This is a genomic window from Pseudomonas sp. 18175, assembly GCF_050432925.1.
GTDB lineage: Bacteria > Pseudomonadota > Gammaproteobacteria > Pseudomonadales > Pseudomonadaceae > Aquipseudomonas.
Genome location: NZ_JBKFTO010000007.1, coordinates 226,761 through 284,431, shown reverse-complemented (window position 1 = coordinate 284,431; position 57,671 = coordinate 226,761). Strand labels below are relative to the sequence as shown.

The window sequence follows — 57,671 nt, the reverse complement described above, 5'->3', positions numbered from 1 at the left end:
AAGAGATCGCCGCGGGCATGACCGTACAGCGTGCAATCAACGAAGGCTTCGGCCGGGCATTTACCGCGATTCTTGACTCCAACCTGACCACGTTGCTGGTCGGCGGGATTCTCTTTGCCATGGGCACAGGCCCAGTCAAGGGTTTTGCGGTAACCATGTCCCTCGGTATCTTTACCTCGATGTTCACGGCCATCATGGTGACCCGCGCAATGGTCAACCTGATCTTTGGCGGGCGTGACTTCAAGAAGTTGTGGATTTAAGGGGCTGCCATGTTACGTACAATCAACTTCATGGGCGTTCGCAACGTTGCGTTCGGCGTCACCGTGCTCCTTACCGTTCTGGCGTTGTTCAGCTGGTTCCATAAGGGCCTGAACTACGGCTTGGACTTCACTGGCGGTACGCTCATCGAGCTGACCTACGAGAAGCCGGCCGACGTTACCCTGGTGCGCAACGAGCTGGTCAAGGCTGGCTATCACGAAGCCATCGTGCAGAGCTTTGGTGCTACCACGGACCTTCTGGTGCGTATGCCAGGCGAAGACCCGCAACTGGGTCACCAGGTGGCCGAGGCCTTGCAGAAGGTTGGCGGCGACAACCCGGCGTCGGTCAAGCGCGTTGAGTTCGTAGGTCCGCAAGTCGGTGAAGAGCTGCGCGACCAGGGCGGCCTCGGCATGCTGATGGCTCTGGTCGGCATCATGATCTACCTGGCGTTCCGCTTTCAGTGGAAGTTCGGCGTCGGCGCCATCGTCTCGCTGATTCACGACGTGATCGTGACCGTGGGTATCCTGGCGTACTTCCAGGTGACCTTCGACCTGACCGTACTGGCGGCCGTGCTGGCGATCATTGGTTACTCCCTCAACGACACCATCGTGGTATTCGACCGGGTTCGTGAGAACTTCCGTGTGCTGCGCAAGGCTACGTTGATCGAGAACATCAACATATCCACCACCCAGACCCTGCTGCGGACCATGGCCACATCGATCTCCACCTTGCTGGCGATTGCTGCGCTGATGATCTTCGGTGGTGACAACCTGTGGGGCTTCTCCCTGGCGCTGTTCATCGGCGTTCTGGCGGGTACCTACTCGTCGATCTACATCGCCAACGTGGTGTTGATCTGGCTGAACCTCAACAGCGAAGACCTGATCCCTCCGGCCAGCACTGGCAAGGAGGTCGACGACCGTCCTTGATGGGCGATTGTTGATCTGCTGTTACAAGAAAGGCGCGAGTATTGAACTCGCGCCTTTTTTTTTGCTCCAAGGCTGGGTATAGCGCGGACGTTTCGGTCCGCTTGTGATGGTCAGGAGGTTCACGTGAACAAGTCGTTGCTGGTTGGTGCGGTATTGGGTGCTGTCGGTGTGACTGCCGGGGGTGCTGTTGCCACCTACAGCCTGGTAAAAAGCGGCCCTGAGTATGCGCAAGTGCTGGCGGTGCAGCCGGTTAAAACCCAGATCAAAACCCCTCGCGAGGTCTGCAAGGACGTCGCAGTGACCAGGCAGAAGCCGGTGCAGGATCAGCATCAGATCGTAGGTACAGTGGTCGGTGCGCTGGCCGGTGGCCTGTTGGGCAACCAGGTCGGTGGCGGTAACGGTAAGAAGCTGGCCACCGTAGCCGGTGCGGTCGGTGGTGGTTATGCGGGTAACAAGGTTCAGGAAGGTATGCAGAATCGCGACACCTATACCACCACGCAAACCCGCTGCAACACCGTCAACGACATCAGCGACAAGGTCGTTGGGTATGACGTACGTTACACCTTGGATGGCAAGGAAGGTTCGGTGCGTATGGATCGCGATCCAGGCGGCCAGATCCCAGTCGACAAAGAAGGCCGTCTGATCCTGGGTCAAAACCAGCAGTAATCCCGGGCCTGGCGTAGATCAAAATGTGGGAGCGAGCAAGCCCGCTCCCACATTTGTTTTTGTATTGTTGCTACAACCGTGGCACGACCAAATCCCAGGCATAAAAAAAGCACCCCGAAGGGTGCTTTTTTTGTGCTCGCTCGCTTAACGCTTCAGCGAAGCCGGCAGGTGCGGCTGAATCGCCGTCAGTACTGCCTTGAAGCATTTGGTGTTACCAGCTACCACGTGGCCTTTCTCAAGGAAGTCGTGACCGCCAGTGAAGTCGCTCACCAAGCCGCCTGCTTCCTGGATCAGCAGGGCGCCTGCAGCCATGTCCCACTCGGACAGGCCCGACTCCCAAAACGCATCAAAACGACCGGCGGCAACATACGCCAGGTCCAGGCTTGCTGCGCCAGCGCGACGGATGCCTGCAGTCTGGCCAACCAAGGCGCGGAACATGCCCAGGTAGTTTTCCAGGTTGTCCATTTGGTCGTCACGGAACGGGAAGCCGGTACCCAGCAGGGCGCCGTCCAGGCTGGTGCGGCCGCTGACGCGCAAGCGACGACCGTTCAGCTGGGCGCCACGGCCACGACTGGCGGTGAATTCTTCTTGACGGACCGGGTCCAGTACAACGGCGTGTTCCAGGCGGCCACGGTATTTGCACGCGATACTCACGGCAAAGTGCGGGATGCCGCGCAGGAAGTTGGTGGTGCCATCCAGTGGGTCGATGATCCACAGGTAGTCTTCGCCTTCGCCGCTACCTTTGTGCAGGCCGGTTTCTTCACCGAGAATGCCGTGGGTAGGGTAGGCCTTGCGCAGCGCGTCGATGATTTTCTGCTCGGCGGCGCGGTCCACCTCGGATACATAATCCTTGGCGTCTTTTTCGTCGACCTTGATGGTATCCAGGCGCTCGATGGAGCGGAAGATCAATTCACTGGCGCTGCGGGCGGCGCGCAGCGCGATATTCAGCATGGGCTGCATGGATGTGTCACCTAAGGTTGTTAAAGAAAGCCGAGCATTCTAGCAGAAACTTTCTTCAGGTGAAGGACGACGTTAGCTTTCATGGCATAACCTTAGGCGGTTCTGTAAGATTTGCTCCCCTTTCCCGTGTCCGAGAGCGCCTCCCTTGCTGCAAAACATTCGTGTCGTCTTGGTCAATACCAGTCATCCCGGCAATATCGGTGGGGTGGCGCGAGCCATGAAAAACATGGGGCTGACGCGCCTGGTGCTGGTCGAGCCGCGTGTGTTCCCGCACCACGAGGCCGATGCTCGTGCATCTGGCGCCAATGACATCCTTGCCAATGCCCAGGTCGTCGCCACCTTGGAAGACGCTTTGGTCGGCTGCAATCTGGTGCTGGGCACCAGTGCGCGCGACCGCCGTATCCCTTGGCCGCTGCTGGATCCGCGAGAGTGCGGCACTAAGGTGGTGGAAGAGGCTGCCGGCGGCGCTGAAATCGCCTTGGTGTTCGGTCGTGAAGACTCCGGCCTCACCAACGAAGAGCTGCAGCGATGTCATTATCACGTGCACATTCCATCAGACCCCGAGTTCAGCTCGCTGAACCTTGGGGCAGCGGTGCAGGTGCTGACCTACGAAGTGCGCATGGCCTGGTTGGCCGCTGCAGGTCAGCCAAGCAAAGTGGAAAAGGACGAGGTTGCATCGACCAAGAGTGGCGAGTTGGCCACCATGGACGAGCTGGAGCGGTTCTATGAGCACCTGGAGCAAACCCTGGTGGCCATCGAATTCCTCGACCCTGAAAAACCACGGCACTTGATGGCGCGCCTGCGTCGCTTGTACGGGCGTAGCTCGGTCAGTCGAGCGGAAATGAATATATTGCGTGGCATCCTCACGGAAACCCAGAAAGCGGCCCGTGGCGAGCTTCTTAAGCGGAAGGATTAAAAATGTTCGAGCGTTTGCGAGAAGATATCCAGAGTGTTTTCCACCGTGATCCGGCGGCGCGCAACGCCTTTGAAGTGCTCACCTGCTACCCGGGCATGCACGCGATCTGGATTCACCGCTTGTCCAATGCCTTATGGGGGATGGGCTGGAAATGGCTGGCGCGCCTTGTGTCGAACTTTGGTCGCTGGTTGACCGGGATCGAGATTCACCCTGGTGCCAAGGTGGGGCGTCGGTTCTTTATCGATCACGGCATGGGCATTGTGATTGGCGAAACCGCTGAAATCGGTGATGACGTAACCCTGTATCAGGGCGTGACCCTTGGTGGCACCAGCTGGAATAAAGGCAAGCGTCACCCGACATTGGGTGACGGCGTGGTGGTGGGGGCGGGCGCCAAGGTGCTCGGTCCTTTCACGGTCGGTGCGGGTGCGAAGGTGGGTTCCAATGCTGTCGTAACCAAGGCCGTGCCGCCTGGCGCGACGGTAGTGGGTATTCCCGGCCGAATCATCGTCAAGCCCGAAGTCGGCGACGAGCAGGAAGCCAAGCGCAAGGCCATGGCCGAAAAAATCGGCTTTGATGCCTATGGTGTCAGTGAGGATATGCCTGACCCTGTGGCGCGCGCTATCGGCCAGTTGCTCGACCATTTGCAAGCAGTGGATGGCAAGCTGGAAGGGATGTGCGGTGCGCTGAAGGATCTCGGCAGCCCCTATTGCGCCAAGGAGTTGCCTGAGCTGCGCGAAGAAGACTTCGCCGAGATCAAGGATGAAGCGGCTACCAAGGCGGGCTAGTTCTAAAGGCTGATACATAACCCTGTGGGAGCGGGCTTGCTCCCACATTTGATCTCCATTGGTCTTGAGATAGGGCGTTGGTCCTGTTCCCGCTGTTCGATCCCACCCCATCCTGCTATTATTCGGCGCCCTTTCTGCGGGTAATCCTGACTAAAGTACTAGGTCTTATAGTTGACTTAAATACTCGGGAATCGCATACTTGCCCACATTCTGAAACACCTTGGTAATTGTCCATGAGACTGACTACAAAAGGCCGATACGCGGTGACCGCCATGCTAGACCTGGCCTTGCACGCGCAAACTGGGCCGGTGTCCCTGGCCGATATCTCCGAGCGCCAAGGCATTTCCCTGTCCTACCTTGAGCAACTGTTCGCCAAATTGCGTCGCAGCAACCTGGTTTCCAGTGTGCGTGGGCCCGGCGGTGGCTATCAGCTGTCCCGCGACATGCAGGGCATTCAGGTGGCCCAGGTGATCGATGCGGTCAACGAATCCGTCGACGCCACCAAGTGCCAGGGCCTGGGTGATTGCCATGCCGGCGACACCTGCCTGACGCACCACTTGTGGTGTGACCTGAGCCTGCAGATCCATGAGTTTTTGAGTGGTATCAGCTTGGCTGATCTTGTGACTCGCCGTGAGGTGCAAGAAGTAGCCCAGCGTCAGGACCAGCGCCGTTGCAACACCAAGGCGCCGCGTCTGGACAAGATCGAAGCGTCCGCCGTCGAGTGACAGCCGAAGAGCTAACGGCACGCCAGCCAGCCTGATTTAGGAGAAAGTCCATGAAATTGCCGATTTACCTTGATTACTCAGCGACCACCCCGGTTGATCCGCGTGTCGCGCAAAAGATGAGCGAATGCCTGCTGGTTGACGGAAACTTCGGCAACCCGGCCTCCCGTTCCCACGTATTCGGCTGGAAAGCCGAGGAAGCGGTCGAGAACGCTCGTCGCCAAGTCGCTGACCTGGTCAACGCCGATCCGCGCGAAATCGTCTGGACCTCCGGTGCTACCGAGTCCGACAACCTGGCAATCAAGGGCGCGGCGCACTTCTATGCGACCAAAGGCAAGCACCTGATCACCACCAAGATTGAGCACAAGGCTGTCCTCGACACCATGCGCCAGCTGGAACGTGAAGGTTTCGAGGTCACCTACCTCGAGCCAACCACCGACGGTATCGTCACCCCGGCCATGATCGAGGCCGCGCTGCGCGAAGACACCATCCTGGTTTCCGTTATTCACGTGAACAACGAAATCGGCACCATCAACGACATCGCAGCCATTGGCGAGCTGACCCGTTCTAAGGGCATCCTGCTGCACGTCGACGCCGCTCAGTCCACCGGCAAGGTCGATATCGACCTGTCGAAGCTGAAAGTCGACCTGATGTCGTTCTCTGCCCACAAGACCTACGGCCCTAAAGGCATCGGTGCCCTGTACGTGAGCCGCAAGCCTCGCGTGCGTATCGAAGCCACCATGCACGGCGGCGGTCACGAGCGCGGCATGCGTTCGGGCACCCTGGCCACCCATCAGATCGTTGGCATGGGCGAAGCCTTCCGCGTAGCCAAGGAAGACATGGCTGCCGAGAACATTCGTATCAAGGCTTTGAGCGACCGCTTCTACAAGCAGGTCGAGAACCTTGAAGAGCTGTACATCAACGGCAGCATGACCGCCCGTGTACCGCACAACCTGAATTTGAGCTTCAACTACGTCGAAGGCGAGTCGCTGATCATGGCGCTCAAGGACCTGGCGGTTTCGTCCGGTTCGGCCTGCACCTCGGCGTCCCTTGAGCCTTCGTATGTATTGCGCGCCCTGGGCCGCAACGACGAACTGGCACACAGCTCGATCCGCTTTACGTTCGGCCGTTTCACCACCGAAGAGCAAGTCGACTACGCCGCGCAGAAAGTCTGCGAAGCGGTTAACAAGCTGCGCGTCCTGTCGCCACTGTGGGACATGTACAAAGACGGTGTCGACATTTCCAAGATCGAGTGGGCGGCACACTAAATATAGAAGCCGCCACCCAAGCTCTGTAGGAACGTGGCGGAAAACGCAGGCGTTTCTACAGGGTTCCAGAGCGGCCCTGATGAGTGAGGATTCAGTACCATGGCTTACAGCGAAAAGGTCATCGACCACTACGAAAACCCGCGTAACGTCGGCAAGATGGACGCGGAAGACCCAGACGTCGGCACCGGCATGGTCGGCGCCCCGGCGTGCGGCGACGTGATGCGCTTGCAGATCAAGGTCAACGACGCTGGCGTTATCGAAGACGCCAAGTTCAAGACCTACGGTTGCGGTTCGGCCATCGCCTCCAGCTCCCTGGCGACCGAATGGATGAAAGGCAAGACCCTGGATGAGGCTGTCACCATCAGCAACACCCAGCTGGCCGAAGAACTGGCGCTGCCGCCAGTGAAAATCCACTGCTCCGTACTCGCTGAAGACGCCATCAAGGCGGCCGTTCGCGACTACAAGCAGAAGAAAGGCTTGATCTAAGCATTTGGCGACGAGTAAGGAGTCAACGATGGCTATCAGCATGACAGAAGCGGCTGCGCAGCACATTCGCCGCTCCCTGAATGGGCGCGGTAAAGGTGAGGGGATTCGTCTGGGTGTTCGCACCACGGGCTGTTCCGGCCTTGCCTATGTGCTGGAGTTCGTCGACGAGGTGGTTGCGGAAGACCAGGTGTTCGAAAGTCACGGCGAGAAAGTGATCATCGACCCTAAGAGCCTGACCTACCTGGACGGCACCGAACTCGATTTCGTCAAGGAAGGGTTGAACGAAGGCTTCAAGTTCAACAACCCCAACGTGCGCGGTGAATGTGGCTGCGGCGAAAGCTTCAACATCTGAGGCTATTCGTGGGTACTCCTTGTCATTTCGCTTTATTCGAGCTGCAGCCGAGTTTTCGGCTGGACCTCGAGCAGCTTGCCACGCGCTACCGAGAATTGGCGCGTGGGGTGCATCCGGACCGCTTCGCTGACGCTTCCGAGCGTGAGCAACGCCTGGCGCTGGAGCAATCGGCCAGCCTCAACGAAGCCTATCAGACCCTCAAAAGCCCCCCGAAACGCGCGCGTTACCTGCTCGCGATGAACGGTGGTGAGTTGCCCCTTGAAGTCACCGTGCATGATCCGGACTTCCTGATGCAGCAGATGCAGTGGCGCGAAGAACTCGAAGACTTGCAGGACGAAGCCGATCTGGCCGGTGTCGCAGTCTTCAAGCGTCGTCTGAAAACGGCCCAGGATGAACTGAACGAAAGCTTCGCAGCCTGTTGGAATGACGCAGCGCAACGTGAACAGGCCGAACGCCTGATGCGGCGCATGCAGTTCCTCGACAAGCTCACCTACGAAGTGCGCCAGCTAGAAGAGCGCCTCGACGATTAACCCCGTGTGCTGCCCGTGATGCACGCCTGATAGACAGATAAGACCTGATTACCATGGCCCTACTGCAAATCGCCGAACCCGGCCAAAGCCCTCAACCGCACCAGCGTCGCCTGGCGGTCGGGATTGACCTGGGCACCACCAATTCCCTGGTTGCTGCCTTGCGCAGTGGCCTATCCGAGCCGTTGCCCGATGCTGACGGCCAGGTGATCCTGCCTTCCGCTGTGCGCTATCACGCTGACCGCACCGAAGTTGGTGAGTCGGCCAAGTTGGCAGCGTCTACTGACCCGCTCAACACCGTGTTGTCGGTCAAGCGCTTGATGGGTCGTGGTCTGTCCGACGTCAAGCAATTGGGCGACCAGCTGCCATACCGCTTTGTGGGCGGCGAATCCCATATGCCGTTCATCGACACCGTTCAGGGCCCGAAAAGCCCGGTAGAAGTGTCGGCTGATATCCTCAAGGTGCTGCGCCAGCGCGCTGAGTCCACTCTGGGCGGCGAACTGGTCGGTGCGGTGATTACCGTTCCGGCGTACTTCGACGACGCTCAGCGCCAAGCCACTAAGGATGCGGCGAAACTTGCCGGTCTGAACGTGCTGCGCCTGCTCAACGAGCCGACAGCTGCTGCCGTGGCCTACGGCCTGGACCAGCACGCCGAAGGCCTGGTTGCCATCTACGACCTGGGTGGCGGCACCTTTGATATTTCGATCCTGCGCCTGACTGGCGGTGTTTTTGAAGTGCTGGCCACCGGTGGCGACAGCGCTCTGGGCGGCGATGACTTCGATCACGCCATCGCGGGCTGGATCATCAGCAGTGCTGGTTTGTCTGCCGACCTTGATCCGGGCGCCCAGCGTAAACTGCTGCAAACTGCCTGCGCGGCTAAAGAAGCGCTCACTGACGCGGCATCTGTTGAAGTGTCCTACGGTAACTGGTCGGCCCAGCTGACTCGCGAAGCCTTCGATTCGCTGATTGAGCCGATGGTCGCCCGCAGCCTGAAAGCCTGCCGCCGCGCCGTACGTGATTCCGGTATCGAGCTGGAAGACGTCGGTGCTGTGGTCATGGTGGGCGGTTCTACCCGCGTACCCCGTGTTCGTGAAGCCGTCGCCGAAGCCTTTGGTCGTGAGCCATTGACTGAAATCGACCCGGACCAAGTGGTCGCCATTGGCGCTGCCATCCAGGCCGATACCCTGGCCGGCAACAAACGCGACGGTGGCGAACTGCTGCTGCTCGATGTGATTCCGTTGTCCCTGGGCCTGGAAACCATGGGCGGCCTGATGGAGAAGGTGATTCCACGCAACACCACCATCCCCGTCGCCCGTGCCCAAGACTTCACGACCTACAAAGATGGCCAGACGGCCATGATGATTCATGTGCTGCAAGGTGAGCGCGAGCTGATCAGCGACTGCCGCTCCCTGGCGCGCTTCGAATTGCGCGGCATCCCGGCGATGGTGGCCGGTGCGGCGAAGATTCGCGTGACCTTCCAGGTCGATGCCGATGGCCTGCTCAGCGTTGCGGCGCGTGAATTGGGCTCGGGTGTTGAAGCCAGCATCCAGGTCAAGCCGTCCTACGGCCTCACCGACGGCGAAATCGCCAAGATGCTCAAGGACTCGTTCCAGTATGCCGGTGACGACAAGGTCGCCCGCGTGTTGCGTGAGCAGCAAGTCGATGCCCAGCGCCTGCTCGAAGCGGTGCAGGGCGCCTTGGACGTCGACGGCGAGCGCCTGCTGGACGCGGAAGAACGCATGGTCATCGACCTGCAGATGCAGGAACTGGCCGAATTGATGAAAGGCACCGATGGTTATGCCATCGAGCAGCAGACCAAGCGTCTGTCGCAAGTGACCGATGCCTTTGCCGCCCGTCGTATGGACCAGACGGTAAAAGCCGCCCTGGCGGGACGCAACCTGAATGAAATCGAGGAATAATTAATGCCGCAGGTCATTTTTCTGCCACACGCCGAGCATTGCCCGGACGGTATGGTTGTGGAGGCTGAGACCGGCAAGTCCATCCTCGAAGTTGCCCACGACAACCACATCGAGATCGAAAGTGCCTGTGGCGGCGTCTGCGCCTGCACCACGTGTCACTGCATCATCCGCGAGGGTTTCAACACCCTGGAAGAAGCCGACGAGCTGGAAGAGGACTTTCTTGATCGTGCCTGGGGCCTGGAAGCGCATTCGCGCCTAAGCTGTCAGGCAAAGGTCGGCACGGAAGACATCACCGTCGAAATTCCAAAATATTCCCTCAACCATGCAGCCGAAGCGCCGCATTGATTCAAGGAAATGTCATGAGCCTGAAATGGGTTGATGTACAAGAAATCGCTATACAACTTGCTGAAGCCCATCCTGAGGTCAATCCTCTGACGGTCAACTTCGTTAAGTTGCGCAATCTGGTGCTGGAGCTGCCGGACTTCGACGACATCCCAGACCGGGGTGGCGAAAAGGTCCTGGAGGCGATTCAAGGCCTGTGGATTGAAGAAGCAGACTGAGCCGCCTTTTTACGCAGTTAGGCAATACCCAATAACCCGCGTATAATTCGCGGGTTTAATTTTTCGTAAATTACCGTTTCTGGAGTTACACCATGGCTGTTCAACGTACTTTCTCCATCATCAAGCCTGACGCTGTTGCAAAAAACGTCATCGGCGAGATCACCACTCGTTTCGAAAAAGCCGGCCTGAAGGTTGTAGCTTCGAAACTCAAGCAACTGTCCAAAGCTGAAGCTGAAGGCTTCTACGCTGAGCACAGCGCTCGTGGTTTCTTCGGCGACCTGGTTGCCTTCATGATCTCCGGTCCTGTTGTTGTTCAGGTTCTGGAAGGCGAAAACGCTATCGCTCTGAACCGTGAGCTGATGGGCGCTACCAACCCTAAAGAAGCTGCTGCCGGCACCATCCGTGCTGACTTCGCTGAATCCATCGACGCCAACGCTGTACACGGCTCGGACTCCGAAGCTGCCGCTGCTCGCGAAATCTCGTACTTTTTCGCTGCTACTGAAGTAACCGCTCGCTAAGCATTGGCTTAAAGAGTGAGGGTGAATCCATGACTACATCGACTGTTAAAACCAACCTGCTGGGTCTGACCCAGCCGGAAATGGAGAAATTCTTCGACTCAATCGGGGAGAAGCGTTTCCGTGCCGGTCAGGTAATGAAATGGATTCACCACTTTGGCGTCGACGATTTCGACGCCATGACGAACGTCAGCAAGGCCCTGCGCGACAAGCTCAAGGCCATTGCTGAGGTCCGTGGTCCCGAAGTGGTCAGCGAGGACATCTCCAGCGACGGCACCCGTAAGTGGGTGGTGCGCGTGGCGTCCGGCAGCTGCGTCGAGACCGTGTACATTCCCCAGGGCAAGCGCGGCACCTTGTGCGTTTCGTCCCAGGCAGGCTGTGCCCTGGACTGCAGTTTCTGCTCCACCGGCAAGCAAGGCTTCAATAGCAACCTCACCGCCGCCGAAGTCATCGGCCAGGTGTGGATTGCCAACAAATCCTTTGGCAGCGTCCCGGCAACCGTCGACCGTGCCATCACCAACGTGGTGATGATGGGCATGGGTGAGCCGCTGCTGAACTTCGACAACGTCATTGCGGCCATGCACCTGATGATGGACGACCTGGGCTACGGCATCTCAAAGCGCCGCGTGACCCTGTCCACATCCGGCGTGGTACCGATGATCGATGAGCTGGCCAAGCACATCGACGTCTCCCTGGCGTTGTCGCTGCACGCACCGAATGACGCATTGCGTAATCAATTGGTGCCGATCAACAAGAAATATCCGCTTAAGATGCTGCTCGAATCCTGCCAGCGTTACATGGCGACCTTGGGCGAGAAACGTGTGTTGACTATTGAGTACACGATGCTCAAAGACATCAACGACAAGGTCGAGCACGCGGTAGAGATGATCGAGTTGCTCAAGAACACCCCGTGCAAGATCAACCTGATCCCGTTCAACCCGTTTCCGCATTCTGGTTACGAGCGGCCGAGCAACAACGCCATCCGCCGTTTCCAGGATCAATTGCACCAGGCTGGCTACAACGTCACCGTGCGCACCACCCGTGGTGAAGACATCGACGCCGCCTGTGGTCAATTGGTTGGGCAGGTAATGGACCGCACCCGCCGCAGTGAGCGTTATATCGCCGGACGCGAATTGAACGCCGCCGACGATTTGCCGCTGATTGCTGTGAATCGAATCTGAGAGAGGATCTCTATGCCCTTGCGCCTTGCGCTGCTTTTGCTTTTTACCGGTCTTGCGGCCGGTTGTGTTTCATCGGGCCATGACCGCCCTATGCAAACCGGTAAAGGTCGTGATGAGGCGCGAATTGCCTATGTGCAATTGGGCTTGGGTTACCTGCAACAAGGCATGAGTGAGCAGGCCAAAGTGCCGTTGAAAAAGGCCCTTGAACTGGACAGCAACGATGCGGATGCAAATGCCGCCCTGGCGCTGGTGTTCCAGGCGCAGGCCGAGCCAGCAGTGGCCGATCAGTATTTTCACAAGGCCCTCGCCGTCCGACCTGCCGATCCGCGGCTGCTGAACAACTACGGCAGCTTCCTGTTCGAGCAGAAACGTTATGACCAGGCCGCCCTTTATTTCCAGCAAGCCAGCGCCGATACCCTTTATCCTGAGCGTTCCCGTGTATTCGAGAACCTCGGAGTGACGTCGGCACGCCTCGGCCAGCGCGACAGCGCCCGCCAGCAGCTGGAAAAAGCCCTGCATCTGAACGGCCGTCAGCCTCGGGCGCTGCTCGAAATGGCTGAGTTATCCTTTGATGACAGGCATTATGTGCCGGCACGTGAGTATTACGAGCGTTTTAGCCTGCTCAGCGGGCAAAATGCACGTAGTCTATTGCTCGGCGTGCGGTTGGCGACGGTTCATGAAGAACACGACACGGCCGCACGGTTTGGCCAGCAACTCGAACGACTCTATCCCGGTACGCCGGAATATCAGCAATACCTGTCGGAGCAATGATGAAAGCGGCGCACCCGGAAGTTGTAGCAGCTAATCGCGTAAACCCAGGCGACACCTTGCGTCAGGCCCGCGAAAGCAATGGTTGGTCGCTGGCGGAAGTGGCCCTCAAGCTCAATTTGACCACCACCTCCCTTGGCAATCTGGAAGCCGGCGCGTTCGACAAGTTGCCTGGGCACACGTTTGCCCGCGGCTATATCCGCGCCTATGCCAAATTGCTCGGTATCGATCAGGCCATCCTAGTCCAGGAATTCGACCAGTTCACCGGTACCGACTCCCAGGGCAGTAATGTTCACGGTTTGGGGCGCATCGAAGAGCCTGTACGGGTTTCACACACCATTTTGCGCATTGTCAGCTTGTTGCTGTTGATTGCCGTGATCGGCGGCGGTTTTGTCTGGTGGCAAGACCAGACGTCCCAGCGCGCCAAGGACCTGACCAGCAACGCGATGGAACATGTCGAGGTCGAAAGCGCCGACGGCACCACCCAGATTCATCCGTTGGACGAGCCAGAAGACCAGGCAGTTGCAGAAGGCCAAGTAGCGCCTGAAACCCCGGTTGTCACTGAGCAAACTGCTCCGCAAACAGCTCCGGCGCAGGCAGCGGTTGCACCGACAGCGCCTGTGGCAGCGCCAGCCGCTCCTGTTGCCCATGCCCCGGCCGCAGCGGTGCAAACCCCTGTAGCTGCTGCTCCAGCCACCCCTGCGATTTCGCCGCCCACCACACCAGAGTTGATCGCCGGTGACGGTCGCGTACAAGTTACCTTCATTGCTGATTGCTGGACGCAAGTCACCGATGGCAACGGCAAAGTGCTGTTCAGCGGTCTCAAGCGTAAGGGAGATACGCTCGACCAGGCCGGCAAGCCTCCTTTGACGCTGCGTCTGGGCTTTGCCCGTGGCGCGCAAGTGGCCTACAACGGCCAGCCTGTAGACGTGGCGCCGTTCACCAGTGGCGAGACCGCTCGCCTCAAGTTGGGACAATAGTCATGCACGGCGAATCTCCAATCAAACGTCGCGTATCGCGCAAGATCTGGGTTGGCTCTGTGCCAGTGGGTGGCGATGCCCCCATCGCGGTACAGAGCATGACCAACAGCGACACCAATGACGTGGCCGCCACCGTTGCCCAGATCAACCGTCTGGAAGCCGCTGGCGTGGACATCGTGCGCGTATCCGTGCCAGACATGGACGCCGCCGAAGCCTTCGGCCGTATCAAGCAACTGGTCAAGGTGCCGTTGGTTGCCGACATTCACTTCGACTACAAGATCGCTTTGCGTGTAGCCGAGTTGGGTGTGGATTGCCTGCGTATCAACCCGGGCAACATCGGTCGCGAAGACCGTGTACGCGCCGTGGTGGATGCTGCCCGTGATCGCGGCATTCCAATCCGCATCGGCGTCAACGCCGGTTCCCTGGAAAAAGACCTGCAGAAGAAATACGGCGAGCCCACCCCGGCAGCGCTGGTCGAATCTGCATTGCGCCACGTTGAACACCTTGAGCGCTTGAACTTCCAGGACTTCAAGGTCAGCGTAAAGGCCTCTGACGTGTTCATGGCCGTAGAAGCCTACCGCCTGCTGGCCAAGGAAATCGTGCAGCCACTGCACTTGGGTATCACTGAAGCGGGCGGTTTACGCTCAGGCACAGTGAAATCTGCGGTGGGTCTCGGTATGCTGCTCGCCGAAGGGATTGGCGATACTATCCGCATCTCGCTGGCGGCAGACCCTGTAGAGGAAGTGAAAGTCGGCTACGACATTCTCAAATCCCTGCGTTTGCGTTCCCGTGGTATCAATTTCATTGCCTGCCCGAGCTGTTCGCGGCAGAACTTCGACGTGGTGAAAACCATGAACGACCTGGAATTGCGCCTTGAAGACCTGCTGGTGCCGCTGGATGTTGCGGTGATCGGTTGCGTGGTCAACGGGCCGGGCGAAGCCAAAGAGGCCCATGTGGGCCTGACCGGCGGCACACCGAACCTGATTTACATCGACGGCAAGCCGTCGCAGAAGTTGACGAATGACAATCTGGTGGATGAGCTCGAAAGGCTGATCCGCGAGAAAGCGGCCGAGAAGGTCGCGGCTGACGCAGCGCTGATCGCGCGCGGCTAAGAACGAATTTAAGGATTTGATGTGAGCAAGTCTCTGCAAGCCATTCGTGGCATGAACGACATCCTGCCTGAGCAGACGCCGCTGTGGCGCTACTTTGAGAGCACTGTCGCGCGCCTGCTGGATAACTACGGTTACAAGCAGATCCGCATGCCGATCGTCGAATTCACCGAGCTGTTCAAGCGCTCCATCGGTGAAGTGACCGACATCGTTGAAAAAGAGATGTACACCTTTGAAGACCGCAACGGCGACTCCCTGACCCTGCGTCCGGAAGGTACCGCTGCGTGCGTGCGCGCTGTGCTTGAGCACGGCCTCACCGGTGCTGGCCAGCCGCAGAAACTGTGGTACATCGGCCCGATGTTCCGTCACGAGCGTCCGCAGAAAGGCCGTTATCGCCAGTTTCACCAGATCGGCCTGGAGGTGTTCAACATTGATGGCCCGGACATCGACGCCGAGTTGATCGTGCTGACCTGGCGCCTGTGGGGCCTGCTGGGCATCCGCGACGCAGTCAAGCTTGAACTCAACAGCCTGGGCACCAGCGAATCCCGCGGTCGCTACAAAGTGGCCCTGGTCGAATACCTGTCGGCCCACCTGGACAAGTTGGACGAAGACAGCCAGCGCCGTCTGAAAACCAACCCGTTGCGCGTTCTGGACACCAAGAACGCCGATACCCAGGCCGTTTTGGTCAACGCGCCGAAAATGGCCGACTACCTGGACGACGAATCGCGCATTCACTTCGAGGGCCTCAAAGCTCGCCTGGATGCGGCCGGTATTCCGTTCGTGATCAACACCAAGCTGGTGCGTGGCCTCGATTACTACAGCAAGACCGTGTTCGAGTGGGTCACCGACAAACTCGGCGCCCAGGGCACTGTGTGCGCTGGGGGGCGCTACGACGGTCTGGTCGAGCAGATGGGCGGCAAGCCGACCACTGGCGTGGGCTTTGCCATGGGCATCGAGCGCCTGATCCTGCTGCTGGAAACCCTGGAGAAGGTCCCGGAAGAAATCTCCCGGCAGGTGGACGTGTACCTTTGTGCTTTTGGCGAGGCCGCCGAATTGGCTGCCCTGGCCTTGAGCGAAAAAGTCCGCGACCAACTGCCCAACCTGCGCCTGCAGGTCAATGCCGGCGCCGGCAGCTTCAAGAGCCAGTTCAAGAAAGCCGACAAGAGCGGTGCGCTGTATGCACTGATCCTCGGCGATGACGAATTGGCCCAGCAAGTGATAGGTTTCAAACCCCTGCGTGGCCAGGGCGAGCAACAGAACATTGCCTTTGATGCGCTCGCTGCGCACTTGGCCACCTGCGTTGTGCAGGGTTGAAGCTGTCGAACAGCCGAATTTAGCGATTAAGGAGTATTGGGGTGTCGAGTACTGATGATGAGCAACTGGCCGAATTCAAGGACTGGTGGCAGCGTAACGGCAAGCCCCTGGTTACTGGCGGCCTGCTGGCTTTAGTGGTGGTGTTCGGCTGGCAAGCCTGGACCAAGTATCAGGCCAACCAGTCCCAAGGCGCCTCGATCCTCTATCAACAATTGCTGGAAACCACGCTGACGCCAGACGGCAAGCCAGACCCTGCGCAAGTTGCAGACCTGGCCGGCAAGCTGAAAAACGAATTTGGCGGTAGCACCTACGCCCAATACGGCAGCCTGTTCGTCGCGAAAGTTGCGGTCGATACCGGCAAGCTGGATGACGCAGCCGCAGAACTGAAGGCCATCGCCGACAAACCGACCAACCCGACCCTGGGTGAAATCGCACGTCAGCGCCTGGCTCAAGTACTGGCGGCACAGAACAAGGCTGACGAAGCACTCAAGTTGCTCGACGGCGATGCTGACAAGGCATTTGTAGCCACTCGCGAAGAGCTCAAGGGCGACCTATTGGTCCAATTGGGTCGTACCGACGAAGCCAATGCTGCGTACCAAAAAGCCAAGGCGGCGCTGTCTGATGAAGCGGCGGTCGGTGGCTTACAAATCAAGCTGGACGACTTGGCCAAAGGGGATGCGTGACGTGATCCGTTGGAAACATGCAGCATTGCTGGCTCTGGCCGTTCTGGCCGCGGGTTGCAGCAGCAACAGTAAAAAAGAACTGCCGCCTGCGGAGCTGACCAGCTTCAAAGAAGAAGTGGTCTTGCAAAAGCAGTGGAGCCGCTCCATCGGTGACGGCCAGGGTGACACCTACAACATGTTGGTACCGGCAATCGACGGTGACAGCATTGTGGCCGCTGACGTGACCGGCGTTGTGATCTCGATGGATCGCATGAACGGTGACGTGAAGTGGAAGAAAGACCTTGAACTGCCTGTATCCGGCGCCGTTGGCGTGGGTTACGGCTTGGTGATGCTTGGCACGCTCAAGGGCGAAGTGGTTGCCCTGGATTCCAGCACCGGTGAAGAGAAATGGCGCGCTCGCGTGACCAGTGAAGTGCTCGCACCGCCTGCCACCAACGGCGATATCGTCGTGGTGCAAACCCAGGACGACCGTGTGATCGGCCTCGACGCCAGCACCGGCGAACAGCGTTGGTTGTACGACAGCACCCCAGCGGTGTTGACCTTGCGCGGTACCAGTGGTCCGGTTGTGACCAACAATCTGGCCGTTGCAGGCCTGTCCACCGGTAAAGTAGTCGCCCTCGATACCCAGAACGGCGTGCCGGCCTGGGAAACCCGTGTGGCTATCCCACAAGGTCGTTCCGAACTGGATCGCGTAGTGGACATCGACGGCGGCCTGCTGCTGTCGGGTGAAACCCTCTACGTCGCCACTTACCAGGGCCGCGTAGCAGCACTGGACCTGCAGAGCGGTCGCGTCAACTGGCAGCGTGATGCTTCCAGCTACGCGGGTGTCGCCCAAGGGTTTGGCAGCGTCTACGTAAGCCTGGCGTCCGGCACTGTTGAAAGTGTCGACGAGCGTTCCACCACTGCACTGTGGAGCAACGATTCCCTGGCCCGCCGTCAGCTGTCGGCACCAGAAGTGTTCTCCAGCTACGTTGCGGTCGGCGACTTTGAAGGCTACCTGCACCTGCTGAGCCAGGTGGACGGTCGCTTTGTCGGTCGCGAGCGTATCGACAGCGACGGCCTGCGTGCTCGTCCGCTGGTCGTGGGTAACATGCTTTATGTGTTTGGCAACAGCGGCAAGCTGGAAGCCCTGACCATCAAGTAAGAACTATGCTTGGGGGTGACCCTCAAGCAGCTTCACCTGTAGGAGCCAGCAACATGTGGCGAGGGANCGGCCTGCGTGCTCGTCCGCTGGTCGTGGGTAACATGCTTTATGTGTTTGGCAACAGCGGCAAGCTGGAAGCCCTGACCATCAAGTAAGAACTATGCTTGGGGGTGACCCTCAAGCAGCTTCACCTGTAGGAGCCAGCAACATGTGGCGAGGGAGCTTGCTCCCGCTGGAGTGCGAAGCGCTCCCAAACCGGCTAACCGGATACACCTGATGTGTCTCGATCATATGGTTTTGGGGCTGCTGCGCAGCCCAGCGGGAGCAAGCTCCCTCGCCACAGCAAGCTCGCTCCTACAGTCGAGCACCAGCCGCTGCCATGCAGCGGCTTTTGTATTTTCTGAAATAACGAAGTGGAGAGCCGCATGGTTCCCGTAATCGCCCTGGTGGGCCGACCTAACGTCGGCAAGTCCACCTTGTTCAACCGCCTGACCAGGACTCGTGACGCCATCGTTGGCGACTTGTCCGGTCTGACCCGTGATCGCCAATACGGTGAGGCAAAGTGGCAAGGGCGCTCCTACATTATTGTCGACACCGGTGGTATCTCCGGTGACGAGCATGGCATGGACGAAAAAATGGCCGAGCAGTCCCTGCTCGCCATTGAAGAAGCCGATGTCGTGTTGTTCCTGGTGGACGCCCGTGCGGGCTACACCGCTGCCGACCAAATGATTGGCGAGCACCTGCGCAAGCGCAACAAGCGTTCCTACTTGATCGCCAACAAGATCGACAACATCGATCCTGAGGCGGCCCGTGCCGAATTCAGCCCGATGGGCCTGGGCGACGCGATCCCGGTCGCCGGTGCCCACGGTCGTGGTATCACCCAGATGCTGGAAATCGCCCTGCGTGATTTCCCTAAGGATGATGCCGAGGAAGAAGAAGGCGAAGAAGAAATCGTTGCCGAAGGCGAGGAAGCCAAGCGCATTCCTGGCCCGAGCGAAAAAGACGGTATCAAGATCGCTATCATCGGCCGCCCGAACGTTGGCAAGTCGACTCTGGTCAACCGTATGCTCGGTGAAGACCGGGTTATCGTCTATGACCAGCCCGGCACCACCCGTGACAGTATCTACATCCCGTTTGAGCGTAATGACGAGAAGTACACGCTGATCGACACCGCCGGTGTGCGCAAGCGCGGCAAGATCCACGAAGAAGTTGAAAAGTTCTCCGTGGTCAAAACCCTGCAAGCGATCAAAGACGCCAACGTGGTGATCTTTGTGATGGACGCCCGCGAAGGCGTGGTGGACCACGACCTCAACTTGCTGGGCTTTGCCCTGGAAGCCGGTCGCGCCCTGGTGATCGCAATCAACAAGTGGGACGGCATGACGCCGAGCGAGCGCGATTTCGTCAAGATCGAGCTGCAGCGCCGCCTGTTCTTTGTTGAGTTCGCCGATATCCACTTTATCTCGGCACTGCACGGTACCGGCGTGGGCAACCTCTACGCGTCCGTGCAGAACTCGTTCAAGTCCGCGGTTACCCGCTGGCCGACCAACCGCCTCACCCAGATCCTGGAAGACGCCGTTGGCGAGCACGCGCCGCCGATGGTCAACAACCGCCGGATCAAACTGCGTTACGCCCACTTGGGTGGTGCCAACCCGCCGATTATCGTGATCCACGGTAACCAGATCGAGAAGGTGCCAAAGTCCTACGTGCGTTACCTGGAAAACACCTATCGCCGTGTCTTGAAACTGGTCGGTACGCCGATCCGTATCGAGTTCAAGGGCGGTGAGAACCCATACGAAGGCAACAAGAACACACTGACTGACCGTCAGGTGAACAAGAAGCGTCGTTTGATGACTCACCACAAGAAGGCCGACAAGAAGCGCCGTGATAAGAAATAACGGCAGCTTCAAGTTGTAAGCGTCAAGCTGCAAGAGAGGGCTCCTTTGGAGCCCTTTTTTGTACGCGACGGTTTGTACCTTGACCCGATGCAACGGGCAGCTTAAAACTTGGGGCTCACCTGCAGGGGCCTTTCGATGATCACCAGCAAGCTGCCGAATGTCGGCACGACTATTTTCACCACCATGTCGCAACTCGCTGCCGAAACCGGCGCGCTCAACCTGTCCCAGGGCTTCCCGGACTTCAATGGCCCCCAGGGTTTGCTCGATGCGGTGGGCAAGCACGTTGCCAGAGGGCATAACCAATACTCTCCAATGACTGGCCTGCCGGCGCTGCGTCAGCAAGTGGTGGCCAAGATCGCCCGCAGCTATGGCGCCACCGTGAATGCCGACAGCGAAGTGACCATCACCCCGGGGGCCACCGCCGCCATTTTCTGTGCGATCCAGGCCGTGATTCGCGCTGGCGATGAGGTCATCGTGTTCGACCCCAGCTACGACAGCTACGAACCTTCGGTCGAACTGGCGGGTGGGCGTTGTGTGCATGTGCAGTTGAGCCTGCAAGGCTTTGCGCTGGACTTTGAGCAGATCAAGGCGGCGCTGTCGCCACGCACACGCATGATCATCCTCAACACCCCACACAACCCCACAGGCGCCTTGATCAGCCGTGCCGAGCTGGACCAGTTGGCCGAGTTGATCCGCGACCGCGATATCTACCTGGTCAGTGACGAGGTTTACGAACACCTGGTATTCGATGGCGTGCCTCACGTCAGCGTATTGGCCCACGAAGAACTGTATCAGCGTGCGTTCGTGGTCAGCTCCTTTGGCAAGACCTACCACGTCACCGGCTGGAAAACCGGCTACGTGGTTGCGCCGCCCGCTCTGACTGCCGAACTGCGGAAGGTGCACCAATACGTCAACTTCTGCGGTGTGACGCCGTTGCAGTTCGCGTTGGCCGACTTCATGGCCGACCACCCGGAACACGTGGACGAGTTGCCAGCCTTCTACCAGGCCAAGCGCGACCTGTTCTGCGACCTGTTGGCGCCGTCCCGCTTCAGCTTTAGCCGAGTAACCGGCACCTACTTCCAACTAGTGGATTACTCACAGATCCGCCCGGACTTGGACGACGTGGCCATGTCCCTGTGGATGACCCGCGAACACGGCGTGGCGACCATTCCTGTCTCGGTGTTCTACCAGACCCCACCCCAAGGCCAGCGCCTGGTGCGCTTGTGCTTTGCCAAACGCGAGGAGACGCTGCGACAAGCGGCCGAAAAACTATGCGTGATCTGAGTGCATTGTCGAATCTGAACATCGCCCTGGTGCAGACCAGCTTGGTCTGGCATGACCGTCAAGCCAATCTTGAGCATTTTGAGCTGCTGCTGGAGCAGGCCCGGGGCGCTGACCTGATCGTGTTGCCGGAGATGTTCACCACCGGTTTCTCCATGGAGTCGGCCACGCTCGCCGAGCCGGAACACGGCCCGACCCATCGCTGGCTCCAGGCCCAGGCGGCCAAGTACAACGCGGTGATCACCGGCAGTGTGATCATCCAGGCCGCCGACGGCAGCCACCGCAACCGCCTGCTGTGGGCGCGGCCGGATGGTGAGGTGTTGCACTATGACAAACGCCATCTGTTCCGTATGGCGGGTGAACACAATCACTACACCCCCGGTGAGCGCCAAGTGCAGTTCGAATTGAAGGGCTGGCGCATTCGACCGCTGATTTGCTACGACCTGCGCTTCCCGGTCTGGAGTCGCGATGCCCAGGACACCGATCTGCTGCTGTACACCGCCAATTGGCCGGGGGCGCGGCGCTTGCATTGGAACCGTCTGCTGCCGGCGCGGGCTATCGAGAACCTGTGTTACGTGGCGGCGGTGAATCGGGTCGGCACCGACGGCAAGGGCTTTGCCTACACCGGTGACAGCCAAGTGCTGGACTTTCAGGGCGAGACCCTGCTGAGTGCGGGGGAGGCGGATGGCGTGTTTCAGGTGTGCCTGGATGCGGCAGAGTTGGCGGCGTATCGCACACGGTTTCCGGCGAATCTGGATGCCGATAACTTTCAGTTTGTCTGACATACCGCATTCGCGAGCAAGCCCGCTCCCACATTTGACCGCATTCCTACAGACAGAATGCAGTCAAATGTGGGAGCGGGCTTGCTCGCGAAGAGGCCAGAACTATCACCACACCCCTCAAATAAAAAGGCCCCTGGACTCACACCCAGGGGCCTTTCACATTTCGGCAGTCGTTACGCCGCTTTCGCTTCCTGCTGGCTCAACGAGCGGTTCAGCGCACTGAACAGCGCCTTGAAGCTGGCAGTAGTGATGTTTTCATCAATACCCACACCATGCACCGGACGCTCGCCGTTTACGCGCAGCTCAATATAGGCCGCAGCCTTGGCATTGGTGCCCGAACCAATCGCGTGCTCGTTGTAGTCCATGATCTCCACGCCAATCGGCAGGCCAGCCACCAGGGCTTCCAATGCGCCGTTGCCTTTGCCTTTCCAGTGCAGGTTGGTTTCGCCTTGGCCTTTGCCCGAGACTTCCACCTCGACAAAGCTGTTGCCGTTCTCTTCCTGCAAGCGATGGCTGACCAGCGCGTACGGGGTGTTGGCTTGCAGGTATTCACGCTGCAGTAAGGCGTAGATCTGCGGTGCGGTCATCTCCAGGCCCACGCGGTCGGTTTCGGCCTGTACCACTTGGCTGAACTCGATCTGCATGCGGCGTGGCAGGCTGATGCCGTATTCCTGCTCCAGCAGATAGGCGATGCCGCCCTTGCCCGACTGGCTGTTTACACGGATCACGGCTTCGTAGCTGCGACCAATGTCGGCCGGGTCGATCGGCAAGTACGGCACTTCCCACAGGGCGTCGTCTTTCTGCTGGGCGAAGCCCTTGCGGATCGCATCCTGGTGGGAGCCGGAGAAGGCGGTGTGCACCAAGTCGCCTACATACGGATGACGTGGGTGCACCTGGATCTGGTTGCACTCCTCGACCACCTTGCGCACGCCGTCGATGTCGGAGAAGTCCAGCTGTGGGTCCAGGCCCTGGGTGTACATGTTCAGTGCCACGGTCACCAGGTCGACGTTACCGGTACGCTCGCCGTTGCCGAACAGGCAGCCTTCGACACGGTCGGCGCCGGCCATCAGACCCAGCTCGGTGGCGGCAACGCCAGTGCCACGGTCGTTGTGGGTGTGCAGGCTGATGATCACGCTGTCACGGCGGTTGATGTGACGACCGAACCACTCGATCTGGTCGGCATAGATATTCGGCGTAGCGCACTCAACGGTGGCGGGCAGGTTGAGGATCATCTTGTGCTCGGGCGTCGGGTTCCAGACCTCGATCACCGCGTCACAGACTTCCTTGGCGAACTCCAGTTCAGTGGCGCTGAAGGTCTCCGGGGAGTATTCGAAGGTCCACTGGGTTTCTGGCTGCTGGGCAGCGTATTTGACGAACAGCTTGGCCGCGTTGACTGCGATGGCCTTGATGCCGTCCTTGTCCTGGTTGAACACGATACGGCGGAAGGACGGCGACGTGGCGTTGTACAGGTGCACGATGGCTTTTTTGGCGCCGCGCAGGGATTCAAACGTGCGCGCGATCAAGTCTTCACGGCCCTGGGTCAGCACCTGGATGGTGGTGTCCTCGGGGATGTGGCCGTCTTCGATCAGGGTACGCACGAAGTCGAAGTCGGTTTGCGACGCGGCCGGGAACGACGCTTCGATTTCCTTCACGCCTACCGATACCAGGGTCTTCCAAAAACGCAGCTTCTTCGCGGCGTCCATCGGCTCGATCAGCGACTGGTTGCCATCACGCAGGTCGGAGCTGCACCAGATCGGCGCGGTGGTGATGGTTTTCGAAGGCCAGGTGCGGTCCGGGATATCGATGGTCGGAAACGCACGGTATTTCGAAGACGGGTCTTTGAGCATGCTCATCGGGAAATCCTTTGTTTAGGGGCCGAGAAGAGGCGGCCTGCCGTGGAACTGTTATTGGGGACGAAGCTTGGGACGAGGCAGATCGATTCAGCCTGGCAGTCGTGCGCTGACAAGGCACAGGCTGCGGTGCTGGCGGAGCTGAATGAGGGTGTGAGAGGTTTTCATAAGCTCAACCCTAACCGCCGAGGTGAAAGATGGCAAGCAGTCGATAAAAATTGAGAGAAGTTCTTCTATCTGCGTAGGAAACGAGATTTTATGCTTGAGGTTGAGTTGGGTGTTGGTTTTAATTGCGCGCCCATTATCGGGCGCGCAATCGAGCGTTTCAGGGCTGGAACGCGCCGATAAAGATCGCCGGGTCCACCCGCGCATCGTTGAGGCTGACATTCCAATGCATGTGTGGCCCGGTCGCGCGGCCTGTCGCGCCGACCTTGCCGACCACGTCGCCGCGCGTCAGTTGATCACCCACTTTTACGTCGATCTTCGACATATGGCAGAACATGCTGATAAAGCCCTGGCCGTGGTCGACGAACACGGTGTTGCCGTTGAAGAAGTAGTTGCCCACCAGAATCACTTTGCCGTTCGCTGGGGTCTTGATCGGTGTGCCAGCCGGTACGGCAAAGTCCAGACCCGAGTGCGGGTTGCGCTCCTCGCCATTGAAGAAGCGGCGCACGCCGAACTTGCTCGACAGCGGGCCATTCACGGGTTTGTCCAACACCAGGTTGCTCGGCAGGTTCGGGCTGAAACTGCGGTAAGCCTTGATCTGCACCGCCAGTTCCGCCTCGATGCGTTTGAGCTGTGCTGGTTCGGGGTTGACCTGGCTTTTGTTCTTCAAGGTAATGCGTTGTTCCGGATACTTTTTGTAGCCGACGATAAACGGCAGGCTGCGGCCGCCACTGGTGATGCGTTCATTGCCCGGCTTGACCGTCAACGGGATGCCGACAATTGCCAGCCAGTTGTCCTGCTCCTTCACCACCAGTACCGGCTTGCCCTGGTACGTGGCTTTCGGCGCTGCCGCCGAAGGACCCAACTCAACCACTGCAACACCACCCGGCACCGGTTTGTTCAAGGTGCGGGTGATGTAGCTGTCGGCGTGGGCGTTAAGGGCAAAGCACAACAACATCAACAGGCTAAATAGACGAGGCATCAATCAATCCAATAACGAAAGGGTGACGGGTGTCAGGTGGTTGTCTTCCACCCGCACCTGCAATTGGCCTTCACCGAGGCGCGCGGTCAGGCGTTGGCCGGTGTGGGTTTGCGCGGCATTGCGAATGGCCTGGCCGCGCTCGTCTAGCAGGATGCTGTAGCCGCGACCCAAGGTCGCCAGCGGGCTCACCACCTGCAACGTCTGCACCTGGCTTTGCAGTTGCAAGCGGCGCGCCTTGAGGCCTTCGCGCATGGCGCGGGGCAGGCGTTCGGCGAGGCTGTCCAGGCGTTGGCGCAGCAGGGCCAATTGGCGGCCAGGGTGTTGGCCGGCGAGGCGGGTTTCCAGGCGGATCAGGCGCTCACGACGGGTATTGAGGTTGCGCTCGAACGCACGGCGCAGGCGCATGTCCAGGTCATCCAGGCGTTGGGCCTGTTGGCGCAGGCGCTCGCCGGGGTGACGCAGGCGCCGGGCCATGCCTTCCAGGCGCAGGCGGTCGTGGCTCAGGCGGTTGCGCATCAGCATCACCAGGCGGCGGTGCAGGTTCTCGACCTGGCGCACCAAATGGCTGGCGTCCGGTGCGAGCAATTCGGCTGCGGCGGAGGGAGTAGGGGCGCGCACGTCCGCCACGAAGTCGCTGATGGACACATCGGTCTCATGGCCGACGGCACTGACAATCGGCGTGACGCACGCATCCACCGCACGGACTACGGCCTCTTCGTTGAAGCACCAAAGGTCTTCCAGCGAACCGCCGCCACGGGCCAGGATCAGCGCATCAAAGCCACGGGCATCTGCCAGTTTCAGCGCTCTTACAATCTGCGAGATAGCTTCGCGGCCTTGCACGGCGGTGGGGATCAGCGTCAGTTCAATGTTCGGCGCCCGACGGCGGAACACACTGATGATGTCGCGGATCACCGCGCCAGTGGGCGAACTGATGATGCCAATGCGCCGAGGATGGGCCGGCAGCGGCACCTTGCGCTCGGCACTGAACAGGCCTTCGGCGCTGAGTTTTTCCTTCAATGCATCAAACGCCAGGCGCAACGCACCATCACCGGCCGGCTCCACCGTGTCGAGAATCAACTGGTAGTCGCCACGGCCCTCGAACAGCGAGACCTTGCCGCGCACTTTCACTGCCAAGCCGTCCTTCAACGCCTGGCGCACCCGCGCCGCGTTGTTGCGGAACAACGCGCAACGCACCTGGGCGCCGCTGTCCTTGAGGGTGAAATACACATGGCCGGAGGCCGGGCGGGCGAGGTTGGAGATTTCGCCTTCGACCCAGATATTGGTGAATACGTCTTCCAGCAACACCCGCGCACGGCCGTTGAGTTGGCTGACAGTAAGGACTTCGCGGTCCAGGCCCAGGCGGGCAAACGGGTCTTTGATCATGGGCGGCAGTTTATAGGCATTCGTGCAGGGTTTGACAGAACTGCTCCACCAATGCGCTTGGCTTCTGCGCGCAGGCCAGGGCCACGGTACTGAGGCAGTCCGGGTCGGCCAGGGGCAAAAAACGCACACTTGAAGGAGAAATGTCCTGCATGGATTTTGGTAACAAGGCAATACCGAAGCCCGCTTGGATCAGTTGCAACTGGGTGGTCTTGCGCGACATCACCCGCGCCGCCTTGGGGAAAAATCCCGCGCGCATGCACAACTCGGCCGACAGATAGCTCAACCCGCCGCGCTGTGGGTGGGGGATGGAGATAAACGCTTCGTTCTTGAGTTGTTCCAGTTCTATCGGCGTATCGCTGTTCGCTAGCGGATGATTCGGCGGTACCGCCAGCAACAGTTGTTCGCTATATAAAGGCGTCACGCGTACGCCTTCACGCTGGCGCAATACCGGCAGGCGCAACAATCCTACTTCCAGGCGGCCGTCGGCGATTTCCTCCAACTGCGCTTCGGAAGACAGTTTGACGATATCCATCGACACGCCGGAGCAGCGTTCCAGCCAGGTACTGATGCCTTGCAGCAACGGGCCGCTCATCGGCACGGTACTCGAATGGCTCAAACGCAGCGTGCCGAGTTGGCCGTTGCCAACTTGGGTGGCCATCTCGCTGGCCTTGAGCAGTTCACCCAGAAGGTTGCGTGCCCGTGGGTAAAAGGCTTCACCGGCTGCCGTCAGTCGAGGCTGGCGTGCGGTGCGTTCGAACAGCGGGGTTTGCAGCTGGGTCTCCAGCTCCTTGATCTGCCGGCTCAGGGCCGATTGCGCCACGAACAGGCGCTCGGCGGCGGCGCTGAAGCTACCGCTGTCGGCGATTTCGACGAAGTACCGCAGTTGGCGGGTTGAGATCACGCGTCATGCCTTTTCGAGATGAGTAATGGGCTTTGAAGATATTAGTCGCAACACTCGCCGATGGCTAAAGTGAGGTCATCTCTTTAAAGGAATAACCCATGAGCCCGGTTGAGCTGATGAGCCAGTGGTCGTTTAGCGGAGTGGAGTGGCTGCTGATCGGCCTGGGTGTGGTGGTGGCGTATATCGTGTTTGGCATCGCCGGGTTTGGTACGGCGCTGGTGGCGGGGCCGGTCCTGATCCTGTTTATGCCGCTGTCGAAGATCATTCCACTGCTGGTGCTGCTGGATTTTGTCGCGGCGTTTGGCAACTTGCTGCAATCGCGAAGGGAGGTGAACAAGCCGGAGCTGTTGCGCTTGCTGCCGTGCATGGCTATCGGTTGCACGCTGGGCGTGGTGTTTTTGCTCAACCTGCATTCGGACTTGTTGCTGCTGCTGATGGGGCTGTTTATCAGCGCCTATGCGATCTACAGCCTGACGGTAAAGGCGCGGCCGACGCAGTTGGCGGCGGGTTGGTCGGTGCCCATGGGTACGGTCGGCGGGTTGTTTGGCGCACTGTTTGGCAGTGGCGGCTTTTTATATGCGATCTACCTGAACAGCCGTTTGCCCAAAGACGCGGCGCGGGCCACCCAGAGTGCGTTGATCAGTTGCAGCACGGTGGTGCGCCTGAGCTTGTTCCTGATTGCCGGGGTGTATGCGGATTTGCCGTTGTTGTTGCTGGCGGTGTGCCTGTTGCCGGCGATGGTATTGGGGTTGTGGTGTGGGCGTAGGTTGACCATGCGCATGTCGCGGGAGGCGTTCGTGCGGTTGGTGACCTGGTTGGTGCTGGCCAGTGGGGTTGCGTTGATTGGGCGGTATTTGAGTGCTTGACCTGAGTGAGGTAGGGATTAAGCTGCCAGCCTTTAGGGCCTCATCGGGGGCAAGCCCCCTCCCACACTTGAAAGCATTCACAATTCAAATGTGGGAGGGGGCTTGCCCCCGATGGCGTCAGCAGCCACACCGCAGGACTCCCATGAACTCCCAAAGCATCCTTGTCCCGAAAATCTCCACCTTGCCCGTCCACGAACCCCGCGCCCGGGCGATCGTGCGTTGGCTGGTGCGCAAGAACATCATCAAGGAAGAACTCACCACCTGTGGCCGTACCGGCAACCGCATGGGCTACGCCTTGGCCGATGGTGCCCGCGCCGTGGTGCTGCACCCCGAAGCGCTGCCGTTCAACGAGCCGGTCAACGGCCTGGAAATCATCTACAAACGCTGCATCTACACGCCAGCCAAGGGCTTTCTCGAAGAAGCCGGCTGCCCGGAATGTCGCAAGGAAGTCGGCGAGGCGCTGTTCGAAAGCCTGGAAGACTGGATGCCCGGCCACACCGACAACTTCACCTGCCCGCTGTGTGGGCATGAAGATGACATCAACGGGTTTCTGTTCCTACAGGAATGCGGGTTTTCCAACCTGGGATTCATCTTCAATAACTGGGCGGAGGCGGGGTTCAAGCAGAGTTTTATCGATGAGTTTGCCGATTGGCTGGACCAGAAGATGAGTTGGGTCAAAGTCGAACTTTAATCCATCTATCAGTATTACCAAGTTTGTCAGAGTTTTACATTGAGCCAGACGGGGTGCATGTATATAATGGCGCGCTTCCATTTTCCCGCTCGGGAGCCCCCGCGATGCTGCGTATCAGCCAAGAAGCTCTGACATTCGACGACATTCTCCTAGTGCCCGGTTATTCCGAGGTGCTTCCTAACGAAGTCAGTCTCAAGACCCGCCTAACCCGTGGCATCGAGCTGAATATTCCACTGGTTTCCGCTGCCATGGACACCGTCACTGAAGCCCGTTTGGCAATTGCCATGGCTCAGGAAGGCGGCATCGGCATCATCCACAAGAACATGACCATCGAGCAGCAAGCTGCCGAAGTGCGCAAGGTCAAGCGTTACGAAGCCGGTGTGGTCAAAGACCCCATCACTATCGAAGCCGACGCCACCGTGCGTGACCTGTTCGACCTGACCCGCCTGCACAACATCTCCGGTGTTCCGGTGCTGCATGATGGCGACCTGGTCGGCATCGTCACCTCCCGTGACGTGCGTTTCGAAAACCGTCTTGAAGTTACCGTCCGTGAAGTGATGACGCCCAAAGAGCGTCTGGTCACTGTCAAGGAAGGCGCCGACAAGAACGACGTACGCGAACTGCTGCACAAGCACCGCATCGAGCGCGTGCTGATCGTCGACGACAAATTCGCCCTCAAAGGCATGATGACCGTCAACGACATCGAAAAAGCCAAGGCTTACCCGCTGGCCAGCAAGGATGACCAAGGTCGTCTGCGCGTTGGCGCCGCTGTCGGCACCGGTAAAGACACCGGCGACCGCGTTGCTGCGCTGGTTGCTGCTGGTGTTGACGTGGTAGTGGTTGACACTGCCCACGGCCACTCCAAAGGCGTGATCGACCGCGTGCGTTGGGTCAAGCAGAACTTCCCTGACGTCCAAGTGATCGGCGGCAACATCGCCACCGGCGCCGCTGCCAAGGCCCTGGCCGAAGCGGGCGCGGATGCGGTCAAGGTCGGTATCGGCCCAGGCTCGATCTGCACCACCCGTATCGTTGCTGGTGTAGGCGTGCCGCAAATCAGCGCCATCGCCAACGTCGCCGCTGCCCTTGAAGGCACCGGTGTGCCGTTGATCGCCGACGGCGGCATCCGTTTCTCCGGTGACCTGTCCAAGGCCATCGTTGCCGGTGCTTCCTGCGTGATGATGGGCTCGATGTTCGCCGGTACCGAAGAAGCGCCAGGCGAGATCGAACTGTTCCAGGGCCGTTCCTACAAGGCTTACCGTGGCATGGGTTCGCTGGGCGCCATGTCCCAGGCGCAAGGTTCTTCCGACCGTTACTTCCAGGACTCCTCGGCAGGCGCCGAGAAGCTTGTTCCGGAAGGCATCGAAGGCCGTGTTCCTTATAAAGGCACCCTGAGCGCGATCATCCATCAACTGATGGGCGGCCTGCGTTCCTCGATGGGCTACACCGGCAGCGCCGACATCGAAGAAATGCGCACCAAGCCAGAGTTCGTACGGATCACCGGCGCCGGCATGGCTGAATCCCATGTCCACGACGTGCAGATCACCAAGGAAGCGCCAAACTACCGCGTAGGTTGATGCTTTCTGCAAAACGTTAAGTAACCGGGGCTGTTCTTTCAGCCCCGAGTTGTTTCTGATTCATTAGACGAGACTGACTTCATGGCCCTCGACATTCACGCCCACCGCATCCTGATCCTCGACTTCGGTTCCCAGTACACCCAACTGATCGCCCGCCGCGTGCGTGAAATCGGCGTGTACTGCGAACTGCACCCGTTCGACATGGATGACGAAGCGATCCGCGAATTCGCACCTAAAGGCGTCATCCTCGCCGGTGGACCCGAGTCCGTGCACGAAGCCAACAGCCCGCGCTGCCCGCAAGCCGTGTTCGACCTGGGCGTGCCCGTCTTCGGTATCTGTTACGGCATGCAGACCATGGCCGAGCAACTGGGCGGCAAGGTTGAAGGTTCCGAGCTGCGTGAATTCGGTTATGCCCGTGTCGACGTGGTTGGCAAGAGCCGCCTGCTGGACGGCATCGAAGACCACGTTGACGCCGACGGCCTGTTCGGCCTCGACGTGTGGATGAGCCACGGTGACAAGGTCACCAAGATGCCGGAAGACTTCCACATCCTGGCCAGCACCCCGAGCTGCCCGATCGCCGGCATGTTCAGCGACGAGCGTCGTTACTACGGCGTGCAGTTCCACCCGGAAGTGACCCACACCAAGCAAGGCGGGCGCATCCTGTCGCGCTTCATCCTCGACATCTGCGAGTGTGAAGCCCTGTGGACCCCGTCGAAAATTGCTGAAGACGCCATCGCCCAGGTTCGCGCCCAGGTCGGCACCGACAACGTACTGCTGGGCCTGTCTGGCGGCGTTGACTCCTCCGTGGTAGCGGCCCTGCTGCACAAAGCCATTGGCGACCAACTGACCTGCGTCTTCGTCGACAACGGCCTGCTGCGTCTGCACGAAGGTGAGCAAGTGATGGCCATGTTCGCCGAGAACATGGGCGTCAAGGTGATCCGCGCCAACGCCGAGGACCAGTTCCTCAACAACCTGGCCGGCGAGTCCGACCCAGAGAAGAAGCGCAAGATCATCGGCCGCACCTTCATCGACGTATTCGATGCCCAGTCCAACAAACTGGACAACATCAAGTACCTCGCCCAGGGCACCATCTACCCTGACGTGATCGAGTCGGCTGGCGCCAAGAGCGGCAAGGCCCACGTGATCAAGTCCCACCACAACGTGGGTGGCCTGCCTGAGGAAATGAACCTCAAGCTGGTAGAACCGCTGCGCGAACTGTTCAAGGACGAAGTCCGCCGTCTGGGCCTGGAACTGGGCCTGCCGTACGACATGGTCTACCGCCACCCATTCCCAGGCCCGGGCCTGGGCGTGCGCATCCTGGGTGAAGTGAAGAAGGAATACGCCGACCTGCTGCGTCGCGCCGACCACATCTTCATCGAAGAACTGCGCAAAGCCGACTGGTACCACAAAGTCAGCCAGGCGTTCGTGGTGTTCCAGCCGGTGAAATCGGTTGGCGTGGTAGGCGATGGCCGTCGTTACGCCTGGGTTGTTGCCCTGCGTGCCGTAGAAACCATCGACTTCATGACCGCTCGTTGGGCACACCTGCCGTACGAACTGCTGGAAACTGTCAGCGGCCGTATCATCAATGAGATCGAAGGCATCTCGCGCGTTACTTATGACGTGTCGAGCAAGCCGCCAGCGACCATTGAATGGGAGTGATCCTGCACTAGCAGGTGAATGCTGAATGACAAAACCCCGGCCTGGTGCCGGGGTTTTGTTTTTATGGGAGACGAGGTTTTTTCAATCGCGTTCTGCGTGAAGGGGGGACTATTCAAATATTATTGCATCCTATAGGATGCATATATTATTTTTATTGATTTATGCATTATATAGGATGCATTTTGATATGGGTGAGCTAGGAACACTGATCAAGAACCTGCGCAAGGCCGCCGGCCTTTCACAGGGCCAGCTCGCGCAACGGCATGGCATGAGCCGGGCGACCATCTCGGGGATTGAAAACAATACCATTCCAGAAGTGGGTATCCGAAAAGTCGCAGCGATTCTTGAAGGTCTGGGGTATGAGTTGACCGCCACTCCCAAGCGTCGCCGCAAAACCCTTGATGAACTGAAGTCGGAGAGCATCCATGATCCGTCAAAGTGAGCGGCTATATATCGGCGTAGGTGGTGTGCCTGCTGGAACGCTCGGGCGGGGTGAGGAGGACCGGCGCGATTCGGTTTTCTCTTACAACGACACGGTCGGCGAAGAGAATGCTGTTTCCCTGACCATGCCGGTGCGCCTAGAGAGTTACAACTGGGAGTATGGGGTTCATCCTCTGTTCGAGATGCACATCCCCGAGGGGCATCTCAAGGACGAGCTTGTGCGGCGCTTCAGCAAGTCTGTGCGCGGCTTTGACGACTTCGCGCTGCTGGGCATTGTGGGCCCGCATCAACTGGGTCGTATCAGTGTTGCCCATGACGCGGGGGGCGACTCACTGCCTGAGGTCAAACTCTCCGAGCTGTTGGTGTATGACGGCGCCAAAGACCTGTTCGATGACCTTCTGAAAACCTACGCAGCCTACTCGGGAGTGTCGGGTGTTCAACCCAAGGTGCTGGTACGCGACCTTGACGACATGGGCGCCGGCATTGAGCGTCTCACCCATCGAGGCGCGACGCACTTGGTGAAGGCGTTCAACGAATCTGACTTCCCACAATTGGCGGCCAATGAGTTTTTCTGTATGCGGGCTGCATTCCATTGTGGGCTTGAGGTGCCTGAGTTCCAGCTCAGCCAGCAGGGGAAACTCCTGGTGGTGAAGCGGTTCGATATCGGTGAAAACGCCTACCTCGGTTTTGAGGATATGTGCGTTTTATCTGGATGGGGAACCGCGAAGAAATACGACGGCAGCTACCAGGGATGCGCGAAGCTGATCAGGTCATTTGTCACGCCCAGCCGTATCGCCAGAACGCTGGAAGATTTCTTCTTGATGGTGGCGCTGTCTACGGGCATCCAGAACGGTGACGCACACCTTAAAAACTACGGCCTGTTGTATGAGAATTGCGCCGAAGACGCGGAAGTTTGGCTAGCACCAGCTTATGATCTGGTGACCACCACCGTGTACAGCAGCAACGACATCATGGGGTTGCTGCTCGGCGGTTCGAAGGCTTGGCCCAAGCGCAAGATGCTGGTCCAGTTCGGGCGCAGCTCGTGCAATTTGTCTGAGGCGCGTTGCAACGAGCTGCTTGCCAGAGTGCAAGAGGGCATGACTCGCGCGATGGCGGAGCTTTCAGCGTATCAAAGCACTCACCCAGAGTTCGCGGTGGTAGGGGAGAAGATGATTGCTGCGTGGACGGCAGGGCTGGCCAAGAGTATCGCAGCGCAATGATCTTCCCGACTGATGTTTACCGCCGCGCAATATCCGAAAAGTAAAACTTGTCCAACGTATGCCGCGACTCGGTGTACTCAAATTGCCGCCCATCCTGCAAAAACGTCTGGTTGCTCACCACGATTACATGGCTTTGGCCATCGAGGTCGAGGTGCGCCTGGTCGTCCTTGCTGCGGGGCAGGGCTTCGATGGTGCGTTGGGCGTAGGCGATTTGCAGCTGCAACGTCTGTTCGATAAACGCGTAGATCGACTGTTCGGCAATCGCCTGGTCCAGGCCGGGGATTACTTCGGCGACGAAGTGGTTGATGTCGAGGATCACCCGTTTGCCGCCGATGCGCCGTACCCGTTTGATGCGGGTGATCAGGGTGCCGGGTTCGACTTCGATGTGTTGCAGCAATGAGCCTTCCAGTGGGAACTGGGTGAATTCGACGACTTCGGTGCGTACGTCATCGCCCAGGTCGGCGTGGGTTTCGTGGAAGCTGACAATGCCGCCCAGTTGGAACTCGATGGGGTTGGGGGACAACACGAAGGTGCCCTTGCCGTGGATCTTTTGGGCGAAGCCGCGCTCCTGCAACTGCTCGATGGCCCGACGTACGGTGCCCCGGCTGGCCTGGTAGCTGTCCATCAGTTCGGTTTCGGAGGGGAGGCGCGTGCCGCGTTGCAGGCGTTCGGTGGTGATGCTGGCAAGCAGATCCGTGTAGATCTGGTTGTATTTGCTCATGGGGATGGCTCTGTGCCGATTTTCGGTCAAGGCAGGAACCTTAGTGGCCTGACGGGGCTTTGTCCATTGCGCTCACGACGAGAAAACATCAATGATTTGTAACTCGTACAGACGAGTTTTTGCTTTAACTCGTCTGTACGAGTACTTTTGCGTTCGTTCCCCCAATAAAAAAATCAAAGTGGAAACCCAGCATGAGCCACGACTATTCCAATATCGCCCGCGAGATTCTTGAAAACCTCGGGGGCAGCGACAATCTTGAGCAAGCTGCCCACTGCGTGACCCGTCTGCGCTTGGCGCTCAAGGACCCGAGCCTGGTCAACAGCAGCGCGCTGAACCAGGTCGATCTGGTCAAGGGTTCGTTCTTTACCGGTGGCCTGTTCCAGGTGGTGATCGGCCCCGGCGAAGTGGAAAAGGTCTACGCCGCCCTGCGCGAGCAAACCGGCCTCGCCGCCGCCACCATCGCCGACGTGAAGAAGAAGGGCGCCGACAAAACCAACGCCATGCAGCGTCTGGTGCGGGTGTTCTCCGATGTGTTCATGCCGATCCTGCCCGCGCTGATCATCGCCGGGCTGTTGATGGGCGTGAACAACCTGATGGGCGCCAAAGGCATGTTCATCGAGGGCAAGACGCTGCTGGAGGCCTACCCGAACCTGGACGGCCTGTGGAGCCTGATCAACCTGATGGCCAACACCTCGTTTGTGTTCCTGCCGGCGCTGGTGGGCTGGTCGGCGGCCAAGCGCTTTGGCGGCAGTGAAATCCTCGGCATCGTGCTCGGCCTGATGCTGGTGCACCCGGACCTGCTCAACGCCTGGAACTACGGCAAGGCCGTGGCCGGGTTGGATGGCCAGAGCTTGCCGTACTTCGATATTTTCGGCTGGTTCAAGATTGAGAAGGTGGGTTATCAGGGGCAGATCCTGCCGATCCTCATGGCTGCCTATGTGATGAGCGTGATCGAAAAATGGCTGCGGGCGCGGGTGCCCAATGCGATTCAACTGCTGGTGGTGCCCATCACCACCATCGTCGTCACCGGCGTGCTGGCCCTGGCGATCATTGGTCCTGTGACCCGTCACCTGGGCATCCTGATCACCGAAGGCGTGGTCACCCTGTTTGACCTGGCGCCGATGGTGGGCGGGGCGATCTTCGGCCTGCTGTATGCGCCGCTGGTGATCACCGGCATGCACCACATGTTCCTTGCCGTGGACCTGCAACTCATCTCGACCCAGGGCGGCACCTTTATCTGGCCGATGATCGTCATGTCCAACCTGGCCCAAGGCAGCGCCGCACTCGGCGTGTTCTACATGACCCGCAATGCGCGGGACAAAAGCATGGCCTCCACCTCGGCGATTTCCGCGTACTTCGGCATCACGGAACCGGCGATGTTCGGCGTGAACCTGCGCTTCAAGTTTCCGTTCTATGCCGCACTGTTGGGCTCGGCGCTGGGCAGTATTTTCCTGTCGCTGAACAAGGTGCAGGCATCGGCTATCGGCGTGGGCGGGTTGCCTGGGTTTATCTCGATCATTCCGCAGTACATCCCGAGTTTTGTGATCGGGATGGTCATCGCGATTGTGGTGCCGTTTGTTTTGACCTGTGGGTTGAGCATGAAGATTGTTCGGCCTGGGTATCGGGTTGCCTGAGCCACCCCTGTGGGAGGGGGCTTGCCCCCCGATGAGGCCCTCAAAGCCAACACAAAACTCTACTGAAGGAACCCCCATGCAAACCTGGCAACACTCGGTGATCTACCAGATCTACCCAAAAAGCTTCCACAGCCACGCGGGTAACGCCACCGGTGACCTGCTGGGCATCGTTGACAAACTCGACTACCTGCAATGGCTGGGCGTCGATTGCCTATGGATCACCCCGTTCCTGCGCTCGCCGCAGCGCGACAACGGCTACGACATCAGCGACTACTACGCCATCGACCCCAGCTACGGCACCATGGCCGACTGCGACCTGCTGATCAGCGAAGCGGCCAAACGCGGCATCAAGCTGATGCTCGACATCGTGGTCAACCACACCTCTATCGAGCACGAGTGGTTCCAACAGGCGCGCAGCAGCCTCGACAACCCTTACCGCAACTTTTACATCTGGCGCGACCAGCCCAATAACTGGGAGTCCAAATTCGGCGGTTCGGCCTGGGAATACGAGGCGCAAACCGGCCAGTACTTCTTGCACCTGTTTGACCACACCCAGGCCGACCTCAATTGGGACAACCCCAAGGTGCGCGCCGAGGTGTTCAAGCTGATGCGCTTCTGGCGCGACAAGGGCGTGGGCGGTTTTCGCCTGGACGTGATCAACCTGATCTCCAAGCCCGCCGATTTCCCCGAAGACAACACTGACGGCCGCCGCTTCTACACCGACGGCCCCAACGTGCACGAATACCTGCAGGAAATGCACCGTGAAGTCTTCGAAGGCCACGACCTGATCAACGTCGGCGAGATGTCATCCACCAGCCTTGAGCACTGCATCCGCTACTCGCGGCCGGAATCGAAAGAGCTGTCGATGACCTTCAACTTTCATCACCTGAAAGTCGATTACCCGAATATGCAGAAGTGGGTGAAGGCCGACTTCGACTTCCTGCAACTCAAGCAGATCTTTTCCGATTGGCAACTGGGCATGCAAGCCGGTGGCGGCTGGAACGCGTTGTTCTGGTGTAACCACGACCAGCCACGGGTGGTCTCGCGTTTTGGCGATGACGGCGAACATCGCGTGGTCTCGGCCAAGATGCTGGCGACTGCGCTGCACTTCCTCCAAGGCACGCCGTATGTGTACCAAGGCGAGGAACTGGGCATGACCAACCCGAGCTTCGATAAGATCGAGCAATACCGGGATGTGGAAACCCTGAATATCTTTCGCCTCAAGCGCGATGCGGGTGAGTCCGAGGCGTCGAGCATGGCGGCGATCAAACAGAAGTCGCGGGACAACGGCCGCACGCCGATGCAATGGAACACCGAGGCCAATGCGGGGTTCAGCAGCGGTGAGCCGTGGATCGGTATCCCGGCCAACGCACAGCACATCAACGTCGAAAGCCAACGAAATGACCCCGATTCAGTGCTGCATCACTACCGCGCCCTGATCGCGTTACGTCGCCACGAACCGCTGATCCAGGAAGGCGTTTACCGCCAACTGCTGCAAGACCATTTGCAGGTCTGGGCCTACCTGCGCGAGGGCCAGGGCGAACGCCTGTTGGTGCTGAGCAACTTCTATGGCACACCCTGCGAAATCCAACTGCCCGCCAGCATCCTCGAAGCGGCGAGCGAGCAACGCCTGCTGATCAGCAACTACCCCGACTGCCCACTGCGCACGAGCAGCGTGGTGCTGCGCCCCTACGAATCATTTGTGCTGCACCTCAAGGATTGAGACCCGTTGGAACCCCGTGTGGGAGCACGGGGCGCTGCAAAAACCATAATAAAAAAATCGGAGTGCTTCATGAAAACAACAATAAAGCTGGGCCTCGTTGCATCCTGCCTGAGCCTGCCGTTTGGCGCGCAAGCCCTGGAATTCGCCGGTTACCTGCGCAGCGGCGCGGGCACCTCCACGGGCAGTGGCCCGCAGCAATGTTTCCAGTTGCCGGGGGCGCAGTCCAAATACCGTTTGGGCAACGAATGCGAGCAGTACGCCGAACTGGAACTGCGCCAGGACCTGCTCACCCTCGACGACGGCTCGGTGCTCAGCGTCGATGCCATGGCGTCGCTCTATAACAAGTACGACCGCGAACTGAAGTTCCAGGGCGAGAACAACGGTTCGGCGCGCATGCCGCAGATGTACGCGCAGTGGTCCAACCTGCCCAGTCTCAATGGCGGCTCGATCTGGGCCGGTCGGCGTTACTACAAACGTAACGACATCCATATCTCCGACTTCTACTACTGGAACCAGAGCGCCACGGGCGGCGGTATCGAGGACGTGCTGATCGGCGACCTCAAGTACAGCTACGCGATTTCCCGCAAGGACAACCTGTACCAGAAGGAATACGCCACCCGTCACGACTTCAACGTGGCGGGCTTCAAGACCAACCCCGGCGGCGAGCTGGAACTGGGCTTGAGCTACATCGAAAAAGCCGGCGGGCGCGACACCAACAGCGGGTGGGCGCTCACTGCGCAGCACGTGCAGACACCTTTCCTGGGCGGCAAGAACAAGTTCGCCTTGCAGTACGGCGAAGGCCCCGGCACGGGGCTGGGGTATACCGGCGATACCTTCCTGGACAGGAGCAGCAAAAGTTATCGCGCCGTGGAGTTCTTCGACTGGCAAGTGACCCCGCGTTTTGGCGGGCAGATCGAGGCGGTGTACCAGAAAGACATTCGCCCCGGCAGCCAGGACCAGACCTGGATGTCCGTGGGGGTGCGCCCGGCGTATGCCATCAGCGAGCAATTCAAACTGGTGACCGAACTTGGGCACGATCAAGTCGATGCCACGGGCGGTACGCGCAAGCTGAGCAAGTTTACCTTCGCTCCCACGTGGTCGCCTAAAGGCCCGGACTTCTGGGCCCGGCCGGAAGTGCGTTTGTACTACACCTATGCGAGCTGGAACGAAGCGGCCAAGCGGGCGGCCAATGAGCTGGCGGCGGGTTCGGCGTTGTCCGATACCGGGTCGTACGGTACGGCGCGGCATGGGTCGAATTTTGGTGTGCAGGTCGAGTACTGGTGGAAATAAACATAGGGGTGTACGCGGACCAATAATGTGGGAGCGGGCTTGCTCGCGAATGCGGTGTGTCAGTCACCGCATGCATAGCTGATACGCCGCCTTCGCGAGCAAGCCCGCTCCCACATTTTGATCACTATCACCCTCAGGATTTGCATCCACCCAATGATTTTTACAGAACACAACAACAGGTGAAGTCATGACCACAACCCAACCCCTGGCACTGCTGGCGCCGTTGTCCGGCGTGCTGCTGGCGCTGGACACGGTGCCCGACCCGGTTTTTTCCAGCCGCCTGATCGGCGACGGCCTGTGCATCGACCCTACCTCGCAGACCCTTTGCGCACCGTTGGCCGGGGTGATCAGCAATATCCAGGACAGTGGGCATGCCGTCAGCATCACCGACGACCAAGGCGTGCAGGTGCTGATGCATATCGGCCTGGACACCGTGAACCTGGCTGGCAAGGGCTTCACCTGCCTGGTCGAGGAAGGCCAGCGGGTGGAGGCCGGGCAAGCGCTGATCGAATTCGATGCTGACTACGTGGCGCTCAACGCCCGCAGTTTGCTGACCTTGATGCTGGTGGTCAGTGGCGAGCCGTTTACCCTGCTGGCAGACGGCGTTGTGGAACTGGGTCAGCCCCTGTTGCAGTTATCCACAAGCGAAACGCTGGAAGCACCAAACGAGGAGGAGGGCGATGCCGTGTTCTCCAAGCCGCTGACGTTGCCCAATGCCAACGGCCTGCACGCACGCCCCGCAGCGGTGCTGGCCCAGGCGGCGAAAGGCTTCAGCGCGAGCATCTACCTGCACAAGCAAACCCAGAGCGCCAACGCCAAGTCGCTGGTGGCAATCATGGCGCTGCAAACCGTGCACGGCGACACCCTGCAAGTGAGCGCGGCGGGATCGGACGCCGACGCCGCTATCAAGGCGTTGGTCGAACTGCTGGCACAAGGTTGCGGCGAGACGGTCGCGGCACCGGCTGAGGTGATTGCGCCGCTGGCGTCGGCAACCGTGCTGCGGGGCGTGAGTGCGTCGCCGGGTTCGGCGTTTGGCCAAGTGGTGCAAGTGACCGAGCCCGCGTTAAACATCACGGAACCGGGCAGCGGTGAAGCGGCTGAGCGTGGCGCCTTGCAGCGCGGCTTGCTGGCGGCAAGCGAAGCGCTGCAAGCCTTGCAAGACAAGGCCAGCGGCAGCGCCCAGGCGCAGATTTTTCGCGCCCACCAGGAATTGCTCGAAGACCCGACCTTGCTGGAGCACGCCCACGATTTGCTGGCACAAGGCAAGAGTGCCGCCTTTGCCTGGAACAGTGCCACGCTCGCCACCGTCAAACTGTTCCAGGGCCTGGGCAACACGCTGATCGCCGAGCGAGCGGCGGACTTGGCCGATGTCGGCCAGCGCGTGCTCAAGCTGATCCTGGGTATTCAAGACAGCGCCTGGGACGTGCCCGAGCGCGCGATCCTGATCGCCGAACAACTCACGCCCTCGCAAACCGCGAGCCTCGATACGCGCAAGGTCCTGGGTTTTGTCACCGTCGGTGGCGGGGCTACCAGCCATGTTGCCATTCTTGCCCGCGCCCTGGGTCTACCGGCCGTTTGCGGTGTGCCTTCTCAAGTATTGGCGCTCGCTAATGGCAAGCAGGTGCTACTCGATGCCGACAAGGGCGAGCTGCACCTTGAGCCAAATCCGGCCGAAATCGAACACCTGGAAATGGCGCGAAAACAGCACGTTCAGCGGCGTCAGCGTGATGTTGCGCAGGCTTCTTTACCTGCCACCACGCGTGACGGTCATCACGTCGAGGTCACCGCCAACGTCGCTTCGTTGCAGGAGGTGGAACAATCGTTGACCCTGGGCGGTGAAGGCGTCGGCCTGCTGCGCTCCGAGTTCCTCTACCTGGACCGTAATCGCGCCCCAAGCCCGGAAGAGCAAGCGGCCACCTACTCCGATATCGCCCGTGCCCTGGGCCACGAGCGCAATTTGGTGGTACGCACCTTGGACGTCGGCGGTGACAAGCCGCTGGCCTATGTGCCAATGGATGCCGAGACCAACCCGTTCCTCGGCCTGCGCGGTATTCGCCTGTGCCTGGAACGCCCACAACTGTTGCGCGAACAGTTTCGCGCGATCCTCGCCAGTGCCGGGTTTGCGCGGCTGCATATCATGTTGCCGATGGTCAGCCTGCTGTCCGAGTTGCACCTGGCGCGCAAGATTCTTGAGGAAGAAGCGCAGGCGTTCGGGCTTGTGGAGTTGCCTAAGCTTGGGATCATGATCGAAGTGCCGTCCGCTGCGCTGATGGCCGATGTGTTTGCGCCCCATGTGGACTTCTTCTCCATCGGCACCAACGACCTGACCCAGTACACCCTGGCCATGGACCGCGACCACCCGCGCCTGGCCAGCCAGGCCGACAGTTTTCACCCGGCGGTGCTGCGCCTGATCGCCACCACGGTCAAGGCCGCCCATGCCCACGGCAAATGGGTGGGCGTGTGTGGTGCACTGGCGTCCGAAGCGCTGGCAGTGCCAGTGTTGCTTGGGTTGGGGGTGGATGAGTTGTCGGTGAGTGTGCCGTTGATCCCCACCATCAAGGCCACCGTGCGCGAGCTGGACCTGGCGGATTGCCAGATCATCGCCCGCCAGGTGTTGGGCCTGGAAGAAGCTGCGCAAGTGCGTGAGGCCCTGCGCCTGTACCACGCGGCCACCGTTGAAACCTCACCTGTCGTGGAGCTTTGAGTATGTTCGAGAAATTGCAGCGGGCGTTCTGGAAGGCCTTGACGCCGGATTTGATCAAGGAAGAGGTCGTAGCGGCGCCGGGGTTGTTGTCGGCGGATGTATTGAGTGCGTTGGGCGGGGTGGAAAACCTCAAGTCACAGCAGCGGGTGGCGCTGACGCGGGTGAGGGTGCAGTTGCAGGATGGGGCGAAGTTGGATGCTGCGGCGTTGAAGGCGGCGGGTGTGCCGGGGGTGATGGTGTTGACGGGTGGCGTGGTTCACCTGCTCACCGGCCTCTAAGCCAAATGAAGATCGAAATGTGGGAGCGGGCTTGCCCCAATGCCAGTCAGTTAAGGGTTAGAAAGAGTAAAAGCTAACCTGTGGCGAGGGAGCTTGCTCCCGCTGGACTGCGCAGCAGTCCCATCTTTGGGGCCGCTACGCGGCCCAGCGGGAGCAAGCTCCCTCGCCACACTGACGGTGTTTGCCCATAACTGACTGGCATTAGGGCTTGCCCGCGATAGCGGTGGATCAGCGAGCCCATGTGGCGACTGGCACATTGCAATCGCGGGCAAGCCCGCTCCCACATTGGTTTTGTGGTGTTTGATTAACCGTGTTTACAACTTGGGGTTGTCTTCGGGCGGCTTGGTCTTATCCACACCCGGCACATGCAGGTTGCCTTCGACCACCTGGTTGCCCTCAAGCTGCGGCTGGGTCACCCAAGTGAGAATGTCGTAGTAGCGCCGGATGTTCGCCACGAAGTGCACCGGCTCACCGCCACGGGCGTAGCCGTAGCGGGTCTTGCTGTACCACTGCTTCTGCGACAGGCGTGGCAGCATTTTCTTCACGTCCAGCCACTTGTTCGGGTTCAGCCCTTCGCGTTTGGCCAGGGTGCGCGCATCGTCCAGATGGCCGCTGCCCACGTTGTAGGCAGCGAGGGCAAACCAGGTGCGATCCGGCTCGGCGATGCTGTCGTCCAGTTCTTCCTTGATCTTGGCCAGGTACTTGGCGCCACCCATGATGCTTTGCTTGGCGTCCAGGCGGTTGGACACGCCCATGGCCTGGGCGGTGTTCTGGGTCAGCATCATCAGGCCACGCACGCCGGTCTTGGAGGTAACCGCCGGTTGCCACAGTGATTCCTGATAGCCGATGGCGGCCAGCAGGCGCCAGTCGACCTTTTCTTCCTTGGCGTAGGTCTTGAAGTGTTTCTCGTACTTGGGCAGGCGCTGCTGCAAGTGCTGGGCGAAGGTGTAGGCGCCGACATAACCCAGTACATCGACATGCCCGTAATAGCGGTCTTTGAGGCGCTGCAGGGTGCCGTTCTTCTCGACCTTGTCCAGGTAACTGTTGATCTCGTTGAGCAGGCTGTTGTCTTCGCCGGGCGCCACGGCCCAGCTCTGGTTGCTGGCATTGCCCAGGTCGAAGGCCACGCGCACGTTGGGGAAGTACACCTGGTTCATCGCCACTTCGTTGGAGTCCACCAAGGTCAGGTCGATCTGCCCTTCGTCCACCATGCGCAGCAGGTCGACCACTTCAACGGCGTCGGACTCTTCATATTCAATCGCAGGATTCTGCTGTTTAAGCGCCGCCAGTTGTTCGGCGTGGGTGCTGCCCTTGAGCACCATGATCTTCTTGCCCACCAGGTCCGCCGCGTTGGTTGGGCGAGACTGGCCATTGCGGTAGATGATCTGCGGGGTCACTTCGAGGTAAGGGTGGGAGAAACGCACTTCTTTCAGGCGCTGCTCGCTGCTCACCAGGCCGGCGGCGGCAAGCACCGGGCCGTTGGGCTTGCCCAGTTGGCCGAACAGGTCATCGAGGTTGTCGGCGGTCTCGATCTCAAGCTTTACCCCCAGGTCGTCGGCAAAGCGCTTGACCAGTTCGTACTCGAAACCGGTTTCACCGTTGCGGTCCTGGAAATAAGTGGCCGGGCTGTTCCGGGTAATCACCCGCAATACGCCATCCTCCTTGATTCGCTCGAGCGTGCTGGGTTTATCAACACAGGCGCTGAGCATCAGGAAGAGTCCGGTTGCGATCAGCCATTTGGCGTATCGCGGGCGCAAAGCAGTAGGGGAGAACATCTGCGCAGTATACGCAAACGGCCCACGGCGCCATATCTCGACAGAGGGGGACTTGTCTGCTAGTGCCACGAAAACTGTGCTGCAACCCGCAGAAACGGGGCTTGGCGGCCGATTGTGACGGTTAAAATAACTGCTGCGAATACCGTCGCGCGGCCCCGCAAAGGGGTGTAATCCTGCCAACTGACGTTCGGCAGCCGCCAGCAGTGCCGTTTCGGGTGCCGTTGGCGACGGTTTACGCTAGAATGCACGGCCTCAAAGCACACCCCCTTCCCGAGGCTGTCCCGAAGATGTTGATCCTGCGCGGCGCTCCTGCCCTTTCTGCCTTTCGCCACAGCAAACTCCTTGAACAACTGAGCCAAAAGGTTCCAGCGGTTACAGGCTTGTATGCTGAATTTGCTCACTTCGCCGACGTTACCGGCGTATTGACCGCCGACGAACAGCAAGTGCTGGCACGCCTTCTGAAGTACGGTCCAAGCGTTCCCGTTCAAGAGCCGACTGGCCGCTTGTTCCTGGTTCTGCCACGGTTCGGCACCATCTCGCCCTGGTCGAGCAAGGCCAGCGATATCGCCCGCAACTGCGGCCTTTCGAGCATCCAGCGTCTGGAACGCGGCATCGCCTTCTATGTAGCTGGCCAGTTCAGCGATGCAGAAGCCGAGCTGATTGCCAGCAGCCTGCACGACCGCATGACCCAGATCATCGTCAGCCAGCTGGAACAGGCTGCCGGCCTGTTCAGCCACGCCGAGCCCAAGCCACTCACCGCAATCGACGTGCTCGGCGGTGGCCGCGCCGCCCTCGAGAAGGCCAACACCGAGCTGGGCCTGGCCCTGGCCGAAGACGAGATCGATTACCTGGTCAGCGCCTTCAACAGCTTGAAGCGCAACCCGCACGACATCGAACTGATGATGTTCGCCCAGGCCAACTCCGAGCACTGCCGTCACAAGATCTTCAACGCCAGTTGGGATATCGACGGCGAAAGCCAGGAAAAAAGCCTGTTCGGCATGATCAAGAACACCTACGTGATGCACAGCGAAGGCGTTCTGTCGGCTTATAAAGACAACGCCTCGGTCATCGTCGGCTCCGTCGCCGGTCGTTTCTTCCCGGACCCGGAAACCCGCCAGTACGGCGCGGTGCAAGAGCCGGTGCACATCCTGATGAAGGTTGAGACCCACAACCACCCGACCGCGATTGCCCCGTTCCCGGGCGCAGCCACCGGTTCCGGCGGCGAAATCCGCGACGAAGGCGCTACCGGCCGTGGCGCCAAGCCAAAGGCGGGCCTCACCGGTTTCACCGTGTCCAACCTGCAGATCCCGGGCTTCGAACAGCCGTGGGAAGTGCCGTACGGCAAGCCTGAGCGCATCGTGACTGCGCTGGACATCATGATCGAAGGCCCGCTGGGCGGCGCCGCGTTCAACAACGAATTCGGTCGTCCGGCGCTGACTGGCTACTTCCGTACCTTCGAACAATCCATCACCACCCCCCGTGGCGATGAAGTGCGCGGTTACCACAAGCCGATCATGTTGGCCGGCGGCATGGGCAACATCCGTGAAGAACACGTCAAGAAAGGCGAAATTCTGGTCGGCTCCAAGCTGATCGTGCTCGGCGGCCCGGCGATGTTGATCGGCCTGGGCGGCGGCGCGGCTTCCTCCATGGCCACCGGCACCAGCTCGGCGGACCTGGACTTCGCTTCCGTACAGCGCGAAAACCCAGAGATGGAGCGTCGCTGCCAGGAAGTCATCGACCGTTGCTGGCAGTTGGGTGACAAGAACCCGATCAGCTTCATCCACGACGTGGGCGCGGGTGGTTTGTCCAACGCCTTCCCGGAACTGGTCAACGATGGCGAGCGTGGTGGCCGTTTCGAACTGCGCAACATTCCAAACGACGAGCCGGGCATGGCCCCGCACGAAATCTGGAGTAACGAGTCCCAGGAACGCTACGTACTGGCGGTGGGCGCTGAAGACTTCGCACGCTTCCAGGCCATTTGCGAACGCGAGCGTTGCCCGTTTGCCGTGGTCGGCGAAGCCACTGCCGAGCCGCAACTGACCGTCACCGACAGCCACTTCGGCAACAGCCCGGTGGACATGCCGCTGGAAGTGCTGCTGGGCAAAGCCCCGCGCATGCACCGTTCGGCTGTGCGTGAAGCCGAGTTGGGCGATGACTTCGACCCAAGCAAGCTGGAACTGGCTGACAGCATCGAACGCGTGCTGCACCACCCGGCTGTGGCCAGCAAAAGCTTCCTGATCACCATTGGCGACCGCACCATCACCGGCCTCGTGGCCCGTGACCAAATGGTCGGCCCGTGGCAGGTTCCGGTGGCCGACGTTGCCGTCACCGCCACCAGCTTCGACGTGTACACCGGTGAAGCCATGGCCATGGGCGAGCGTACGCCGCTGGCCCTGCTGGACGCCCCGGCGTCGGGCCGCATGGCCATTGGTGAGACCATCACCAACATCGCTGCTTCGCGCATCGGTAAATTGTCCGACATCAAACTGTCGGCCAACTGGATGTCCGCTGCCGGTCACCCAGGCGAAGACGCCCGTCTGTACGACACGGTTAAAGCGGTCGGCATGGAGCTGTGCCCTGAGTTGGGTATCACCATTCCGGTGGGCAAGGACTCCATGTCCATGGCCACCCGTTGGAACGAAGACGGCACCGACAAGAGCGTCACTTCGCCGCTGTCGCTGATCGTCACCGGTTTCGCCCCGGTTACCGACGTACGCCAGACCCTGACCCCGCAACTGCGCATGGACAAGGGCACCACCGACCTGATCCTGATCGACCTGGGCCGTGGCCAGAACCGCATGGGCGCGTCGATCCTGGCGCAAACCCATGGCAAGCTCGGCAGCCAGGCTCCGGACGTAGACGACGCCGAAGACCTCAAAGCCTTCTTCGCCGTGATCCAGGGCCTCAACGCCGATGGACACCTGCTGGCTTACCACGACCGTTCCGATGGCGGCTTGCTCACCAGCGTCGTCGAAATGGCGTTCGCCGGTCACTGCGGCCTGAACATCGTGCTCGACAGCGTTGCCGAGGATGCCTCCGAAATCAACGGCATCCTGTTCAACGAAGAGTTGGGCGCGGTGATCCAGGTTCGCCAGGACGCTACCCCAGACGTACTCGCACAGTTCAGCGCTGCTGGCCTGGGCGACTGCGTAGCGGTGATCGGCCAGCCGATCAACAACGGCCAGATCGACATCGTCTTCAACGGCGACACCGTGTTCGAAGGCCAGCGCCGTCTGCTGCAACGCCAGTGGGCCGAGACCAGCTACCAGATCCAGCGCCTGCGTGACAACGCCGACTGCGCCGAGCAGGAATTCGACGTGATCCTGGAAGAAGACAACCCGGGCCTGAGCACCAAGCTCAGCTTCGACGTCAACCAGGACATCGCCGCGCCTTACATCAAGAAAGGCATCCGCCCACAAGTTGCCGTACTGCGTGAGCAGGGCGTCAACGGCCAGGTGGAAATGGCGGCCGCGTTCGACCGCGCCGGTTTCAATGCCATCGACGTGCACATGAGCGACATCCTCGCCGGTCGCGTTGACCTCAATGAGTTCAAAGGCCTGGTGGCCTGCGGTGGTTTCTCCTACGGCGACGTGCTGGGTGCCGGTGAAGGCTGGGCCAAGTCGGCGCTGTTCAACAGCCGTGCCCGCGATGCGTTCCAAGGCTTCTTCGAGCGTAACGACAGCTTCACCCTGGGTGTGTGCAACGGTTGCCAGATGATGTCCAACCTCAGCGAACTGATCCCGGGCAGCGAGTTCTGGCCGCACTTTGTGCGCAACCGTTCCGAGCAGTTCGAAGCCCGTGTCGCCATGGTGCAGGTGCAGGAGTCCAACTCGATCTTCCTGCAAGGCATGGCCGGTTCGCGCATGCCAATCGCCATCGCCCACGGTGAAGGCCATGCCGAGTTTGAAAGCGAAGAAGCCTTGCTCGAAGCCGACCTGTCCGGTTGCGTGGCCATGCGTTTCGTCGACAACCACGGCAAGGTCACCGAGAGCTACCCGGCCAACCCGAACGGCTCGCCGCGCGGGATCACCGGCCTTACCAGCCGCGACGGTCGCGTCACCATCATGATGCCGCACCCGGAGCGTGTATTCCGCGCCGTGCAAAACTCGTGGCGCCCGGAAGAGTGGAACGAAGACGGCGCGTGGATGCGCATGTTCCGTAACGCTCGCGTATGGGTGAACTAAGACGGTGTACAAGCTCGCCTTCTTTGTACCCGACAGCCATGTGGAGACGGTGAAAACCGCCGTCTTCGCAGCTGGCGGCGGGCGCATCGGCGACTACGACAGCTGCGCCTGGCAAGTGCTGGGCCAGGGCCAATTTCGCGCGATGGACGGCAGCCAGCCGTTTATCGGGCAAGTGGGCCAGGTTGAAGTGGTTGAAGAATGGAAAGTTGAGCTCGTGGTGGCGGATGCGTTGATTGTGGCTGTTGTGGCTGCGCTCAAGCTGAGCCACCCGTATGAAACACCGGCTTATGAAGTGTGGCAGTTGGCGGATTTCTGATTCGCCCGCTGCAAAAACAAGAAACCCGCTGGGCCAGTTTGGTCAGCGGGTTTTTTGTTGGCTGTGAGGGCCTCATCGGGGGTGCCCCCTCCCACATTCGATCGGGTTTTTCCTGGAGGAATGCAATCGAATGTGGGAGCGGGCTTGCTCGCGAATGCGGCAGTTCAGGCGGCCAGGATTTAAGCCCCAGCCCCAATCTGCCGACCACTGACCAACCGCTCCAGCATCTCACCCAATTCCGACGCCTTGTCACCCATCAACAGGTGCCAAACTCCGCTGTCCAGCTGAGTGACGCCCAAGCATCCAAGGGCCAAAAGCTGAGCTTCGGACAATATCGAGTCATCCCCCAACTCCACTCGTAACCGGGTGATCGCTACCGCTTCCAACTGGCGCACATTGCCCCTACCACCCAAGGCGCTCAGCCATTTCTCGGCCTCTTGTAGATTCACCGCCTCAGGCTCATCGGCAACAGACGCAGGCATCGCCAGTCGAATTTCATCGGCAATGCTGTCGGCCATCGGCCCGACCACCACCTGCAAACTGCCACCGTTGCCCGGCCGCACCACGGCCATGGCGCCCAAGGCTTTCAAGTCTGCATCCACGACCTTGTTGCGATCCACCATGTCCAGGCGCAGGCGCGTCGTGCATGCGCCCACGCTCAACAGATTCGAAGCACCGCCCAACGCCCGGATATACGCACTGGCGCGTTGGTTGTCGGTCATCACCTCGGCTTGAGCCACCTGAACATCCTCACGCCCCGGCGTCTTCAAATTGAACCGGCGGATGCAGAAGCTGAACACGCTGTAATAGATCGCTGCGTACGCCAGCCCAACCGGGAACACCAGCCAACCATTGGTGGACTTGCCCCAACCCAGCACCATGTCGATAAACCCACCGGAGAAGGTGAACCCGAGGTGGATATTCAGCAAGTTGGTCACGGCCATCGACAGGCCGGTCAGCAACGCATGCAGCAGATAAAGGAACGGTGCCAGGAACATAAACGCAAACTCGATTGGCTCGGTCACGCCGGTCAAGAACGAGGTCAGTGCCATCGACAGGAAAATCCCGCCCATCACCTTGCGCCGTTCCGGCAATGCATTGCGGTACATCGCCAAACACGCCGCCGGCAGGCCAAACAGCATCACCGGGAACATGCCGGTCATGAACTGGCCACCTTTCGGGTCGCCGGCAAAGTAACGGGTGAGGTCGCCGGTCACCACCGCGCCGGTCACCGGGTCGGTAAAACTACCAAACACAAACCACGCCATGTTGTTGAGAATGTGGTGCAGCCCGGTGACGATCAGCAGGCGGTTGAACACCCCAAACACAAACGCACCCAGGCTGCCGCTTTCCATCAGCAACACGCCAAAACTGTTGATGCCATGCTGGATCGGCGGCCAGATCAAACCAAAGATCACGCCCAAGGCCACCGCCGAAAAGCCGGTGACAATCGGCACAAACCGTCGCCCACCAAAGAACGCCAGGTACTCCGGCAGCTTGATGTCCTTGAAGCGGTTGTACAGCCCGCCCGCCATCAAGCCGCTGGCGATACCGGCGAGCATGCCCATGTTGATGGTGCTATCCATCACCTTGAGGGTGGAGATCATCACCAGGTAACCAATCGCCCCGGCAAGACCTGCGGTGCCGTTGTTATCGCGGGCAAACCCCACGGCGATGCCGATGGCGAAGATCAGCGCCAGGTTGGCGAAAATCGCCTGCCCGGCGTCGTGCATCACCGCGATGTTCAAAAGATCGGTGTCGCCCAGGCGCAGCAGCAGGCCGGCGATGGGCAAGATCGCAATCGGCAGCATCAGCGCACGGCCGAGGCGTTGCAGGCCTTCGATAAAGTGTTGGTACATGGCGAGTCTCCTTTTTTCTTGTTGTTGTCAGCTCAGCGGCCAGTGGTGTTGACAGGCTTGGCGAACGGCCTTGGCGCTGCTCAGGTCGAGCAGGTTGTGGCTCAGTTGCCGGCATTGCGCGGCGTCCAGGTGGCGGACGCGGTCCTTGATTTCGCCGATCTGCGGCGGGCTGACGGACAGCTCCCTCACCCCCAGGCCGACGAGCACCGGTGTGGCCAGCGGGTCAGAGGCGAGGGCGCCGCACACGCCGACCCATCGGCCATGCTTGGCCGCCCCCGCGCAGGTTTCGGCGATCAGCCGCAGCAGCGCCGGGTGCAGGGCATCGACCCGGGCGGCGAGGCCGGCGTGGTCGCGGTCCATGGCCAGGGTGTACTGGGACAGGTCGTTAGTGCCGATGGACAGGAAGTCCGCATGTTTGGCCAGTTGTTCGGCCATCAGCGCCGCGGCGGGCACTTCGATCATCACGCCCAGTTCGGGGCGCAGGGTGAGCTCAAGTTCTGCGCATAACTCATCCAGGCGCTGGCGGACCTGTAGCAGTTCGTCGACTTCACTCACCATCGGCAACAGGATGCGGCAACGTTCCAACGGGCTGACTTGTAGCAGAGCACGCAATTGTTGGTCGAGCAGATCCGGGCGAACCTGGGCCATGCGGATGCCGCGCAGGCCCAACACAGGATTGGCCTCGACCGGCAGCGGCAGGTAATCAAGCTGCTTATCGCCGCCGACGTCGATGGTGCGGATGATCACTGATTTGTCACCCATGGCATCCAACACGGCTTGATATGCCTGGCGTTGTTCTTGCTCATCCGGCGCTGTGCGGCGGTCGACGAAGAGAAATTCGGTACGCAACAGTCCTACGCCATCGGCACCGTTCTCATACGCCACTTGAGCCTCACTACTGGAGGCAACGTTGGCGGCGACTTCGATATGGATGCCATCGGTTGTGCGCGCGGGTAATTGAGCCTGGGCCTGTTGCTGTTGGCGGCGCAGTGTTTGTGCGTCGCGGATCTGGTGCACTTGGGCGTGGCGCGCTTCGCTGGGGGCCAGTTCCAGACGGCCGTTGGCGGCGTCCAGTACCACCCGTTGGCCTTGGGGCACGTCGAGCACTTCGGCGCCCAATGCGACCACGCAGGGCAGGCCTTTGCCACGGGCCAGGATCGCCACATGGGAGGTTGCACCGCCTTCGGCCATGCAGATACCGGCAGCGTGTTGCGCACTCAGTTGCAGCAGGTCCGATGGGGTCAATTCATGGGCGCTGACAATCGCGCCCGCCGGTAATTCGAAATGCCAGGCTTCACCCAGCAGCGCCCGCAGCACCCGTTGCTGCAGGTCGCGCAGGTCGTTGGAGCGCTCGGCAAACAGCGGCTTGCCCAGGGCCAGCAGTACCGCGCATTGGGCCTGGATGGCATCGCGCCAAGCGTGGGTGGCGGCGCTGCCGTGTTCGATGGCGTGGGTGGCGGCGTCCAGCAGGGCCGGGTCTTCCAGCAAGGCCAGGTGGGCGGCGAAAATGTCTTCTTCCTCGACGTTCTTGCGCTGGCGGGCGTGGGCCAGGGTGCTGCGGATTTCGCTGCGGACCTGTTCCAGGGCGGTGTCCAGGCGTTGCAGTTGCTCGTCGGCGATGTGGCTGCCGGTGTCGGCGGGCAGTTCGATACCGGTGAGGCGAAACAGCGGCCCACAGACCAACCCCGGCGCGGCACATACGCCTTGCAACACACCTGCTTCGCTAATCGTCCGGCGAGGCGCGGCGGCGGTCGGTGCCTGGTGGTGTTCCTGGATGGCCGTGGACAACGCGGCGACCAACGCCTGCACGGCCGCCTCGGCATCCTTGCCGCGACAGGTCACGCGTACCTCGTCACCTTCGCCGATACCCAAGCCCATCAAGCCAATCAGGCTGTCGCACGCGGCGGTTTTATCGCCATGGTGCAGGTGCGCCTGGCTGCTGAAACCCTGTGCCGTCTTGCGCACCAGTGCCGCCGGACGTGCGTGCAAACCGCCGCGATGGGTGATGCGCACACGGACGCTGCACTCGGCGACCGAGTTATCCACAACCCCTTGAGCCGATACCCCTGAGCGCAGGCTCACGTGCAACAACGGCTCACCCACCTTGATGCTTTTTCCCGCCACAGGCCGTAGCTCAAAGCGCTCGCCATTTGTAAGAATAATCAGGCTGACCAGGCTACGACACTGCCGTGCAATCCGATCCAGATCGAACTGCACCAGGGCCTGCCCCGCGCTCACCCGGGCACCGTCTTTCACCAGCAAGGCAAAGCCTTCGCCGTTGAGTTCCACGGTGTCGATGCCCACATGCATCAACACTTCGGCGCCATTGTCGGCGCGAATTGTCAGGGCATGCCCGGTGCGGGCGACATGGATGATCACGCCGTCGCAGGGGGCGTGCAGGCAATCGTTCAGCGGGTCGATGGCAATGCCGTCGCCCAGTGTGCCGTTGGCGAACACTTCGTCGGGAACGTTGCCCAGGGCCAGCACCGGCCCGCTTAACGGGGCGCTGAGGGTCAATTCATTATTGTTGTAGGACATGGGCACGGTACTCATCAGGAAAACGTCACTCAGTGAGTGCGGGTAACTTTACTCAGGTGGCGCGGCTGGTCCGGGTTCATGCCACGGGCAACCGCCAGGCCTGCGGCCATGACGTAGAAGCTCTGGATCGCCAGGATCGGGTCCAGGCTTGGGTGTTCGGCGCAGCTCAAGGTGAGGTCGCGTTCGGCGATATCATCCGGCGCGGCCAGCAACACGCGGGCGCCGCGCTGGCGCATGTCGGCGGCCAGGCTCAGCAGGCCGGCCTGTTCGGCGCCGCGTGGGGCGAAGATCAGCAGCGGGTAGTTGTCGCCAATCAAGGCCATGGGGCCGTGGCGCACCTCGGCGCTGCTGAAGGCTTCGGCCTGAATCGCCGAGGTTTCCTTAAGCTTGAGTGCGGCTTCCTGGGCAATCGCAAACCCTGCGCCACGGCCGATCACCATCAATTGCTGGCAGTCGCGCAGGGCTTCAATCGCCGGGCTCCAGTCTTGTTTGGCGGCGGCGCGCAGGTTATCGGGCAGGGCTTGGCAGGCTTGCAGCAGCTCGGGTTCCTGGTTCCAGTGGCCGATCAACAGCGCACTGGCGCTGAGGGTAGCGATAAAACTTTTGGTCGCGGCCACGCTGAGCTCCGGCCCGGCGCACAGTGGCACATGGAATTCGCAGGCGGCCTCCAGTGGCGAGTCTTCGGCATTGACCAACGAGATGCTCAACGCCCCGCGTTTACGCAGCAAGCGCAGGCTGTTGACCAAATCCGGGCTCTGGCCAGACTGGGAGAAGCCAAACGCTACCTGGCCGCTGACTTTCATCGGTGCTTGCAGCAAGGTCACTACCGACATCGGCAACGATGCCACCGGAATGCCCACATGCTGCATGGCCAAATAGGCGAAGTAGCTGGCGGCGTGGTCCGAGCTGCCCCGCGCAATGGTCATCGCCACTTGTGGCGGCTGGCGGCGCAGGCGGCCGGCAATTTCTTCCAGCTGCGGGTCAAGGCGTTGCAGTTGGGTGGCGACGGCGTCGCAGGAGGCCAGGGCCTCTTCAAGCATTTTTGAAGTCAATGGTGTCTCCTTCGACCATTACGTCGGTGAGTGTCAGGGAGCGGTCCAGGCGCACGCAGTCGGCAAAGCTGCCGGGTTGCAGGCGGCCGCGTTCTTCCAGGCCCAGGTAGTCCGCAGGAAATTGCGACAAGCGCTGTGAGGCTTCGCTGATAGGCAGGCCGATTTTCACCAGGTTGCGCAGCGCCTGGTCCATGGTCAGGGTGCTGCCGGCCAGGGTGCCGTCGGCCAGGCGCACGCCCCCCAGGCATTTGGTCACGGTGTGGCTGCCCAGCTTGTATTCACCATCGGGCATGCCGGCGGCGGCAGTGGAGTCGGTGACGCAATACAGGCACGGGATTGAGCGCAGGGCCACGCGTATGGCGCCGGGGTGCACGTGCAGCAAGTCCGGGATCAACTCGGCGTACTGGGCGTGGGCCAGCGCGGCGCCGACGATGCCTGGCTCGCGGTGATGCAGCGGGCTCATTGCGTTATACAAATGGGTGAAGCTGGTGGCGCCGGCGGCGAGGGCGGCGACGCCTTCTTCGTAGCTGCCCAGAGTGTGGCCGATCTGCATGCGCACGCCGCGTTCGCTCAGCGCTCGGATCAGTGCATCGTGGCCGGCGATCTCCGGAGCAATGGTGATCACGCGGATCGGCGCCAGGCGCAGATAGGCTTCCACTTCTGCCATCAACGCGGTGTGCGCGAAGTTAGGCTGGGCGCCGAGTTTTCCGGGATTGATGTAGGGCCCTTCCAGGTGCACACCGAGTACGCGGGCGCAGCCTGTAGGGCGTTGCTCGCAGAAACTGCCGAGTTGGCCGAGCACGCTGGAGATCTCGTCCACCGGTGCTGTCATGGTGGTGGCCAGCAGTGAAGTGGTGCCAAAGCGCACGTGGGTGCGGGTAATGGTCTCGAAGGCGTGGGCGCCTTCCATGATGTCCTTGCCGCCACCGCCGTGCACATGCAGGTCGATAAAGCCCGGCAGCAGGTAGGGCAAGTCGTTGTCAGCCGGGTCGCAGGGCGTGCCTTCGATGGCTGTCACCTTGCCGTGCGCGTGCACCAGGCGGCCGCGAATCCAGCCGTGGGGCGTGAGGATATTGTCTTCGGACATGGGCAGTTCTCTAAAAAGCCTAGCGGCGCAGTTCTGCGACAAAGTCGTAGTAGTCGTTGCGGCAGTAGGTGTCGGTAATCTCGATTGGCGTGTTGTCGGCGGTGTAGCCGACCCGGGTCATCAGCAGCATGGCGGTGCCGGGGGCGATTCCCACCAGCTTGGCGAACTCATCCGAGGCGTTGATCGCCTGGATATGTTGCAGGGCGCGCACGATGGGTTTGCCGATGGCTTCCAGGTGTTCGTACAGCGAATTGCCGATGGCCTGCGGTTGGGGCAGCACGGAGGCGGGCATGGTGGTCATTTCGATGGCCATCACCGTGTCATCGGCTTTGCGCAGGCGCTTGAGCCGCGCCACTTTGTCGGTAGGGGACAGGCCCAGGCGGATCAATTCTTCGTGGGTCGGCTGAGTGATGTCGCGCTCCAGCCACTGGGAGCTGGGCACAAAGCCCTTGAGCCGCAGCATTTCGCTAAAGCCCGACAAGCGTGACAACGGCTGTTCCAGGCGCGGCGTAATAAAGGTGCCGGAGCCTTGGCTACGGCGAATCAGGCCTTGGCCAAGCAGCACTTCCAGGGCTTTACGGGCGGTGACCCGCGAGAGGCTCAACTGTTCGCTGAGTGCGCGTTCCGACGGCAAGGCCTGCTCGGATTTCCACTGGCCGGCATGAATCGCCGCTTCCAGGTTGCGCGCCAGTTGCAGGTACAGCGGCGTGGATTGTTTGTCGTCGGGGCGCAGGGCCAGGATGGGGTTCATCTGTGAGGTTTCCGATGCTTTATTGGAGTGTTGTCGCCCGGTATTGGCCGGAAATTAATACCACTTAGATACCATGTCAATGCAGCCAAAACGGTGCGCTCATAGGTTTTAGGGCCCTGTAATAGGGCTTGGTATCAAGTGGTATTAGAGAGGTCTTTATCGCACGCAGAACTGCGCAGCCCGCGGGGGTGAACTGGTATTCACCGGCGGGCGAGGGCGAGGGGGAGGAATTTTTTTTGATTAATTTACGAGCGGTAGGGGATTACGGCCGAATCTCGATCATCGTGCCGTCTTTGACCAGGTTCCAGACTTCGCGCATATCCACATTGCGCATGCCGATGCAGCCGTCGGTCCAGTCAAGGGTGTGGAACCACTGCTCCGGGTAGTCTTCGGTGTCGGGTGTGCCGTGGATCATGATCATGCTGCCAGGCTTCACACCTTCGCGGCGGGCGCGTGCGGCGTCGCTGATATTGGGGTAGGAAATGTGCATGGCCAGGTTGAAGCGGTCGCTGGTCTTGCGCCAGTCGAGCCAATAGAAACCTTCCGGGGTGCGACGGTCGCCTTCGATCAGCTTATGGCCCTTGGGATTCTTGCCCAGGGAGATGCGGTAGGTCTTGAGCGGCTTGCCGTCATTGATCAACTGCAATTGGTGGGCGGACTTGAGCACCAGGACTTTTTCGACGGTTTTGCCGCCGAGGGTTTCCACTGTGGAGGCTGATGACAACATAGCGAACGACAGGCAGATAAGAGCAAGCAACAGACGCATTAAAACGATTTCCTGCCTGGAGGGTTATTTTGGCGATGGCATCATCGGCGGCACCGCTTCGCTGCGTACCGGGAACACCTGTTGGCGACGGTCAGCGAAAAAGCATTCTAAGGTACGCCCGACGGTGCGGAAAGCCAGCTCGGACCAAGGGATGTCGGCTTCGTCGAACAACTGCACTTCAAGGCTTTCGGGGCCTGCCGCAAAGTCCAGGTCAACCAGCTCGGCACGGTAGAAAATGTGCACCTGGTTGATGTGCGGCACATCGATCAGGGTGTAGATGCTCAGGTTGCGCACACGGGCGCAGGCTTCTTCCTGTGTTTCGCGGGCGGCGGCCTGTTCGACGGTCTCGCCGTTCTCCATGAAACCTGCGGGCAGGGTCCAGTAACCCAGGCGCGGCTCGATGGCGCGGCGGCACAGCAGCACTTTGTCGCCCCAAACCGGCACGGTGCCGGCGACGATATTGGGGTTCTGGTAGTGGATGGTCGAGCAGTGATCACACACAAAACGCAGGCGGCCGTCGCCTTCGGGGATGCGTTGGGTAACCGGTTTACCGCACTGGCTGCAGAAGTTCATGCTGGGGTTCCTGGAAAGTGCGTCTATCTTGGCGTGGCGGGCAGGGCGCTGCAACAAGTTGTCGTTTAGCGACACCGGTCGGGTTTTGGGGTTGGGCACCCGCACGCTTTGGTGCATGATGCAAGGTAGCCAACAGACCGAGATGACTCATGCTGGACGAGCTACTTCGCCGGGTAAGCAATCACACTCCCCACACCCTGGAAACTGACGGACGTTTCCCTGAGGCGGCAGTGCTGGTGCCGATTACCCGTAGTGACGAACCTGAGCTGATCCTGACCCTGCGCGCCAGCGGCCTGTCGACCCATGGTGGCGAAGTGGCCTTTCCTGGCGGGCGCCGCGACCCTGAAGACCCGGACCTGATTTTTACCGCCCTGCGCGAAGCCGAAGAAGAGATCGGCCTGCCGCCTGGCCTGGTGGAAGTGATTGGCCCGTTGAGCCCGTTGATTTCCCTGCATGGCATTCGAGTTACGCCCTACGTTGGGGTTATCCCCGATTACGTCGAATACCTGGCCAACGATGCCGAAATTGCTGCGGTTTTCAGCGTGCCCTTGGATTTTTTCCGACAGGACCCGCGCGAACATACCCACAGGATCGATTACCAGGGGCGCAGTTGGTACGTGCCCAGTTATCGGTTTGGTGAATACAAGATCTGGGGGCTGACGGCGATCATGATTGTCGAGTTGATCAACCT

Annotated in this window: 52 protein-coding genes (2 of these 52 cut by a window edge); 38 read left to right on the top strand and 14 right to left on the bottom strand. The window is 60.2% G+C overall.

Annotation, left to right across the window (positions count from 1 at the left end):
- From secD to ACLD1Y_RS12605, 3 genes are all read left to right on the top strand, one after another.
- Window positions 1-260, top strand: the 3' end of a protein-coding gene (secD, locus tag ACLD1Y_RS12615) for a protein translocase subunit SecD (protein WP_429478272.1). It extends 1,609 nt beyond the left edge of the window; only the last 260 of its 1,869 coding nucleotides appear in the window; its start codon lies beyond the left edge, outside the window; its stop codon occupies window positions 258-260.
- 9 nt (window positions 261-269) lie between these two features.
- Window positions 270-1,184 (top strand): protein translocase subunit SecF, encoded by a 915-nt coding sequence (gene secF, locus ACLD1Y_RS12610; protein WP_429478271.1) that lies wholly within the window; start codon window positions 270-272, stop codon window positions 1,182-1,184.
- 123 nt (window positions 1,185-1,307) lie between these two features.
- Window positions 1,308-1,850 carry a glycine zipper 2TM domain-containing protein gene (locus ACLD1Y_RS12605; RefSeq protein WP_053257883.1) on the top strand — a complete coding sequence of 181 codons (543 nt, stop codon included), beginning with the start codon at window positions 1,308-1,310 and terminating at the stop codon, window positions 1,848-1,850.
- 144 nt (window positions 1,851-1,994) lie between these two features.
- On the opposite strand, the gene suhB is transcribed toward ACLD1Y_RS12605, so the two are convergent.
- Window positions 1,995-2,810, bottom strand: a complete 816-nt coding sequence (suhB, locus tag ACLD1Y_RS12600; protein WP_003175971.1) for a type III secretion system regulator SuhB — start codon at window positions 2,808-2,810, stop codon at window positions 1,995-1,997.
- A 145-nt stretch (window positions 2,811-2,955) separates the two neighbouring features.
- Between suhB and trmJ the strand changes: the two genes are divergently transcribed.
- The 21 genes from trmJ (at window position 2,956) to ACLD1Y_RS12495 (ending at window position 21,997) form a co-directional block, all read left to right on the top strand.
- Entirely contained in the window at window positions 2,956-3,726 is a 771-nt protein-coding gene (gene trmJ, locus ACLD1Y_RS12595; protein WP_429478270.1) for a tRNA (cytosine(32)/uridine(32)-2'-O)-methyltransferase TrmJ, read from the top strand.
- 2 nt (window positions 3,727-3,728) lie between these two features.
- Window positions 3,729-4,511 carry a serine O-acetyltransferase gene (gene cysE, locus ACLD1Y_RS12590; RefSeq protein ID WP_429478269.1) on the top strand — a complete coding sequence of 261 codons (783 nt, stop codon included), beginning with the start codon at window positions 3,729-3,731 and terminating at the stop codon, window positions 4,509-4,511.
- Window positions 4,512-4,744: 233 nt separating this feature from the next.
- Window positions 4,745-5,236: a Fe-S cluster assembly transcriptional regulator IscR gene (gene iscR, locus ACLD1Y_RS12585; protein WP_003194020.1), complete on the top strand. Its 492-nt coding sequence runs from the start codon at window positions 4,745-4,747 to the stop codon at window positions 5,234-5,236.
- A 50-nt stretch (window positions 5,237-5,286) separates the two neighbouring features.
- Complete coding sequence (locus ACLD1Y_RS12580; protein ID WP_017736827.1) at window positions 5,287-6,501, top strand: IscS subfamily cysteine desulfurase; 1,215 nt, start codon at window positions 5,287-5,289, stop codon at window positions 6,499-6,501.
- Window positions 6,502-6,600: 99 nt separating this feature from the next.
- On the top strand, window positions 6,601-6,987 hold the full coding sequence (iscU, locus tag ACLD1Y_RS12575) for a Fe-S cluster assembly scaffold IscU (RefSeq protein ID WP_028617851.1): 387 nt from the start codon (window positions 6,601-6,603) through the stop codon (window positions 6,985-6,987).
- 28 nt (window positions 6,988-7,015) lie between these two features.
- Window positions 7,016-7,339, top strand: coding sequence for an iron-sulfur cluster assembly protein IscA (iscA, locus tag ACLD1Y_RS12570; protein WP_003175963.1), 324 nt, complete (start codon window positions 7,016-7,018; stop codon window positions 7,337-7,339).
- A gap of 8 nt (window positions 7,340-7,347) precedes the next feature.
- Window positions 7,348-7,869: a co-chaperone HscB gene (gene hscB / locus ACLD1Y_RS12565; protein WP_078050105.1), complete on the top strand. Its 522-nt coding sequence runs from the start codon at window positions 7,348-7,350 to the stop codon at window positions 7,867-7,869.
- Window positions 7,870-7,922: 53 nt separating this feature from the next.
- A complete protein-coding gene (gene hscA, locus ACLD1Y_RS12560) occupies window positions 7,923-9,785 on the top strand; it encodes a Fe-S protein assembly chaperone HscA (protein WP_429478268.1) in 1,863 nt (620 codons plus the stop codon).
- Window positions 9,786-9,788: 3 nt separating this feature from the next.
- Entirely contained in the window at window positions 9,789-10,130 is a 342-nt protein-coding gene (gene fdx, locus ACLD1Y_RS12555) for an ISC system 2Fe-2S type ferredoxin (protein ID WP_017736823.1), read from the top strand.
- 14 nt (window positions 10,131-10,144) lie between these two features.
- Complete coding sequence (iscX, locus tag ACLD1Y_RS12550; protein ID WP_122489134.1) at window positions 10,145-10,345, top strand: Fe-S cluster assembly protein IscX; 201 nt, start codon at window positions 10,145-10,147, stop codon at window positions 10,343-10,345.
- A 92-nt stretch (window positions 10,346-10,437) separates the two neighbouring features.
- Window positions 10,438-10,863, top strand: a complete 426-nt coding sequence (ndk, locus tag ACLD1Y_RS12545) for a nucleoside-diphosphate kinase (protein WP_003175956.1) — start codon at window positions 10,438-10,440, stop codon at window positions 10,861-10,863.
- Between the two features lie 29 nt (window positions 10,864-10,892).
- Window positions 10,893-12,041, top strand: coding sequence for a 23S rRNA (adenine(2503)-C(2))-methyltransferase RlmN (gene rlmN / locus ACLD1Y_RS12540; RefSeq protein WP_429478267.1), 1,149 nt, complete (start codon window positions 10,893-10,895; stop codon window positions 12,039-12,041).
- Window positions 12,042-12,053: 12 nt separating this feature from the next.
- Window positions 12,054-12,812, top strand: a complete 759-nt coding sequence (gene pilW / locus ACLD1Y_RS12535) for a type IV pilus biogenesis/stability protein PilW (RefSeq protein WP_429478266.1) — start codon at window positions 12,054-12,056, stop codon at window positions 12,810-12,812.
- Window positions 12,812-13,789, top strand: a complete 978-nt coding sequence (locus ACLD1Y_RS12530) for a RodZ domain-containing protein (protein ID WP_429478265.1) — start codon at window positions 12,812-12,814, stop codon at window positions 13,787-13,789. Before pilW ends, ACLD1Y_RS12530 begins: the two co-directional genes overlap by 1 nt.
- A gap of 2 nt (window positions 13,790-13,791) precedes the next feature.
- Entirely contained in the window at window positions 13,792-14,901 is a 1,110-nt protein-coding gene (gene ispG, locus ACLD1Y_RS12525; RefSeq protein WP_101272844.1) for a flavodoxin-dependent (E)-4-hydroxy-3-methylbut-2-enyl-diphosphate synthase, read from the top strand.
- A 21-nt stretch (window positions 14,902-14,922) separates the two neighbouring features.
- Entirely contained in the window at window positions 14,923-16,212 is a 1,290-nt protein-coding gene (hisS, locus tag ACLD1Y_RS12520; RefSeq protein ID WP_192299562.1) for a histidine--tRNA ligase, read from the top strand.
- 41 nt (window positions 16,213-16,253) lie between these two features.
- Complete coding sequence (locus tag ACLD1Y_RS12515) at window positions 16,254-16,895, top strand: YfgM family protein (RefSeq protein ID WP_015885737.1); 642 nt, start codon at window positions 16,254-16,256, stop codon at window positions 16,893-16,895.
- Window positions 16,888-18,039, top strand: a complete 1,152-nt coding sequence (bamB, locus tag ACLD1Y_RS12510) for an outer membrane protein assembly factor BamB (RefSeq protein ID WP_429478264.1) — start codon at window positions 16,888-16,890, stop codon at window positions 18,037-18,039. The genes ACLD1Y_RS12515 and bamB overlap by 8 nt, the downstream gene beginning before the upstream one ends.
- A gap of 425 nt (window positions 18,040-18,464) precedes the next feature.
- Entirely contained in the window at window positions 18,465-19,934 is a 1,470-nt protein-coding gene (gene der, locus ACLD1Y_RS12505) for a ribosome biogenesis GTPase Der (RefSeq protein WP_122489126.1), read from the top strand.
- Window positions 19,935-20,069: 135 nt separating this feature from the next.
- Window positions 20,070-21,218 carry a pyridoxal phosphate-dependent aminotransferase gene (locus tag ACLD1Y_RS12500; RefSeq protein WP_429478263.1) on the top strand — a complete coding sequence of 383 codons (1,149 nt, stop codon included), beginning with the start codon at window positions 20,070-20,072 and terminating at the stop codon, window positions 21,216-21,218.
- On the top strand, window positions 21,206-21,997 hold the full coding sequence (locus ACLD1Y_RS12495; protein ID WP_429478262.1) for an amidohydrolase: 792 nt from the start codon (window positions 21,206-21,208) through the stop codon (window positions 21,995-21,997). The genes ACLD1Y_RS12500 and ACLD1Y_RS12495 overlap by 13 nt, the downstream gene beginning before the upstream one ends.
- A gap of 173 nt (window positions 21,998-22,170) precedes the next feature.
- On the opposite strand, the gene leuA is transcribed toward ACLD1Y_RS12495, so the two are convergent.
- The 4 genes from leuA to ACLD1Y_RS12475 all read right to left on the bottom strand — a co-directional run bounded on the left by leuA (window position 22,171) and on the right by ACLD1Y_RS12475 (window position 27,278).
- Window positions 22,171-23,850 (bottom strand): 2-isopropylmalate synthase, encoded by a 1,680-nt coding sequence (leuA, locus tag ACLD1Y_RS12490; protein WP_429478261.1) that lies wholly within the window; start codon window positions 23,848-23,850, stop codon window positions 22,171-22,173.
- A gap of 322 nt (window positions 23,851-24,172) precedes the next feature.
- Entirely contained in the window at window positions 24,173-24,994 is an 822-nt protein-coding gene (locus ACLD1Y_RS12485) for a peptidoglycan DD-metalloendopeptidase family protein (RefSeq protein WP_429478260.1), read from the bottom strand.
- A gap of 3 nt (window positions 24,995-24,997) precedes the next feature.
- The gene (xseA, locus tag ACLD1Y_RS12480) at window positions 24,998-26,377 is read right to left on the bottom strand and encodes an exodeoxyribonuclease VII large subunit (RefSeq protein ID WP_429478259.1); all 1,380 of its coding nucleotides are present in this window, start codon (window positions 26,375-26,377) and stop codon (window positions 24,998-25,000) included.
- A gap of 10 nt (window positions 26,378-26,387) precedes the next feature.
- Entirely contained in the window at window positions 26,388-27,278 is an 891-nt protein-coding gene (locus ACLD1Y_RS12475) for a LysR family transcriptional regulator (protein WP_429478258.1), read from the bottom strand.
- A gap of 98 nt (window positions 27,279-27,376) precedes the next feature.
- Here ACLD1Y_RS12475 and ACLD1Y_RS12470 point away from each other — a divergent pair, with 98 nt between their 5' ends.
- The 6 genes from ACLD1Y_RS12470 to ACLD1Y_RS12445 all read left to right on the top strand — a co-directional run bounded on the left by ACLD1Y_RS12470 (window position 27,377) and on the right by ACLD1Y_RS12445 (window position 33,729).
- Window positions 27,377-28,144: a sulfite exporter TauE/SafE family protein gene (locus ACLD1Y_RS12470; RefSeq protein ID WP_429478257.1), complete on the top strand. Its 768-nt coding sequence runs from the start codon at window positions 27,377-27,379 to the stop codon at window positions 28,142-28,144.
- A 142-nt stretch (window positions 28,145-28,286) separates the two neighbouring features.
- Complete coding sequence (locus ACLD1Y_RS12465; protein WP_135291200.1) at window positions 28,287-28,835, top strand: sugar ABC transporter ATPase; 549 nt, start codon at window positions 28,287-28,289, stop codon at window positions 28,833-28,835.
- 104 nt (window positions 28,836-28,939) lie between these two features.
- The gene (guaB, locus tag ACLD1Y_RS12460) at window positions 28,940-30,409 is read left to right on the top strand and encodes an IMP dehydrogenase (protein WP_003209646.1); all 1,470 of its coding nucleotides are present in this window, start codon (window positions 28,940-28,942) and stop codon (window positions 30,407-30,409) included.
- A gap of 81 nt (window positions 30,410-30,490) precedes the next feature.
- Window positions 30,491-32,068: a glutamine-hydrolyzing GMP synthase gene (gene guaA / locus ACLD1Y_RS12455; protein ID WP_016977685.1), complete on the top strand. Its 1,578-nt coding sequence runs from the start codon at window positions 30,491-30,493 to the stop codon at window positions 32,066-32,068.
- Window positions 32,069-32,255: 187 nt separating this feature from the next.
- A complete protein-coding gene (locus ACLD1Y_RS12450) occupies window positions 32,256-32,510 on the top strand; it encodes a helix-turn-helix domain-containing protein (RefSeq protein WP_429478256.1) in 255 nt (84 codons plus the stop codon).
- Complete coding sequence (locus tag ACLD1Y_RS12445) at window positions 32,494-33,729, top strand: type II toxin-antitoxin system HipA family toxin (RefSeq protein ID WP_429478255.1); 1,236 nt, start codon at window positions 32,494-32,496, stop codon at window positions 33,727-33,729. Before ACLD1Y_RS12450 ends, ACLD1Y_RS12445 begins: the two co-directional genes overlap by 17 nt.
- A gap of 16 nt (window positions 33,730-33,745) precedes the next feature.
- Here ACLD1Y_RS12445 and treR read toward each other — a convergent pair whose 3' ends face one another.
- Complete coding sequence (treR, locus tag ACLD1Y_RS12440; protein ID WP_429478254.1) at window positions 33,746-34,450, bottom strand: trehalose operon repressor; 705 nt, start codon at window positions 34,448-34,450, stop codon at window positions 33,746-33,748.
- 191 nt (window positions 34,451-34,641) lie between these two features.
- Here treR and treP point away from each other — a divergent pair, with 191 nt between their 5' ends.
- The 5 genes from treP to ACLD1Y_RS12415 all read left to right on the top strand — a co-directional run bounded on the left by treP (window position 34,642) and on the right by ACLD1Y_RS12415 (window position 42,079).
- A complete protein-coding gene (treP, locus tag ACLD1Y_RS12435) occupies window positions 34,642-36,084 on the top strand; it encodes a PTS system trehalose-specific EIIBC component (protein WP_429478253.1) in 1,443 nt (480 codons plus the stop codon).
- Window positions 36,085-36,160: 76 nt separating this feature from the next.
- On the top strand, window positions 36,161-37,807 hold the full coding sequence (gene treC, locus ACLD1Y_RS12430) for an alpha,alpha-phosphotrehalase (protein WP_429478252.1): 1,647 nt from the start codon (window positions 36,161-36,163) through the stop codon (window positions 37,805-37,807).
- A 69-nt stretch (window positions 37,808-37,876) separates the two neighbouring features.
- A complete protein-coding gene (locus tag ACLD1Y_RS12425) occupies window positions 37,877-39,097 on the top strand; it encodes a maltoporin (RefSeq protein ID WP_429478251.1) in 1,221 nt (406 codons plus the stop codon).
- A 187-nt stretch (window positions 39,098-39,284) separates the two neighbouring features.
- Window positions 39,285-41,801, top strand: a complete 2,517-nt coding sequence (gene ptsP / locus ACLD1Y_RS12420; protein WP_429478250.1) for a phosphoenolpyruvate--protein phosphotransferase — start codon at window positions 39,285-39,287, stop codon at window positions 41,799-41,801.
- A 2-nt stretch (window positions 41,802-41,803) separates the two neighbouring features.
- A complete protein-coding gene (locus ACLD1Y_RS12415; RefSeq protein WP_429478249.1) occupies window positions 41,804-42,079 on the top strand; it encodes a PTS transporter subunit EIIB in 276 nt (91 codons plus the stop codon).
- Window positions 42,080-42,393: 314 nt separating this feature from the next.
- On the opposite strand, the gene mltF is transcribed toward ACLD1Y_RS12415, so the two are convergent.
- Window positions 42,394-43,854, bottom strand: coding sequence for a membrane-bound lytic murein transglycosylase MltF (gene mltF, locus ACLD1Y_RS12410; protein ID WP_429478248.1), 1,461 nt, complete (start codon window positions 43,852-43,854; stop codon window positions 42,394-42,396).
- A 287-nt stretch (window positions 43,855-44,141) separates the two neighbouring features.
- Between mltF and purL the strand changes: the two genes are divergently transcribed.
- A complete protein-coding gene (purL, locus tag ACLD1Y_RS12405; protein ID WP_429478247.1) occupies window positions 44,142-48,038 on the top strand; it encodes a phosphoribosylformylglycinamidine synthase in 3,897 nt (1,298 codons plus the stop codon).
- 4 nt (window positions 48,039-48,042) lie between these two features.
- The gene (locus ACLD1Y_RS12400; protein ID WP_429478246.1) at window positions 48,043-48,354 is read left to right on the top strand and encodes an NGG1p interacting factor NIF3; all 312 of its coding nucleotides are present in this window, start codon (window positions 48,043-48,045) and stop codon (window positions 48,352-48,354) included.
- 179 nt (window positions 48,355-48,533) lie between these two features.
- Here the strand turns inward: ACLD1Y_RS12400 and nagE are convergent, their stop codons facing one another.
- From nagE to ACLD1Y_RS12365, 7 genes are all read right to left on the bottom strand, one after another.
- Window positions 48,534-50,213, bottom strand: coding sequence for an N-acetylglucosamine-specific PTS transporter subunit IIBC (nagE, locus tag ACLD1Y_RS12395; protein WP_429478245.1), 1,680 nt, complete (start codon window positions 50,211-50,213; stop codon window positions 48,534-48,536).
- Window positions 50,214-50,240: 27 nt separating this feature from the next.
- The gene (ptsP, locus tag ACLD1Y_RS12390; protein ID WP_429478281.1) at window positions 50,241-52,751 is read right to left on the bottom strand and encodes a phosphoenolpyruvate--protein phosphotransferase; all 2,511 of its coding nucleotides are present in this window, start codon (window positions 52,749-52,751) and stop codon (window positions 50,241-50,243) included.
- Between the two features lie 29 nt (window positions 52,752-52,780).
- Window positions 52,781-53,803 carry an SIS domain-containing protein gene (locus ACLD1Y_RS12385; protein WP_429478244.1) on the bottom strand — a complete coding sequence of 341 codons (1,023 nt, stop codon included), beginning with the start codon at window positions 53,801-53,803 and terminating at the stop codon, window positions 52,781-52,783.
- A complete protein-coding gene (gene nagA, locus ACLD1Y_RS12380) occupies window positions 53,784-54,890 on the bottom strand; it encodes an N-acetylglucosamine-6-phosphate deacetylase (RefSeq protein WP_429478243.1) in 1,107 nt (368 codons plus the stop codon). The genes ACLD1Y_RS12385 and nagA overlap by 20 nt, the downstream gene beginning before the upstream one ends.
- A 19-nt stretch (window positions 54,891-54,909) precedes the next feature.
- A complete protein-coding gene (locus tag ACLD1Y_RS12375; protein ID WP_429478242.1) occupies window positions 54,910-55,641 on the bottom strand; it encodes a GntR family transcriptional regulator in 732 nt (243 codons plus the stop codon).
- Window positions 55,642-55,903: 262 nt separating this feature from the next.
- Window positions 55,904-56,407: a L,D-transpeptidase family protein gene (locus ACLD1Y_RS12370; protein WP_429478241.1), complete on the bottom strand. Its 504-nt coding sequence runs from the start codon at window positions 56,405-56,407 to the stop codon at window positions 55,904-55,906.
- A 24-nt stretch (window positions 56,408-56,431) separates the two neighbouring features.
- Window positions 56,432-56,980, bottom strand: coding sequence for an NUDIX hydrolase (locus ACLD1Y_RS12365; RefSeq protein WP_429478240.1), 549 nt, complete (start codon window positions 56,978-56,980; stop codon window positions 56,432-56,434).
- Window positions 56,981-57,129: 149 nt separating this feature from the next.
- Between ACLD1Y_RS12365 and ACLD1Y_RS12360 the strand changes: the two genes are divergently transcribed.
- Window positions 57,130-57,671, top strand: the 5' portion of a protein-coding gene (locus ACLD1Y_RS12360) for a CoA pyrophosphatase (protein ID WP_016971944.1). Its footprint extends 61 nt past the window's final position; the window shows 542 of its 603 coding nt (coding positions 1-542); its start codon is at window positions 57,130-57,132; its stop codon lies beyond the right edge, outside the window.

Excerpts from the sequence above, each read along its gene's own strand:
- pilW (WP_429478266.1), top strand. The coding sequence starts at position 12,054 with ATGCCCTTGCGCCTTGCGCTGCTTTTGCTTTTTACCGGTCTTGCGGCC.
- ACLD1Y_RS12485 (WP_429478260.1), bottom strand. The coding sequence starts at position 24,994 with ATGCCTCGTCTATTTAGCCTGTTGATGTTGTTGTGCTTTGCCCTTAAC.
- treR (WP_429478254.1), bottom strand. The coding sequence starts at position 34,450 with ATGAGCAAATACAACCAGATCTACACGGATCTGCTTGCCAGCATCACC.
- ACLD1Y_RS12375 (WP_429478242.1), bottom strand. The coding sequence starts at position 55,641 with ATGAACCCCATCCTGGCCCTGCGCCCCGACGACAAACAATCCACGCCG.
- iscR (WP_003194020.1), top strand. The coding sequence starts at position 4,745 with ATGAGACTGACTACAAAAGGCCGATACGCGGTGACCGCCATGCTAGAC.
- iscU (WP_028617851.1), top strand. The coding sequence starts at position 6,601 with ATGGCTTACAGCGAAAAGGTCATCGACCACTACGAAAACCCGCGTAAC.
- ACLD1Y_RS12580 (WP_017736827.1), top strand. The coding sequence starts at position 5,287 with ATGAAATTGCCGATTTACCTTGATTACTCAGCGACCACCCCGGTTGAT.
- purL (WP_429478247.1), top strand. The coding sequence starts at position 44,142 with ATGTTGATCCTGCGCGGCGCTCCTGCCCTTTCTGCCTTTCGCCACAGC.
- ACLD1Y_RS12415 (WP_429478249.1), top strand. The coding sequence starts at position 41,804 with ATGTTCGAGAAATTGCAGCGGGCGTTCTGGAAGGCCTTGACGCCGGAT.
- xseA (WP_429478259.1), bottom strand. The coding sequence starts at position 26,377 with ATGATCAAAGACCCGTTTGCCCGCCTGGGCCTGGACCGCGAAGTCCTT.
- mltF (WP_429478248.1), bottom strand. The coding sequence starts at position 43,854 with ATGTTCTCCCCTACTGCTTTGCGCCCGCGATACGCCAAATGGCTGATC.
- iscA (WP_003175963.1), top strand. The coding sequence starts at position 7,016 with ATGGCTATCAGCATGACAGAAGCGGCTGCGCAGCACATTCGCCGCTCC.
- guaA (WP_016977685.1), top strand. The coding sequence starts at position 30,491 with ATGGCCCTCGACATTCACGCCCACCGCATCCTGATCCTCGACTTCGGT.
- ispG (WP_101272844.1), top strand. The coding sequence starts at position 13,792 with ATGCACGGCGAATCTCCAATCAAACGTCGCGTATCGCGCAAGATCTGG.
- guaB (WP_003209646.1), top strand. The coding sequence starts at position 28,940 with ATGCTGCGTATCAGCCAAGAAGCTCTGACATTCGACGACATTCTCCTA.
- ACLD1Y_RS12530 (WP_429478265.1), top strand. The coding sequence starts at position 12,812 with ATGAAAGCGGCGCACCCGGAAGTTGTAGCAGCTAATCGCGTAAACCCA.
- ACLD1Y_RS12495 (WP_429478262.1), top strand. The coding sequence starts at position 21,206 with ATGCGTGATCTGAGTGCATTGTCGAATCTGAACATCGCCCTGGTGCAG.
- fdx (WP_017736823.1), top strand. The coding sequence starts at position 9,789 with ATGCCGCAGGTCATTTTTCTGCCACACGCCGAGCATTGCCCGGACGGT.
- secF (WP_429478271.1), top strand. The coding sequence starts at position 270 with ATGTTACGTACAATCAACTTCATGGGCGTTCGCAACGTTGCGTTCGGC.
- ACLD1Y_RS12425 (WP_429478251.1), top strand. The coding sequence starts at position 37,877 with ATGAAAACAACAATAAAGCTGGGCCTCGTTGCATCCTGCCTGAGCCTG.
- ACLD1Y_RS12500 (WP_429478263.1), top strand. The coding sequence starts at position 20,070 with ATGATCACCAGCAAGCTGCCGAATGTCGGCACGACTATTTTCACCACC.
- cysE (WP_429478269.1), top strand. The coding sequence starts at position 3,729 with ATGTTCGAGCGTTTGCGAGAAGATATCCAGAGTGTTTTCCACCGTGAT.
- nagA (WP_429478243.1), bottom strand. The coding sequence starts at position 54,890 with ATGTCCGAAGACAATATCCTCACGCCCCACGGCTGGATTCGCGGCCGC.
- ptsP (WP_429478250.1), top strand. The coding sequence starts at position 39,285 with ATGACCACAACCCAACCCCTGGCACTGCTGGCGCCGTTGTCCGGCGTG.
- rlmN (WP_429478267.1), top strand. The coding sequence starts at position 10,893 with ATGACTACATCGACTGTTAAAACCAACCTGCTGGGTCTGACCCAGCCG.
- ACLD1Y_RS12365 (WP_429478240.1), bottom strand. The coding sequence starts at position 56,980 with ATGAACTTCTGCAGCCAGTGCGGTAAACCGGTTACCCAACGCATCCCC.
- ACLD1Y_RS12465 (WP_135291200.1), top strand. The coding sequence starts at position 28,287 with ATGAACTCCCAAAGCATCCTTGTCCCGAAAATCTCCACCTTGCCCGTC.
- ACLD1Y_RS12445 (WP_429478255.1), top strand. The coding sequence starts at position 32,494 with ATGATCCGTCAAAGTGAGCGGCTATATATCGGCGTAGGTGGTGTGCCT.
- iscX (WP_122489134.1), top strand. The coding sequence starts at position 10,145 with ATGAGCCTGAAATGGGTTGATGTACAAGAAATCGCTATACAACTTGCT.
- ACLD1Y_RS12470 (WP_429478257.1), top strand. The coding sequence starts at position 27,377 with ATGAGCCCGGTTGAGCTGATGAGCCAGTGGTCGTTTAGCGGAGTGGAG.
- nagE (WP_429478245.1), bottom strand. The coding sequence starts at position 50,213 with ATGTACCAACACTTTATCGAAGGCCTGCAACGCCTCGGCCGTGCGCTG.
- bamB (WP_429478264.1), top strand. The coding sequence starts at position 16,888 with ATGCGTGACGTGATCCGTTGGAAACATGCAGCATTGCTGGCTCTGGCC.
- ACLD1Y_RS12450 (WP_429478256.1), top strand. The coding sequence starts at position 32,256 with ATGGGTGAGCTAGGAACACTGATCAAGAACCTGCGCAAGGCCGCCGGC.
- der (WP_122489126.1), top strand. The coding sequence starts at position 18,465 with ATGGTTCCCGTAATCGCCCTGGTGGGCCGACCTAACGTCGGCAAGTCC.
- ndk (WP_003175956.1), top strand. The coding sequence starts at position 10,438 with ATGGCTGTTCAACGTACTTTCTCCATCATCAAGCCTGACGCTGTTGCA.
- ACLD1Y_RS12370 (WP_429478241.1), bottom strand. The coding sequence starts at position 56,407 with ATGCGTCTGTTGCTTGCTCTTATCTGCCTGTCGTTCGCTATGTTGTCA.
- treP (WP_429478253.1), top strand. The coding sequence starts at position 34,642 with ATGAGCCACGACTATTCCAATATCGCCCGCGAGATTCTTGAAAACCTC.
- hscA (WP_429478268.1), top strand. The coding sequence starts at position 7,923 with ATGGCCCTACTGCAAATCGCCGAACCCGGCCAAAGCCCTCAACCGCAC.
- suhB (WP_003175971.1), bottom strand. The coding sequence starts at position 2,810 with ATGCAGCCCATGCTGAATATCGCGCTGCGCGCCGCCCGCAGCGCCAGT.
- leuA (WP_429478261.1), bottom strand. The coding sequence starts at position 23,850 with ATGAGCATGCTCAAAGACCCGTCTTCGAAATACCGTGCGTTTCCGACC.
- ptsP (WP_429478281.1), bottom strand. The coding sequence starts at position 52,751 with ATGTCCTACAACAATAATGAATTGACCCTCAGCGCCCCGTTAAGCGGG.
- treC (WP_429478252.1), top strand. The coding sequence starts at position 36,161 with ATGCAAACCTGGCAACACTCGGTGATCTACCAGATCTACCCAAAAAGC.